Source organism: Pseudomonas sp. PS1(2021) (genome assembly GCF_020405165.1).
Classification (GTDB): domain Bacteria; phylum Pseudomonadota; class Gammaproteobacteria; order Pseudomonadales; family Pseudomonadaceae; genus Pseudomonas; species Pseudomonas aeruginosa.
This window is the reverse complement of record NZ_CP084484.1, coordinates 1,690,822-1,748,492: the sequence shown is the minus strand read 5'-3', so window position 1 is coordinate 1,748,492 and position 57,671 is coordinate 1,690,822. Positions and strand designations below refer to the sequence as shown.

41 protein-coding genes and 1 pseudogene (1 of these 42 running past the window's edge) are annotated in these 57,671 nt (G+C 68.9%); 17 read left to right on the top strand and 25 right to left on the bottom strand.

Going from position 1 to position 57,671, the window contains the following annotated elements; genetic code table 11:
* Positions 1-460, bottom strand: the beginning of a protein-coding gene (locus LE197_RS08320; RefSeq protein ID WP_031692908.1) for a PQQ-dependent sugar dehydrogenase. 854 nt of this gene lie to the left of the window's left edge; 460 of the gene's 1,314 nt are visible here — the first part of the coding sequence; the start codon lies at positions 458-460; its stop codon lies off the left edge, out of view.
* A complete protein-coding gene (locus LE197_RS08315; RefSeq protein WP_031692907.1) occupies positions 453-878 on the bottom strand; it encodes a membrane protein in 426 nt (141 codons plus the stop codon). The genes LE197_RS08320 and LE197_RS08315 overlap by 8 nt, the downstream gene beginning before the upstream one ends.
* 419 nt (positions 879-1,297) lie before the next feature.
* Here LE197_RS08315 and LE197_RS08310 point away from each other — a divergent pair.
* Positions 1,298-1,396: pseudogene (locus LE197_RS08310) on the top strand (trehalase family glycosidase); the annotation flags it as partial.
* Between the two features lie 3 nt (positions 1,397-1,399).
* Here LE197_RS08310 and LE197_RS08305 read toward each other — a convergent pair.
* Positions 1,400-2,338, bottom strand: coding sequence for a LysR substrate-binding domain-containing protein (locus LE197_RS08305; protein ID WP_023108129.1), 939 nt, complete (start codon positions 2,336-2,338; stop codon positions 1,400-1,402).
* A 100-nt stretch (positions 2,339-2,438) separates the two neighbouring features.
* Between LE197_RS08305 and LE197_RS08300 the strand changes: the two genes are divergently transcribed.
* From LE197_RS08300 to LE197_RS08275, 6 genes are all read left to right on the top strand, one after another.
* Positions 2,439-3,299, top strand: a complete 861-nt coding sequence (locus tag LE197_RS08300; protein WP_003089646.1) for a pirin family protein — start codon at positions 2,439-2,441, stop codon at positions 3,297-3,299.
* A gap of 98 nt (positions 3,300-3,397) precedes the next feature.
* Entirely contained in the window at positions 3,398-4,078 is a 681-nt protein-coding gene (locus LE197_RS08295; protein WP_004349911.1) for a hydrolase, read from the top strand.
* 80 nt (positions 4,079-4,158) lie between these two features.
* Entirely contained in the window at positions 4,159-5,577 is a 1,419-nt protein-coding gene (locus LE197_RS08290) for an OprD family porin (RefSeq protein ID WP_031692905.1), read from the top strand.
* A gap of 32 nt (positions 5,578-5,609) precedes the next feature.
* Positions 5,610-6,530 carry a transporter gene (locus LE197_RS08285; protein WP_031692904.1) on the top strand — a complete coding sequence of 307 codons (921 nt, stop codon included), beginning with the start codon at positions 5,610-5,612 and terminating at the stop codon, positions 6,528-6,530.
* A 449-nt stretch (positions 6,531-6,979) separates the two neighbouring features.
* Positions 6,980-7,294: a hypothetical protein gene (locus LE197_RS08280; RefSeq protein ID WP_023084221.1), complete on the top strand. Its 315-nt coding sequence runs from the start codon at positions 6,980-6,982 to the stop codon at positions 7,292-7,294.
* A 580-nt stretch (positions 7,295-7,874) separates the two neighbouring features.
* The gene (locus tag LE197_RS08275) at positions 7,875-8,387 is read left to right on the top strand and encodes a Bro-N domain-containing protein (protein ID WP_023131799.1); all 513 of its coding nucleotides are present in this window, start codon (positions 7,875-7,877) and stop codon (positions 8,385-8,387) included.
* 485 nt (positions 8,388-8,872) lie between these two features.
* Here LE197_RS08275 and pvdL read toward each other — a convergent pair whose 3' ends face one another.
* Both pvdL and pvdG read right to left on the bottom strand, forming a co-directional pair.
* Complete coding sequence (pvdL, locus tag LE197_RS08270; protein ID WP_031692903.1) at positions 8,873-21,901, bottom strand: pyoverdine non-ribosomal peptide synthetase/polyketide synthase PvdL; 13,029 nt, start codon at positions 21,899-21,901, stop codon at positions 8,873-8,875.
* Positions 21,902-21,974: 73 nt separating this feature from the next.
* Positions 21,975-22,739 (bottom strand): pyoverdine biosynthesis thioesterase PvdG, encoded by a 765-nt coding sequence (pvdG, locus tag LE197_RS08265; RefSeq protein WP_003089659.1) that lies wholly within the window; start codon positions 22,737-22,739, stop codon positions 21,975-21,977.
* 642 nt (positions 22,740-23,381) lie between these two features.
* Here pvdG and pvdS point away from each other — a divergent pair.
* Positions 23,382-23,945 carry a pyoverdine signaling pathway sigma factor PvdS gene (pvdS, locus tag LE197_RS08260; protein ID WP_003113068.1) on the top strand — a complete coding sequence of 188 codons (564 nt, stop codon included), beginning with the start codon at positions 23,382-23,384 and terminating at the stop codon, positions 23,943-23,945.
* 16 nt (positions 23,946-23,961) lie between these two features.
* Here the strand turns inward: pvdS and LE197_RS08255 are convergent, their stop codons facing one another.
* Both LE197_RS08255 and ppk2 read right to left on the bottom strand, forming a co-directional pair.
* Positions 23,962-24,429, bottom strand: a complete 468-nt coding sequence (locus LE197_RS08255; protein ID WP_031692902.1) for a hypothetical protein — start codon at positions 24,427-24,429, stop codon at positions 23,962-23,964.
* An 86-nt stretch (positions 24,430-24,515) separates the two neighbouring features.
* Positions 24,516-25,430 (bottom strand): polyphosphate kinase 2, encoded by a 915-nt coding sequence (gene ppk2 / locus LE197_RS08250; protein WP_003089666.1) that lies wholly within the window; start codon positions 25,428-25,430, stop codon positions 24,516-24,518.
* A 261-nt stretch (positions 25,431-25,691) separates the two neighbouring features.
* Here ppk2 and LE197_RS08245 point away from each other — a divergent pair, with 261 nt between their 5' ends.
* Positions 25,692-25,937, top strand: a complete 246-nt coding sequence (locus LE197_RS08245) for a hypothetical protein (protein ID WP_003089668.1) — start codon at positions 25,692-25,694, stop codon at positions 25,935-25,937.
* A 36-nt stretch (positions 25,938-25,973) separates the two neighbouring features.
* Here LE197_RS08245 and LE197_RS08240 read toward each other — a convergent pair whose 3' ends face one another.
* Genes LE197_RS08240 through LE197_RS08230 form a run of 3 tightly spaced genes read right to left on the bottom strand, consistent with a single transcriptional unit; the run spans position 25,974 to position 29,348 of the window.
* Entirely contained in the window at positions 25,974-26,978 is a 1,005-nt protein-coding gene (locus LE197_RS08240; protein WP_003102974.1) for an HlyD family secretion protein, read from the bottom strand.
* Entirely contained in the window at positions 26,975-27,184 is a 210-nt protein-coding gene (locus LE197_RS08235) for a DUF1656 domain-containing protein (protein WP_003102972.1), read from the bottom strand. Before LE197_RS08235 ends, LE197_RS08240 begins: the two co-directional genes overlap by 4 nt.
* The gene (locus tag LE197_RS08230) at positions 27,174-29,348 is read right to left on the bottom strand and encodes an FUSC family protein (protein WP_031692901.1); all 2,175 of its coding nucleotides are present in this window, start codon (positions 29,346-29,348) and stop codon (positions 27,174-27,176) included. Before LE197_RS08230 ends, LE197_RS08235 begins: the two co-directional genes overlap by 11 nt.
* A 400-nt stretch (positions 29,349-29,748) precedes the next feature.
* On the opposite strand from LE197_RS08230, the gene LE197_RS08225 reads away from it, so the two are divergent.
* Both LE197_RS08225 and LE197_RS08220 read left to right on the top strand, forming a co-directional pair.
* Entirely contained in the window at positions 29,749-30,663 is a 915-nt protein-coding gene (locus tag LE197_RS08225; protein ID WP_003089677.1) for a LysR family transcriptional regulator, read from the top strand.
* A gap of 114 nt (positions 30,664-30,777) precedes the next feature.
* Complete coding sequence (locus tag LE197_RS08220; RefSeq protein ID WP_003089681.1) at positions 30,778-31,047, top strand: hypothetical protein; 270 nt, start codon at positions 30,778-30,780, stop codon at positions 31,045-31,047.
* 135 nt (positions 31,048-31,182) lie between these two features.
* Here the strand turns inward: LE197_RS08220 and LE197_RS08215 are convergent, their stop codons facing one another.
* The 6 genes from LE197_RS08215 to hflK (LE197_RS08190) all read right to left on the bottom strand — a co-directional run bounded on the left by LE197_RS08215 (position 31,183) and on the right by hflK (LE197_RS08190) (position 38,431).
* Complete coding sequence (locus LE197_RS08215) at positions 31,183-31,728, bottom strand: DUF4946 domain-containing protein (RefSeq protein WP_003116899.1); 546 nt, start codon at positions 31,726-31,728, stop codon at positions 31,183-31,185.
* Entirely contained in the window at positions 31,725-33,710 is a 1,986-nt protein-coding gene (locus tag LE197_RS08210) for a cation-translocating P-type ATPase (protein WP_003139213.1), read from the bottom strand. Before LE197_RS08210 ends, LE197_RS08215 begins: the two co-directional genes overlap by 4 nt.
* A 28-nt stretch (positions 33,711-33,738) precedes the next feature.
* Positions 33,739-34,173: a hypothetical protein gene (locus LE197_RS08205; protein WP_017149069.1), complete on the bottom strand. Its 435-nt coding sequence runs from the start codon at positions 34,171-34,173 to the stop codon at positions 33,739-33,741.
* A gap of 153 nt (positions 34,174-34,326) precedes the next feature.
* Positions 34,327-35,367 carry a protease modulator HflK gene (gene hflK / locus LE197_RS08200; RefSeq protein WP_031692900.1) on the bottom strand — a complete coding sequence of 347 codons (1,041 nt, stop codon included), beginning with the start codon at positions 35,365-35,367 and terminating at the stop codon, positions 34,327-34,329.
* On the bottom strand, positions 35,364-36,419 hold the full coding sequence (gene hflC / locus LE197_RS08195) for a protease modulator HflC (RefSeq protein ID WP_015502864.1): 1,056 nt from the start codon (positions 36,417-36,419) through the stop codon (positions 35,364-35,366). Before hflC ends, hflK (LE197_RS08200) begins: the two co-directional genes overlap by 4 nt.
* An 11-nt stretch (positions 36,420-36,430) precedes the next feature.
* Positions 36,431-38,431: a protease modulator HflK gene (hflK, locus tag LE197_RS08190; RefSeq protein ID WP_031692899.1), complete on the bottom strand. Its 2,001-nt coding sequence runs from the start codon at positions 38,429-38,431 to the stop codon at positions 36,431-36,433.
* A 688-nt stretch (positions 38,432-39,119) separates the two neighbouring features.
* Between hflK (LE197_RS08190) and LE197_RS08185 the strand changes: the two genes are divergently transcribed.
* A complete protein-coding gene (locus LE197_RS08185; protein WP_023097567.1) occupies positions 39,120-40,091 on the top strand; it encodes a polysaccharide deacetylase family protein in 972 nt (323 codons plus the stop codon).
* The gene (locus tag LE197_RS08180) at positions 40,088-40,963 is read left to right on the top strand and encodes a hypothetical protein (protein ID WP_023436410.1); all 876 of its coding nucleotides are present in this window, start codon (positions 40,088-40,090) and stop codon (positions 40,961-40,963) included. Before LE197_RS08185 ends, LE197_RS08180 begins: the two co-directional genes overlap by 4 nt.
* 46 nt (positions 40,964-41,009) lie before the next feature.
* On the opposite strand, the gene gcvT is transcribed toward LE197_RS08180, so the two are convergent.
* The 6 genes from gcvT to LE197_RS08150 form a co-directional block, all read right to left on the bottom strand.
* Positions 41,010-42,131, bottom strand: coding sequence for a glycine cleavage system aminomethyltransferase GcvT (gcvT, locus tag LE197_RS08175; protein ID WP_023125902.1), 1,122 nt, complete (start codon positions 42,129-42,131; stop codon positions 41,010-41,012).
* A 93-nt stretch (positions 42,132-42,224) separates the two neighbouring features.
* Positions 42,225-43,601 carry an L-serine ammonia-lyase gene (locus LE197_RS08170; RefSeq protein ID WP_023085281.1) on the bottom strand — a complete coding sequence of 459 codons (1,377 nt, stop codon included), beginning with the start codon at positions 43,599-43,601 and terminating at the stop codon, positions 42,225-42,227.
* A gap of 47 nt (positions 43,602-43,648) precedes the next feature.
* On the bottom strand, positions 43,649-44,905 hold the full coding sequence (glyA, locus tag LE197_RS08165; protein ID WP_031692898.1) for a serine hydroxymethyltransferase: 1,257 nt from the start codon (positions 44,903-44,905) through the stop codon (positions 43,649-43,651).
* Positions 44,906-45,047: 142 nt separating this feature from the next.
* On the bottom strand, positions 45,048-47,927 hold the full coding sequence (gene gcvP / locus LE197_RS08160; RefSeq protein ID WP_023100316.1) for an aminomethyl-transferring glycine dehydrogenase: 2,880 nt from the start codon (positions 47,925-47,927) through the stop codon (positions 45,048-45,050).
* 10 nt (positions 47,928-47,937) lie between these two features.
* Positions 47,938-48,321 (bottom strand): glycine cleavage system protein GcvH, encoded by a 384-nt coding sequence (gcvH, locus tag LE197_RS08155; protein ID WP_031692897.1) that lies wholly within the window; start codon positions 48,319-48,321, stop codon positions 47,938-47,940.
* A 258-nt stretch (positions 48,322-48,579) separates the two neighbouring features.
* Positions 48,580-49,503, bottom strand: coding sequence for a LysR family transcriptional regulator (locus LE197_RS08150; protein WP_003089722.1), 924 nt, complete (start codon positions 49,501-49,503; stop codon positions 48,580-48,582).
* Between the two features lie 122 nt (positions 49,504-49,625).
* Here LE197_RS08150 and LE197_RS08145 point away from each other — a divergent pair, with 122 nt between their 5' ends.
* Positions 49,626-51,368, top strand: coding sequence for an amidohydrolase (locus LE197_RS08145; RefSeq protein WP_031692896.1), 1,743 nt, complete (start codon positions 49,626-49,628; stop codon positions 51,366-51,368).
* A 7-nt stretch (positions 51,369-51,375) separates the two neighbouring features.
* Here the strand turns inward: LE197_RS08145 and LE197_RS08140 are convergent, their stop codons facing one another.
* The 3 genes from LE197_RS08140 to LE197_RS08130 form a co-directional block, all read right to left on the bottom strand.
* A complete protein-coding gene (locus LE197_RS08140; protein ID WP_003105794.1) occupies positions 51,376-52,911 on the bottom strand; it encodes a sigma-54-dependent transcriptional regulator in 1,536 nt (511 codons plus the stop codon).
* An 81-nt stretch (positions 52,912-52,992) separates the two neighbouring features.
* Entirely contained in the window at positions 52,993-53,910 is a 918-nt protein-coding gene (locus LE197_RS08135) for a hypothetical protein (protein WP_023108118.1), read from the bottom strand.
* Between the two features lie 202 nt (positions 53,911-54,112).
* Entirely contained in the window at positions 54,113-55,693 is a 1,581-nt protein-coding gene (locus LE197_RS08130) for an alpha/beta hydrolase (protein WP_031692895.1), read from the bottom strand.
* Between the two features lie 156 nt (positions 55,694-55,849).
* On the opposite strand from LE197_RS08130, the gene LE197_RS08125 reads away from it, so the two are divergent.
* From LE197_RS08125 to LE197_RS08115, 3 genes are read left to right on the top strand one after another with little or no spacing between them, the layout of a single operon-like run.
* Complete coding sequence (locus LE197_RS08125; protein WP_003089729.1) at positions 55,850-56,071, top strand: YgdI/YgdR family lipoprotein; 222 nt, start codon at positions 55,850-55,852, stop codon at positions 56,069-56,071.
* Between the two features lie 53 nt (positions 56,072-56,124).
* Positions 56,125-56,976: a class I SAM-dependent methyltransferase gene (locus LE197_RS08120; RefSeq protein WP_031692894.1), complete on the top strand. Its 852-nt coding sequence runs from the start codon at positions 56,125-56,127 to the stop codon at positions 56,974-56,976.
* On the top strand, positions 56,973-57,500 hold the full coding sequence (locus LE197_RS08115; RefSeq protein ID WP_003089734.1) for a GNAT family N-acetyltransferase: 528 nt from the start codon (positions 56,973-56,975) through the stop codon (positions 57,498-57,500). Before LE197_RS08120 ends, LE197_RS08115 begins: the two co-directional genes overlap by 4 nt.
* The last annotated feature ends 171 nt before the right edge of the window (positions 57,501-57,671 follow it).

Genomic DNA, 57,671 nt, shown 5'->3' with positions numbered 1-57,671 from the left:
ACGGCGAGTCCAGCCCTTCCAGGAACACGTACTTCTGCCAGTGGTCTCCGGCGCGGCGCAGCAGGGTGATGCGGTTGCCGCCCTTGCCGGCCTTGCCGGACTTCCCCTTGACCATCCCCGCGATGAGTTGCTTCGGCGTGGTCACCGGCGCGGTGCCGGGCGAGTTGGCCTCCACCACCAGCACATCGCCGTTGGGCAAGACCAGCAGTTGGCGAGGGTGTTGCAAGCCATCGGCGATCTTCTCGATCTTCAGGCCCTGCGCCACCGTCGGCTGGGCCTCTCCCGACCAGCCCACGCCTTCCGGTACCTTCATCGGCGGCAGGAGGAAGTGCTTCGGTTCCGGAAGCGCCGGATTGGCGCCGGTCTGCTGCTGCGGATCGTTCTGCGACCCCTGGTTGCAGCCGGCCAGGACCAGGCCGACGGCAAGCGCGACGGGACGCAGCGAGTGGAGGCTAGCCATGCGCCACCTCCTCCGCGGATACCGCCAGGAGCGCCTCTCCCAGCGCCAGCAGCAGCACCGTCGCGATCGACAGCCATAGCCCGGCCGGCATCACCGCATAGGCGTCGCGGCTGTGCACGAAGGCATTGAAGATGGCCAGGACGATGCCGGCGAACTTCAGCAAGGAGGAAACCCTGGCCGCCGCGACGACCGCCGCGCGCCGCAGCAGCCATACGCGGCACAGGTCGACGATGCAGGGCAGGATGGCGAACAGCAGGCCGAGACTGATCAGCCAGGCCGCGCTCTTGCCCCACATCACCTCCGCCGTGGTGAAATAGATGGCATCGAAGACCAGGGCGGCGACGAAGAAACCGAAGGGAACCGGGTTGAGGACGTTGTAGAAGGCGTCCAGGGGTCTGAAGCGTAGTGCGGTGGCCATTGTGAAACACTCCTCTCGGGAAACGCAGGCTTCCCGACGTGAAGGGACGGGCAGGAGATACGCGCCGCCGAGGCCCTGCACAAAACGCAGGCGGCGGGGAGCGACACGGCGAAACGGCAACTGGGGGCGCTCGCGCCCCTTCTGCGAAGGACCTGCGCGAAACGCTGGAGTTCATCCACAAGGACCTGTCGGAAGCGATAGGTACGTTGGCGACCCTTGCGATGGAACTTCGTGCGCCGCGACTCACCGAAACAGGGGTAGCGCCCTTCCCGGCCCTCCCGCCGGGTTGCCACGCCGCCCCAGGCGCACTCCGCCGGCGACCGATCCGCGCCCGGCGTTTGCCGAAGAGGAGACAGCCGATGCCTGATCGAACCGCTCTGCCCCGCGTCTTGCTCGCGGCCTGGGTCCTGCTCCTCCAGGGCGGCGGTGGCGAGTACCCGCTGCAGGACGGTTTCGGCTGATCCAACGGCGTCACCCTGCAACCGCTCCGACTCTACGGCCCGGGCGCCGGCCGCTGAGCCTCAGCCCGGCGCCAGGTACTGGCGCTGCGCGGTGTCGGCGAAGCCAGCGGCGAGAAAGTCGATCAGCGCGCGGACCGAAGGCAACAGCCCGCGCCGCGAGGGGAACACCGCCACCACCATGCCCTCCACCGGCGTCCACTCCGGCAGCACCCGCACCAACCGGCGCTCGGCCAGGTCGCGACTGACCACGCAGAGCGGCAGGCCGCCGATCCCGACGCCCTCCAGCACCGCCTGGCGCAAGGTGCCGAGGTCGTCGCTGAGCAGTTGCGGGCGCAGGTTGAGGGCGGCGCTGCTGCCATCCGCGCCGACCAGCCGCAGGCTGCCGTCCAGGCGCGAACGCTCCCAGCCGACGTAGGGCATCGCCGACAGGTCGGCCGGCAGCTCCGGCGGGCGGTAGCGGGCCAGCAGCTCCGGGCTGGCCACCAGCACCTGCGGGCTGCGTGCCAGCACCTTCATCACCAGGTCGCTGTCCTCCAGCGGCGGGAAACGCAGCGACAGCGAGACGTCGTAGCCTTCGGCGATCACGTCGACCCGGCGATTGAAGGTCTTCACGTACAGCTCGACGTTCGGGTACTGCGCCATGAAGCGCGCCAGCATCGGCGCCAGTTCGAAGTGCAGCAACGGCGTCGAGCAGGTCAGGCGGACCATTCCGCACGGCTCCGAGCGGTTCTGTTCGATGACGTCCTCGGCGGCCTCCGCTTCCACCGTCATCGCCACGCAATGACGGTAATAGGCCTGGCCGATCTCGGTCACCTGGAATTGCCGCGTCGAGCGCTGCACCAGGCGCACGCCCAGGCGTGCCTCGAGCTGCGCGACCTTGCGGCTGATGGTCGACTTGGGAATTCCCAGCACCCGCCCGGCGGGGGCGAAACCACCGTGCTCGACCACCTTGGCATAGATGAAAAGCGCGTTCAGATCGAACACCAGCTCACCACTCATCGTTCCACCTGCGAGACTCTGAGACTTGATTTGCGGACTACCGGTTCCCACTCCCGGGAACTAGCGTATCGCTCCATCGACTCAATCGAGGAGCACCGACGTGAAAAAGGTCCTGGGAATCTACGGCAACGCCAACCGCCATTGGGTGGGCGACGGATTCCCCGTTCGTTCGCTCTTTTCCTACAACACACTGGGCCAGCATATCAGCCCGTTCCTCTTGCTGGACTACGCCGGGCCTGCTGATTTCCCCCCCGCACAGCAGCGCCGCGGCGTAGGCCAGCATCCTCATCGCGGCTTCGAGACGGTGACCATCGTCTACCAGGGCGAGGTCGAGCACCACGACTCCACCGGCGCCGGCGGACGCATCGGGCCGGGGGATGTGCAGTGGATGACGGCGGCCTCCGGGATCCTCCACGAGGAGTACCACTCGGAACGCTTCCGTAGCACAGGTGGAACGCTGGAAATGGTCCAGCTATGGGTCAACCTGCCCTCCAGCGACAAGATGAACCCGCCGCGCTACCAGACCCTGCTGGATGCCGACATTCCCCGCGTCGGCCTGCCCGACAGGGCCGGCGAACTGCGGGTGATCGCCGGACGCTACGGGCGCCACCAGGGGCCGGCGCTGACCCACTCGCCGCTGGCGGTCTGGGACGTGCAGCTGAAGGCCGGCAAGCACCTCGCCCTCGACCTGCCCAAGGGACATACCTGCGCCGTGGTGGTCCTGCGCGGCACCCTCGCGGTCGGCGACGAGATCGTTCGCGAAGCCCAGGTCGCCCTGCTCGACCGCGACGACCCGCGGCTGGAACTGGAAGCCAACAACGACGTGCAGTTGCTGGTGCTCAGCGGCGAGCCGCTGGACGAGCCGATCATCGGCTATGGCCCCTTCGTGATGAGCAGCCGCGAAGAAATCGACCAGGCCATCGAGGACTTCGAGAACGGGCGCTTCATCCGCGCCCACTGAAGTCCGCCGCCCCTACGACATGGCCCGCGCAGGAAGCGCGGGCCCGGCCGGGCTTTGCCCGAAACTCACGGACGACCACCCTGCAAGAGGAAATGGAAATGAGCGCTCCCGCCAACTTCAACGGCCAGACCCCGAAGATCGATCCGGCCAACGCCGCCATGTTGCTGATCGACCACCAGAGCGGCCTGTTCCAGACGGTCAAGGACATGCCGATGACCGAACTGCGCGCCAACGCCACCACCCTGGCCAAGGTCGCCACCCTGGCGAAGATCCCGGTGATCACCACCGCCTCGGTACCGCAGGGCCCCAACGGCCCGCTGATCCCGGAGATCCACGAGGCCGCGCCGCACGCCCAGTACGTCGCGCGCAAGGGTGAGATCAATGCCTGGGACAACCCGGAATTCGTCGCCGCGGTGAAGGCCACCGGCAAGAAGCAACTGATCATCGCCGGCACCATCACCAGCGTGTGCATGGCCTTCCCCAGCATCGCCGCGGTACACGACGGCTACCAGGTGTTCGCGGTGATCGACGCCTCCGGCACCTACTCCAAGATGGCCCAGGAAGTCACCCTGGCACGGGTGGTCCAGGCCGGCGTGGTGCCGATGGACACCGCCGCGGTCTGCTCGGAAATCCAGCGCACCTGGAACCGCGACGACGCTGTGCAGTTCGCCGAGGCCTACAGCGCGGTCTTCCCGCACTACCAACTGCTGATCGAGAGCTATGCCAAGGCCCAGGCCGTGGTCACCAACCACGAGCAACTGGACTCGCAGCGCAAGTGATCCATGGGAAGGAAGGGGCGGCATGCCCCTTCCTTCCCGAGCGGGTGCTTGGTGGACAGCAACGACTACGGACCGGACCCATGCCTGATTCCTCCACGAAGCGCGGGGCTACGCTCTGCGTTGCCCTTGCCATAGGTCCGGGCTCGCTCCTGGCCGACGACTCCCTGGGCCATCGCGACAACATCAGCACCGGCCTGAACCAGCGGCAGAAAGCCGAAATGAAGGTGCCGCCGGGCTTCGTCGAAGGCTCGACGCTGAACGGTTTCCTCCGCAACTACTATTTCGCCCGCGACAACCACGACACCCCGTCCCGCCGCGACCAGCGCGAATGGGCCCAGGGCCTGATGCTGTCGTTCCGCTCCGGCTATACCGACACGCCGATAGGCATCGGCCTGGATGCGCACGCCTTCTACGGCCTGCGCCTGGACGGCGGTGGCGGCAGCGGCGGCGCCGGCGTGTTGCCGCTGGACTCCGCCGGTCGCCCCGCCGACAGCTTCTCCGCCGCCGGCGCGGCCCTCAAGCTGCGCGGCCTGGACAGCCTGGTGAAGATCGGCGACCAGTTGCTGGAGAACCCGGTGATCGCCAGCGGCGTCAGTCGCATGGTGCCGCAGAGCTACCGTGGCGTGACCCTGAAGAACTACCATTTCCGCGCGTTCGAACTGGACGCCGGCTTCGTCGAAGCCACCCGCCTACGCAACCAGAGCGGCCACAGTCATCTCACCAGCGGCTACGGCAACGGCACCAAGGGCGGTATCGCCGCCGATCGCGAAAGCCCGCACATCGCCTGGCTGGGCGCCAGCTACAGCGCCCCCGGCGGCAGCCAGGTGACGCTCTACAGCGGCCGCCTGGCGGATATCTGGAACCAGCACTACCTCGGCCTCAGCCAGCCGTGGCGGCTTTCCAGCCAATTGACCCTGACGCCCTGGCTGCATTACTACAAGACCCGCGACCAGGGCCGCAGCCAGCTCGGCCGGATCGACAACGACCTCTACAACGCCGGCCTGACCCTGGCCGGCGGCGGCCAGTCGCTGAGCCTCAGCCTGCAAAAGGTCGATGGCGACACCCCGTTCGACTTCATCGCGCAGAACGACCGGACCTTCCTCTACGAAAGCAACGCCATGCAGTACGCCGACTTCAACGGCCCCGGCGAGCGCTCGTGGAAGATCCAGTACCAGGCCAGCCTGGCCTTCCTCGCCGCCCCGGACTGGCAGTTCGGCGCCGCCTACGGCCGTGGCCAGGCCGACCTGACCCGGGTCGACCCGGACAGCGCGGGCTACGGCTACCTCTACAACCCCAATGGCAAGAACGCCCAGCACTGGGAACGCGACCTGTCGCTGCGCTACGCCTTCCCCGCCGGCCCGGCCAAGGGCCTCAGCGTGACCCTGCGCTGGGCCACCCACCGCCCCGGCGAAGGCTACACCGCCCCCGGCAACACCCGCGGCAACTCCAGCTCCGACGAATACCGGGTGGTGGTCGACTACCCGATCAGGTTGCTCTGAACCCACGGAACCAGAAAAAGAGAAATCCCCTCATGCGTGCAGCCCTGCTACCCACCTTCGGCGCCCTCTCCGCCGCGCTCTGCCTGGAGGCCCGCGCCGACGCCGTCGCGCTGCCGCCGCTGGCGCTCGGCAACGCCAGCTTCATGGACGGCGTCAGCCGTCCCGGCATGCTCTTCGAACTGCCCCTGCAATACGTTCGGGCGAACAACGCCAGCGACGCCGGCGGGCATTCGGTTCCCGGTCGGCAACGGGTTCGTAGCACCACACTGTTGCCGCACTTCGCCTACCTCAGCCAGAACACCCTGCTCGGCGCCCACTACGGAGCCGAAGTGCTGCTGCCGCTGGTACGCCTGGACCTCGATATCGACGGCGGCCCGGACGGCCGGCGCACCCGCCAGGGCGACCTGATCGTCAGCCCGCTGATGCTGCAATGGGGGCCCGCTACGCTGTTCGGCCGCCCCTACTGGCAGCGCCTGAACTTCGTCTTCTCCCTGCCCACCGGCGACTACGACAAGGACGCCGCGATCAACACCGGCAGCAACACCTGGATCTTCAACCCGCACTACGCCTTCACCTGGGAACTGGGCGAGCGCCTCGAACTCAGCGGCCGCCTGCACTACGCCTGGATCAGCCGCAACGACGCCCCCTCGCCGCGCCTGGGCGCAAACGACGTACAGCCGGGCCAGGCGCTGCACGCGAACTTCTCGATTTCCTACGCGCTGGACCCGCACTGGCGGATCGGCCTGGCCGGCTACCAGTTGAAACAGATCAGCGCCGACCGCATCGACGGCCACCGGCAGGCCGACTCGCGCGAGCAGGTCTTCGGCATAGGCCCGGGGGTGATGTACAGCCAGGGCAGGCAAACGCTGTTCGCCAACCTCTACGCCGAAAGCGGCGCGCGCAACCGCAGCGAAGGCAACCAACTGACCCTGCGCTACCTGCTGGCGTTCTGAATCGGCGGATAACGCCCTGGAAACGCCGACACCTCCCCGGGTCCGTAGGGCGAATAACCGCTCGCGGTTATCCGCCGCTTATCCGGGGTATCGGCGGATACCGCCTATGGCGGTATTCGCCCTACACACCCCGAAAACACCGGAAAGCGTCCAGGTCCGTAGGGCGGATAACCGGGGTATCGGCGGATACCGCCTGTGGCGGTATTCGCCCTACAGGCCCTGGAAACGCCGGACAGCTCCCCCGGACATTTCCGCAGGCTCTCTCAGAAGCCCGGGAATTGGATAAAAACCCAGTAGGAGGATGAGGGAGGGGCCGGCAAATCCATCCCGCAGGAACAGGACCGAACGGCACTGCCCTCTATTTTCTGAGGGCAAAAAAGACGCGGGCCGCAGGTGCGGGAACACCTACGACCCGCTAACCACAAACCAGCTTATAAAGGAGCTGACCCATGGCTAAGCCGAATGATACGTCCAACCCCGAGCTAACAGAATCGTCCCCCCGCTTCGTCCCGCTGCTCCCCACCTCCCAGGCCGACATGTGTCCGCGTAGCGCCACCCTGTACGTGGACACCCATGCACTCCCCACACACTTGTTCGACAACGCGAAAGTGCGCTTGAGGTCGGCGATCAACATCCTGGCCATGACCCGTTTGCTCGATGAGAAAGAAGAGCCCGGCGGCACCCTGGCCTACATCAACGGTGCGTTGCTGTCGCTGCTCAGCGATGCCTTGTCCGAAATCGAGGCGGGCCACCCGAGCCTGTAGCGCCGCTCCCCGGCGCGACGCCCCCGGCCTGGCCGGGGGCTTTGCGGCATCGCCCATCACAAGACCTTTCGCGCCCGAACGGCACGCTTGATCGCCGTCCCGGTCCTCGCGAAACGGCCGCCAATTGCCCGAAGCTTCCGACCCTTTTTTCGGACGATTTCTTACACCCTTATAAATCAGCAAGTTACGAGACATCGAGAAAGAGGGTTTCTGGCAGGGAAAAACCCGCCGCTCCTGTTTTCCGCCAAATGGCTATAGGTTTTCCGGGCCAGCCCAGTGCCACGCAGGTCACCAGGAAATGCTCAGGGAACGGGTTCGGCTGCGAACAGTTCACCGCCATATAGACAGTGGACAAGAGCCTACCCTCATACGCCTAGCTGTTCAGCGGGCTTGTGCCATCGGAGACTTCGTACAAGGCTTAGCCATTGCCGTCCTACAGGCGCTGTCAGTAGGCTTTTTTCGCCGGCGACTTCGGTTCCCGGCAGGCCACAGCCTGCTGGCCCAACACCCACGAGCGGCCTGTCTCCCTGCCGCGCCGGCAGAAGCCAGGCAGCGGACAGCTCAGAGAAGGATTTCTCCTATGCACGGCCATACCCAGCTTGCCCCGCACTACTTCTTCCGACAGCAGCGATTGCTGCGCGCGCTGCTGATCGACGACCAGGCCTGGTTCGTCCTCGACGACTTCGCCCGGCTCATCGAACACAGCCAGCCCGAACAGATGCTCGCCCGCCTGGACGACGACCAGGCGCGCCGCGAGTCGTTGCGTTCCGAACGTGGCGAAGACCAGGCGCAGTGGCTGATCAGCGAGTCCGGCGCGTATGCCGCGCTGATCTACCAGCAGCGCGGCGATGGCGGCGAATTGCGCCGCTGGCTCAGCGGCGAGGTGGTGCCGGAGTTGCGCAGCGCCACCGACGACAGCGGCGTGCCGCGCTACGTCAAGTTGCGCTGGGAGCGCCAGGTGGTGCACATGCTCGACTGGCAGGGCAAGCTCTGGGTGAATTTCAGCGAGATGCCCGACCTCCTCGAACGCCAGGGCGAGCCCATGGTGCAACTGGGTTGGCGACGCTGGTTGAGCAAGTTGCGGCCGCTCTAGGCGCCGCTCTAGCGTCGTGTTGGGCGGGGCCTGTCAGTTCTGCCAGCTTAAGCGGCGCGGCGCCATCCATTAACAATAGAGCAACGACTCAGGCCTAGCCTCTCCTTTCCCACGGACAGCACGAAACCGCTGGCATGAAGATAACGCGAAACCTTCTGGACGATCTCTACACGGATGACCAGGGCAGCCAGGACCTGACGGGCCTCCGTCAGCCTCGCAAGATGCGTCGTGAAACCAAGGAGAAGCCGCGCAAGCGAACGCTGCGCGACTCCCGGCCGGACCGTCCCCTGTAGGAGCTACGCTCGCCTAGCGGGCGGGTTCGCCGCTCCGAACGCCCCTCTCCCTCAAGGTCAGAGGGCTGGTTTGCCTAGAACGAATTTGTAGAAAGGCCCGCCAAGGACGCCCGGGCGTCTTCGGCGGGCCTTTTTCATGCCTTTCCGCCACGCGCCCCGCACAGGTATCCGGCCTGTGGCGGGGCGCGTGTCTCAGAGCATTTCCAGCTTCGACATCAGGTCGTTCAGGCGCTCGGCCTTCTGCTCGCTGATCTCGCTCGGGGCCAGGGACTCGATGTAGCTGGCCAGCTCTTCCACCGTGGTGCATTCGAACATCGCCCGTAGCGGCACGTTGCGTTGCAGGGCCTTCTGCACCCGCGAGGCGATCTGGGTGGCCAGCAGCGAATGCCCGCCGAGTTCGAAGAAGTTGTCGAACACCCCGACCCGCTCGACCTTCAGCACCTCGGCCCAGATCCGCGCCAGGGTTTCCTCCAGTTCGTTGCGCGGGGCCTGGTAGGCCTGGTTCTGCATCTGGCCGATGTCCAGCGCCGGCAGCGCCTTGCGATCGAGCTTGCCGTTGGCGTTGAGCGGCATCCGGTCCAGCACCAGCCAGTGCAGCGGCACCATGTAGTCCGGCAGGTCGGCGCGCAGTTGCTGCTTGATCCGCTCGAACCAGGCGCCCTGCTCCACCATCAGTCCGGCCGGCGAGTCGGCGCTGGAACGCTGTGTCTCGCCGGGAACCAGGTAGCCCACCAGATACTTGCCGTTCGCCCCTTCCTGGACCGCCACCGCCGCCTCGCGGACGTCGGCGCGTTCGTGCAGGCGCGCCTCGATCTCGCCCAGCTCGATGCGGAAGCCGCGGATCTTCACCTGGTGGTCGATCCGCCCGACATATTCCAGCACCCCGTCGGCGCGCCGCCGCGCCAGGTCACCGGTACGGTACAGGCGCTCGCCCGGCGCGCCGAACGGATGCGGGACGAAGGCCTGGGCGGTGCGCAGCGGGTCGCCGACGTAGCCACGGCCGACGCCGGTGCCGGCCACGCACAGCTCACCCACCGCGCCCAGCGGCACCAGTTCGAAGGCGTCGTCGGCGCCGGCGCCGAGCAGGTACAGGCGGTTGTTGTCGGTGGGACTGCCGATCGGCAGGTAGGTGCTCTCGGTGGAGGCCAGGTCGACGCGGAAGAACGCCACGTCGTCGGAACACTCCGCCGGCCCGTAGGCATTCACCAGGCCGATACGTGGGTAGCGCTTGAGCCACTGGCGCGCCAGTTCCGGCGGCATCGCCTCGCCGGTGGGCAACATCCAGCGCAGGCCGTCGAGGGCCTGGCGCTCTTCGGCGAGCATGCCCTGGATCAGCGACGGCACGCTTTCCAGCACCGTGATGCCCTGTTCGCCGACGTGCGCCAGCAGGCCCTGCGGATCGTGGGCGATGGCGTTCGGTACGATCGCCACGCGGGCGCCGAACAACGGCGCGGCAAGGAACTGCCAGACCGAGATGTCGAAGCTCTGCGAGGCGGTCTGGGCGATCACGTCGTTCTCGTCCAGTTCCAGGTACGGGACCTTGCTCAACTGGTTGTTGAGCATGCCCGCCTGCTCCACCATCACGCCCTTCGGCAGTCCGGTGGAGCCGGAGGTGTAGATCACGTAGGCAAGGTTCTGCGGCCCGCTGTAGACCTGCGGATCATGCTCGGCGCCCTCGCCCTGCTGGATCTCGTCCCACACCAGCAGGCGCGGCCGGTCGACGCAGCCGAGTTCGTCGAACAGCGCCAGCGCCTGCTCGCGGCAGGCCTGGGTGCAGACCAGTACCGGGGTGCGGCTCAGCTCGACGATCCGGGTCAGGCGCTGGGTCGGATGGCCGGGGTCGAGCGGCAGGTAGCCGGCACCGGCCTTGAAGCTGCCGACGATCATGCCGAGCAGGTCGAGGCCGCGCTCGGCCAGCAGTGCCACCGGCTGGTCGATGCCGACGCCGGCGGCGCGCAGGGCGTGGCCGAGGCGGTTGGCCCGGCGGTTCAGCTCGGCGTAGCTCCAGCGCTGCTCCAGGCAACTGGCGGCGATGCGCTGCGGATGGGCCGCCACCTGCGCCTCGAACAGCCGCACGTAGCCTTGCTCCAGCGGGTAGTCGCGGGCGCTGCGGTTGCAGCCGTCAAGGAGGAAGTCGCGCTCGTCCTCGCCGAGCAGCGGCAAGGCCTCCAGTTCGCCGTGGAAACCGTCGGCCAGGGCCAGCAGCAGGCGCTTGAACTCGCCGAGCAGGCGCTCGACGGTCGGCGCCTCGAAGTAGCGCTGGTCGTAGGACAGGTGCAGGCCGAGGTCATCGCCCGGATAGCAGACCACGGTCAACGGGAAGTTGGTGTGGGTACGCCCGGAGTCGGAACTGGCGTTCAGGCTCTGCGCGCGGTCCAGCACCGAGACTTCCACCGGGGCGTTCTCGAACACGAACAGGCTGTCGAACAGCGGCTGGCCCTTGGGCAGCTCGCTGCTTTCCTGGATGGCCACCAGGGGCAGGTGCTCGTGCTCGCGCAACTCCAGGTTGCGCTCGAACAGCCGGTTCAGCCATTCGCGCACCGTGCAGCGCTGGCCGGCGGCCGGCATCTGCACGCGCAATGGGATGCTGTTGATGAACAGGCCGACGGTGCGCTGCATTTCCGGCATGCCCACCGGACGCCCGGCCACGGTGATGCCGAAGAGCACGTCGCGCTCGCCGCTGAAGCGGCGCAGGGTCAGCGCCCAGGCGGCCTGGGCGAAGGTGTTGACGGTGAGCTGGTAGCGCTGCGCCAGTTCGCGCAGGCGCGCGCCGTCGGCGGCGTCCAGGCGCGTGTAGCGGTCACCGACGATCATCCCGCCGCTCTCGCCGGCGTGCTCGCGGAGGAACGGGCGGTCGCTGGGCACCAGGGTCGGCCGCTCGAAGCCGCGCAGGCTCTCGCTCCACCAGCGGCGCGATTGCTCCAGGTCCTGGCGTTGCAGCCAGGCGATGTAGTCGCGGTAGCGCGGCGGCGTCGGCAGGTTCGCCGGGCGGCCTTCGCCGAGGGCGCCGTAGATCTCGAAGAAGTCGTTCATCAGCAGGCCACGGCACCAGGCATCGATGAGGATGTGGTGGTTGCTCATCATGAACCAGTAGCGCGCCTCGCCCAGGCGGATCAGGCGCAGGTGGAACGGCGGCTGTTCGAGCAGGTCGAAGCCGGCCTCGCGCTCGCGCTTGTGCAGCGCTTGCAGGCGTTCCTCGTGGCCTTCCTCCGGCAGTTCGCTCCAGTCGAGGAACTCGATGCGGGTGCGACCGGGCTTGTGGATCACCTGCAGCATCGTTTCGCCGGCATTCCAGACGAACGACGCGCGCAGCGCCTCGTGGCGGGCCACCACCGCCTGCCAGGCAGCGGCGAAGCGCTCGGGATCGAGCGGGCTGTCGATCCGGTAGCGGTCCTGCATGTAGTAGATGCCGGTGCCCGGTTCCAGCAGGGTGTGCAACAGCAACCCTTCCTGCATCGGGGTCAGCGGATAGACGTCCTCGATCTCGCCGGCCGGCACCGCCAGGGCGTCCAGTTGCGCCTGGCTCAGTTGCGCCAGCGGGAAGTCGGACGGGGTCAGGCCGCCGGCGCCGTCTTCCAGGCAATGCTCGATCAGCGCCTGCAGTTCGGCGAGATAGGCCTGCGCCAGCTCGTTCACCGTCCGCGCGTCGTAGCGCTCGCGGCTGTAGGTCCAGCGCAGCACCAGTTCGCCGCCGTAGACCTGGCCATCGACGCTCAGCTCGTTGGGCAACGGCGCCTGCTCGTCGTGGATCGGCCCGGTGGGCTGGTCCAGCGGCTGGAACAGGGCGTCGGCGAAGCTCTGGTCGAACTGTCCGAGGTAGTTGAAGGTGATCGGCGCCGTCGGCAGCGCGGCCATCGTCTGGCGCACCGCCGGATCGGCGAGGTAGCGCAGCACGCCGTAGCCGAGGCCTTTGTGCGGCACCGCGCGGAGCTGTTCCTTGATCGCCTTGATCGACTCGCCCGGGCTCTGCGCCGGGGTCAGGCGCAACGGGTAGGCGCTGGTGAACCAGCCGACGCTGCGGGTCAGGTCGATATCGTCGAACAGTGCCTCGCGGCCATGCCCTTCCAACTGCACCAGCGTCGACGGCTGCCCGCTCCAGCGGCAGAGCACGCGAGCGAGGGCGGCCAGCAGCAGGTCGTTGACCTGGGTGCGGTAGGCCGCCGGCGCCTGTTGCAGCAATTGCCGGGTACGTTGCGGGTCGAGCCGCAGGCTGACACTTTCCGCCAGCGCCTCGCGGTTGTCGCCCTGCGGGCGGTCGCACGGCCACTCGACCGGCTGCCCACCCAGCCGGGCTTGCCACCAGCCCAGCTCCTCGCGCAGCGATTCGCTGCCGGCGTAGGCCTGCAGGCGTCCGGCCCAGTCGCGGAAGGCGCTGGTCTTGGCCGGCAACGCCGGTTCGGCGCCCTCGTCGAGCTGACGGTAGACCTGTTGCAGATCCTCCAGCAGCACCCGCCAGGACACCCCGTCCACCACCAGGTGGTGGATCGCCAGCAGCAGGCGTTGCTCGCCGGCCGGGCCGTCCACCAGCACCGCGCGCAGCAGCGGCCCCTGTTCGAGGTCGAGGCTGCGCTGGGCCTTGGCGAACAGCTCGGCGCATTCGTCGAAGGATTGCACCGGAACGTGCCAGAGCAGTTCCTGTTCGCGCAGCGGACGATGCTGCGCCAGCCATTCGCCGTCGACCTGGCGGAACGCCAGGCGCAGGGCGTCATGCTGTTCGACCAGGCGTTGCAGGGACTTGCGCAGCAGGCCGAGGTCGAGGGCCTGCCGCGGCTGCAACAGCAGCGACTGGTTCCAGTGCTCGCGGCGCGCCAGCGGCAGGTCGAAGAACCAGTGCTGGATCGGCGTCAGCGCGCTGTCGCCCTGCACCGGCCCCTGCTCGGCCTGGCTGGCCTGGCTGTGCCGGGCCACCGCGGCGAGGCTCTGCACGGTCTGGTGCTGGAACAGGTCGCGGGGGCTGAAGTGGATGCCGAGCTGGCGGGCGCGGCTGACCACCTGGATCGACAGGATCGAATCGCCGCCCAGTTCGAAGAAGTTGTCGCCGAGGCCTACCCGCTCGACGTTCAGCACCTCGCGCCAAACCCCGGCCAACTGCTGCTCCAGCACGCTGCGCGGGGCCTCGTAGGCCTGCCGGTTGAGCGCCGGGTCGGGCGCCGGCAGCGCGCGGCGGTCGAGCTTGCCGTTGGCGGTCAGCGGCAGGCTGGCGAGCAACAGCAGGTGGGCCGGCACCATGTAGTCCGGCAATTGCTGCTTGAGATGCGTTTTCAGCGCCTCGCGCAGCGCCGCCTGGGCGTCCTCGTCCTGCTCGGCCACCGCGCTGGCGACATAACCGGCCAACTGCTTGCCGCTCGGGCTGTCGAGCGCCAGGACCAGCGCTTCGCGAACCTGCGGATGCTCCAGCAGGCGCGCCTCGATCTCGCCCAGTTCGATGCGGAAACCACGGATCTTCACCTGGTGGTCGATGCGGCCGACATATTCCACCTGGCCGTTATCGCACAGGCGCACCAGGTCGCCGGTGCGGTACAGGCGGCCGCCCTCGGCAGCGAAGGGATCGGGCACGAAGCGCTCGGCGCTGAGCGCCGGACGCTCATGGTAGCCGCGCGCCAGGCCGGCGCCGCCGACGTAGAGTTCGCCGGTCGCGCCCTGCGGCACCAGGGCCAGGTCGGCATCCAGGATGTAGGCGACCCGCGCACCGACCACGCTGCCGATCGGCACGCTGGCGGCGCCCTCCTCCAGGCGTTCGGGAGCCAGGCAGGCCAGCGGCATGACCACCGTCTCGGTCGGTCCGTAGGCATTGAAGAACGACGCCGGGGCGAAGGCCTGGCGAATCCGCTGCAGGTGCTCGCCGGTCAGCGCCTCGCCGCCGGTGATGCACATGCGCACCGGCAACTGCCGGCCCTGGCTCTCCAGCCACTGGGCGAGCTGGCTGCCGTAGCTCGGGGTGAAGCCGAGGATGCTCACGCCCTCCGCGCGGATCAGCTCGCAGATTTCCTCCGCGCCCCACTGGCCCTGGGCCCGCAGCACCACGCGGGCGCCGCACAGCAACGGGGCCAGCAGGCGCTCACTGGCGGCGTCGAAGTTGATCGAATAGAAGTGCAGTTCGCAATCCTCGGCGCGCATGCCGAAGCGCTCGATCACCGCGGCGCAGTGCATGGCGATCTCGCCGTGGGAGACCGCCACGCCCTTCGGCTTGCCGGTGGAGCCGGAGGTATAGATCAGGTAGGCCTGGTGCTGCGGCCCGCTCAGCGCTGCCAGCGGCGCGGGGTCCTCGGCGTCCAGCGCCGGGCCGTCCTCCTCGAGGCACCAGCGCGCCACGCCCGCCGGTAGCTCGCCGAGGGCCTCGAACAGCGCCGCGTGGCTGAGCAGCAGGCGTACGCCGCTGTCCTCGATCATGTATTGCAGGCGCTCCAGCGGATATTCCGGGTCCAGCGGCACGTAGGCGCCGCCGGCCTTGAGGATCGCCAGCAGGCCGACGACCATCTCCAGCGAACGCTCCAGGGCCAGGCCGACCCGCACTTCCGGGCCGACGCCATGACCGCGCAGGACGCGCGCCAGGCGGTTGGAGCGGGCGTCGAGTTCGGCATAGCTCAGGGTCTGTCCGGCGAAGGTCAGCGCCGGGGCCTGGGGGCTGGCCGCCACGCGGGCGGCGAACAGGCCATGGAGGGTGTCCTGGAGCCCTGCCTCGCCAGCCGTGCCGGCGAGCAGCAGTTGCTTCCGCTCCTCGGCGGCGAACAGCGGCAATTCGGCAATGCGCCGCTGCGGGTCGCCCAGCAGCGCCTCCAGCAGGTTCTGCCAGTGTCCGGCCATCCGCGCGATGCGCGGTTCGTCGAACAGGTCGCGGCTGTAGGTCAGGCAGCAGCCGAGGCGCTGGTCGAGGTCGGTGACCTCCAGGTTGAGGTCGAACTTGGTCGCTCGCGCATCGTTGGCGATGTACTCGACGGTCATCCCGGCCAGTTGCCGGGTCTGCTGGAACTCCCAGCGCTGGACGTTGCACATCACCTGGAACAACGGGTTGTAGGCGGCGCTGCGCGGCGGTTGCAGGGCTTCCACCAGGTGGTCGAACGGCAGGTCCTGGTGCGACTGGCCATCGATCACGGTCTGCCGCACCTGCTCCAGCAGCTCACCGACGCTCATCTGCCCGTCGAGCCGGCAGCGCAGCACCTGGGTATTGAGGAAGGCGCCGATCAGCCCTTCGCTCTCCGGGCGGATGCGGTTCGCCACCGGCGCGCCGATGCGCAGGTCCTGCTGGCCGCTGTAGCGGTAGAGCAAGGCCGCAAGGGTGGCGGTCATGGTCATGAACATGGTCAGTCCGCGGGCGGCGTTGAAGCGCCGCACGCGCTCGGCCAGCTCGGGGCTCAGGTCGAAGCGGTAGAGGTCGCCCTGGTGGCTCTGCACCGGCGGGCGTGGCCGGTCGCCCGGCAGTTCGAGCAGCGGATGCTCGTTGCCCAGCTGGGCCTTCCAGTAGTCGAGCTGGCGCTGGCGCTCGCCGCTCTCCAGCCACTCGCGCTGCCACACGCTGTAGTCCAGGTACTGGACCGGCAACGGCTCCAGCGGCGATTCGCGGTCGTCGAGGAAGGCCTCGTAGAGCGCGCCCAGTTCGCGGGCGAAGATGTCCATCGCCCAGCCTTCGGTGACGATGTGGTGCAGGGTCACCACCAGGTAGTGCTCGCGCTCGGCCATCTTCACCATGCAGACCCGCAGCAACGGCCCGCTCTCAAGGTCGAAGGGACGGTGCGCCTCGCTGTCGGCGAGGGTCTGCAGGTGCTGCTGGCGACTGTCGCGGTCGAGCGCGGAGAAGTCCTGCCAGTCCATGTGCAGGCCGCCATCGCTATGTACGCGCTGTACCGGCACGCCGTCGACGCTGGGGAACGTGGTGCGCAGGGTCTCGTGGCGCTGCACCAGGGCCTGTAGCGCGGCCTCGAAGCGCGCCACGTCCAGCGGCCCGCTCAGGCGCGCCAGGCCGCCGACGTTATAGGCCGGGCTGTCCGGCTCCAGTTGCCAGAGGAACCACATGCGCTGCTGCGAGTAGGACAGCGGCACCGGCTGCTCGCGGTCGATGCGGCGGATCGCGCCGTGGCTGTCGGTACGTCCGGCGGCCTGGGCTGCGCGGACCTGTTCGCAGAAGGCCTCCAGTTCGCTGGCCTCGAACAGCGCGCGCAACGGCAGCTCGACGTCGCAGGCCTGGCGGGTGCGCGAGACGATGCGGGTGGCCAGCAGGGAATGCCCGCCGAGTTCGAAGAAATCGTCGCGCAGGCCGACCCGCGGCAGGCCGAGCACTTCGCTCCAGATCGCGGCGATGCGCCGTTGCAGCTCGGTCCGCGGCTCGACGTGCTCGCGCTGCTGCCAGACCGGCTCCGGCAGCGCCCGCGTATCCAGCTTGCCGCTCGGGCCAAGGGGCATCTGCGCCAGGCGCATCAACTGCGCCGGAACCATGTATTCCGGCAGTTCGGCCTGTAGCGCGGCGCGCAGACGCTGGTTCTGCTCGGCTTCCGCCTCGGCGCCGGCAGCGCCGGTGTAGTAGCCGACCAACTGGCTGCCGGCCACGCCTTCGCGGATCACCACCACCGCCTGGGCCACCCCCGGCTGCGCCAGCAGGCGTGCCTGGATCTCCTCCGGCTCGATGCGGAAGCCACGCAGCTTGACCTGCTGGTCGAGGCGGCCGAGGTATTCCAGCACCCCGTCGGCGTTCCAGCGCGCGCGGTCGCCGGTGCGGTACAGGCGCTCACCGTCGGCCGAGAACGGATCGGCGACGAAGCGCTCGGCGCTCAGCGCCGGGCGCCCCAGGTAGCCGCGGGCCAGGCCCAGGCCGCCGATGCACAGCTCGCCGGCGACGCCGGCCGGCAGCAGGTTGAACTCGGCGTCCAGCACGCGGCAGACCACGTTGCCCAGCGGCCGGCCGATCGGCGAACGCTCGCCGTCTTCCGCGCGGCATTGCCAGTGGGTGACGTTGATGGCGGTCTCGGTCGGTCCGTAGCGGTTATGCAGGGCCACCGCCGGCAGGCGTTGCAACACGCGGTTGCGCAGCTCCGCCGGAAGCGCCTCGCCGCCGGAGAACAGGCGGCGCAGGCTGCCGCAGGCGACGACGCCGGGTTCGTCGATGAACAGTTGCAGCAGCGGCGGCACGAAGTGCAGCGTGGTCACCCCGAACTGCCGCACCAGTTCCACCAGGCGCGCCGGATCGCGGTGCTCGCCGGGGGCGGCGAGGACCAGCCGGCAACCGGTGACCAGCGGCCAGAAGCACTCCCACACCGACACGTCGAAGCTCACCGGCGCCTTCTGCATCAGCACGTCGTCGCCGTCGAGGGCGTAGGTCGCCTGCATCCATTGCAGGCGCTCGGCCAGCGCTGCGTGGGTATTGCCCACGCCCTTCGGCTGGCCGGTGGAACCGGAGGTGTAGATGACGTAGGCGAGATTGTCGCCGTGCAGGTGCAGGCCCGGTACCTGACTCGGCCAGTTGTCGAGCTTGAGGCTGTCCAGGCAGATCGGCGTGACGCCCTCCGCGCCAGGCAGGCGCTCGAACAGATGGGCCTGGGTCAGCAGCAGCTCGACGCCGCTGTCGGCGAGCATGTAGGCCAGGCGTTCGCTGGGGTAGTCCGGGTCCAGCGGCACGTAGGCGCCGCCCGCCTTGACGATCGCCAGCAGACCGACCAGCAGTTGCGGCGAACGCTCGGCGCAGATCGCCACCCGCACGTCCGGGCCGACGCCCTTGTCGCGCAGGTAGTGGGCCAGGCGGTTGGCCCGGGCGTGCAGTTCGGCGTAGCCGAGGCTGCCGCCGTCCCACTCCAGGGCGACGCGTTCGGCGGACTGCGCCAGTTGCCGCTCCAGCAGCTCCGGCAGCCAGGCGCGCGCCGGCTCGCAGGGCGCGCTGCCCCATTCGGCGAGGCGCGCCGCCTGCTCGGCGTCGACCAGGGCGATATCGCCGAGGCAGCGCTGCGGGTCTTCCGCGACCTGGCGCAGCAGCTCCAGGTATTGCGCGGCGAAACGCCGGATGCTGGCCTCGTCGAAGAGGTCCGCGGCGTAGTCGAAGTTCAGGGTCAGGCGACCGCGAGCGTCCTCCTCGCTCTGCAGTTGCAGGTCGAACTTGGCTTCGCGGCTGTGCCAGGGCAACTCGTCGGCGAGCAGGCCGGGCAGCCGGCGCAACGCCGACAGGTCGCGCTGCTGGTGGTTGAACAGCACCTGGAACAACTGGCCGCCCTGGCCGCAGGCCGCGAGCACCTGGTCGAACGGCAAGTCCTGGTTGGCCTGGGCGCCGAGGGTCGCCTCGCGAGCCTCGCCGAGCAACGCGGCGAACGGCTGGCGCGCCCGGGGCGTGCCGCGCAGGACCAGGGTGTTGATGAAGAAGCCGACCAGCCCCTGGGTCTCCAGGCGCTGGCGGTTGGCGCTGGGCACGCCGATGCGGATCTCGCCCTGCCCGCTGTGGCGATGCAGCAGCGCCTGGAACGCCGCCAGCAGCCACATGAAAACACTCGCCTCATGGTCCAGCGCGGCCTCGCGGATGGCCCGCGCCAGGGCTTCGTCGACCCGCAGGCTGTAGCGCGCGGCCGGCGACGCCTGGCGCGCCGTGCGCGGATGGTCGGTGGCCAGTTCCAGCACCGGCGCCGCGTCGCCCAGGCGTTCCCGCCAGTAGGCCAGTTGGCGGGCGCCCTCGCCCGCGTCCAGCCACTGCCGTTGCCAGGCGGCGAATTCGGCGTAGTGCAGTTCCAGCGGCGCCAGGTCGGCCGGCTGGCCGCCGCAGGCTTCGGCGTAGAGCCGCGAGAATTCGTCGAGCAGCAGGTTCAGCGACCAACCATCGGCGACGATGTGATGCAGGGTGACCCAGAGCTGGTGCTCCTGTTCGTCCAGACGCACCAGGCTGACCCGCAGCAGCGGCCCCTTTTCCAGGTCGAACGGCTGCTGCGCCTCGGCTTCGCGGCGCTGCGCGGCAGCCGCGGCGCGTTCGTGCTCGGCCAGCGCGGCGAGGTCGACGAACTGCCAGGCGAACTCGCCCCGCTCATCGATACGCTGCAAGGCCGCGCCGTCGCGCTCGAGGAAACGCGTGCGCAGCGCTTCGTGGCGTTCGACCAGGCGCTGGAAGCTGGCGCGCAGCGCCGTTTCGTCCAGCTCGCCGCGCAGGCGCAGGCCGCCGGGGATGTTGTAGGCGGCGCTCTGCGGATCGATCTGCCAGGTCAGCCAGAGACGCTGCTGCGCCGCCGACTGCGGCAGGTCGACACCGCGCGGCAGGTGCGCCATCGGTGCCTCGGCCGGCAGGCCGGCGGCCAGTTGGCGGGCCACCGTGGCGCTGAAGGCCTGCAGGGTCGGCGCCTCGAACAGTTGGCGCAGGTCGAGGGCAACGCCGAGACTGTCGCGCACCTGGGCGACCACCTGGGCGGCGTCGATGGAATTGCCGCCGAGCAGGAAGAAGTGATCGCGCGGCGCTACCTGCGCCACGCCCAGCCGGGCCTTCCAGATCTCGCCGATGCGTGCCAGCAGTTCGTCGTCGCCTGCCGGCGGCTGCGCCTCCTGCACGGCCTGGAGGCCGGGAAACAGCGCATAGCTGTCCAGGCTGCCGTCTTCCAGGCGCAGGCGGCAGGCGGAACGTTGCAGCTTGCCGCTGGATGTTTTCGGCAAGGCGCCGGGATTGAGCAGCGCCACCACCTTCGGCGCTTCCTGGTAGGCCTCGGCCACCGCCTGGCGGATCGAGTCGATCAGCTCCTGGGCCGGCACCGACTTCTGGACGCCGCGACCGATCTCGGCGGCAATGCCGATGCCTTCCTCGCCATCGACCGTGACCGCGAAGGCCGCGACCCTGCCCTTGCGCGCCGACGGCACCTCGCTCTCGACGGTGCGTTCGATGTCCTGCGGATAGAGGTTGTGGCCGCGGACGATGAGCATGTCCTTCAGGCGCCCGGTGACGAACAGTTCGCCGTCGCGGAGGAAGCCGAGGTCGCCGGTGCGCAGCCAGGTGCACCCGTCACGCTCGACGAAGGTCTTCGCCGAGGCTTCCGGGTTGCGCCAGTAGCCGTGGGCGATGCTCGGCCCGGCGGCCCAGATCTCGCCGACGTTGTCGTCGCCGAGGACCTCGCCGCTCGCCGCGTCGACGATCAGCACGGCGTGTTCCGGCTGGCTGCGGCCGCAGCACATCAGCACGCTGCCTGCGCCTTCGGCGATGCGGTTGCGCGCCAGCGCCTCGCCATCCACCGCCAGGGCGGGAATGCCCTGGCCGCGCTGGCCGCCGGTGACGAACAGGGTCGCCTCGGCGAGGCCGTAGCAGGCGAAGAAACTGGACGCCTCGAAGCGGCTGGCGGCGAATTTCTCGGCGAAGCGTTCCAGGCTGTCCTGGCGGATCGGCTCGGAACCGGAGAAGGCTACCCGCCAGCCGCTCAGGTCGAGACGCTGCAGGGCCGACTCGGCGACCCGCTCGCTGCACAGCCGGTAGGCGAAATCGGGACCGCCGCTGACGGTGCCGCCGTACTGGCTGATGGCTTCCAGCCAGCGCACCGGACGTTCGAGGAAGTAGCGCGGCGACATCAGCACGCAGGGTACGCCGCTGAAGATCGGTTGCAGCAGGCCGCCGATCAGGCCCATGTCGTGGTACAGCGGCAGCCAGCTGACGATCACGTCGTCGGCACCGATGCCGAAGCCTCGGCGGATCAGCACCTCGTTGGCGACCAGGTTGCCATGGCTGACCTGCACGCCCTTGGGCAATGCGGTTGAACCGGAGGTGTACTGGAGGAAGGCAATGTGCTCGGGACGCACTTGCGGCTCGTCCCAGGCCTCGGCAACGGCCGGGTCCAACTGGTCGACGCAGAGCAGTTGCGGGGCGTTGGCGGCGGACAGTTGCGCGTTCATCTGCAGCAATGGCTCGCGCAGGTCAGCGGTGGTCAGGACCAGGCGCGGTTCGGCGTCGGCAATGATCGACAACAGGCGCTCCTGGTGATGGCGGCGCGCCGATTCCGGCGGATAGGCCGGCACCGCGATGACCCCGGCATACAGGCAACCGAAGAACGCCGCGACGTAGTCGGGGCCGCTGGGAAACAGCAGCACCGCGCGATCGCCCAGCTGCGCATGGGCCTGCAGGGCCGCGGCGATGCTCCGCGCGCGCAGGTCGAGATCGCGATAGCTGAGGACCACGCCTTCGCCATCGTCCTCGGCGAGGAAGCGCAGCGCCAGGCGCTCGGGCTCCTGGACGGCGCGGCGACGCAGGGCCTGGACCAGGGTGGTGGGAAGTTCGAAGGCGTCCATCATGTGTTTTCCTGCCTGAATTCGGCTTGCAATCGAGTTCTAGTGAGTCTCCGGAAACAGTCGTCGCGGCCGCCCCTCAACTGGCGGCGCGCATGCTTCCCCGGACCTTGTCCTTGTGCCAGCGCAGCAGATGCTGGCCGGCGTAGCGACGCAGCAGGCGCAGCAACTGCCCCTGCTGTTCGCGGATGAAAAAGTGCTGCCCGTCGAGCAGGTCGAGGGTGAAATCGCCCCCGGCCTCATGCAGCCAGCCGAGCAACTCGGCGCTGCGCAGGCTGTCCTCGCGTCCGCCGAACAGGTGCAGCGCCGCGTCCAGCGGCCCATGCGCCTGGTAGCGGTAACTGCCGGTGACGAGAAAGTCCGCTCGCACCACTGGCAACAGCATCTGCATCAGCGACGGATCGTTGAGGACGGCCTCCGGAGTACCCCGGTAGTCGCGCAACGCGGCGACCAGTTCGGCGTCGGCCTTGGCGCGCCGGTAGCCGCTGACATCGTTTTCGGCGGGCGGGGATACGCCGGAGAGGAATAGCGCCAGCGGCCCTTCGAGGCCGCGCCGGCGCATGGCATGGGCCAGTTCGAAGGCCAGCAGCCCGCCCAGGCTGTGGCCGAAGAAGGCGTAGGGAGAAGCGCTGTCGAGGGTGCCGTGCAGCTCGCCGGCCAATTGCGCGACCAGGCTGGCGGCATCGGTATGCAGGGCCTCGCCGAAGCGAAGGCCGCGCCCCGGCAATTCCAGGGGCAGCAAGCGGATCCAGCTCGGCAGGCTGGGCTGCCAGCGGCGGAACAGCGTGGCGCTGGCCCCCGAATAAGGCAGGCAGAACAATTGCAGGGAAACGGCCGGGCTCACCTGCCGACCTCCTTGCGCCGCTGTCGTGGCCCTCGTCCGGGGCAGAGCGCTTTCCCATGATCGATCGGCATTTCCGTCTCCTGCTGCGCACGCCGGGGCGCCGGGCACCTGCCCGTGCTGTCACAGAGGGGAACGGATAACAACGGCAAATAATTAGCGCATGTAACCGCAATCTCCGGGCAACCGCGGAGCATTGCGCGAAAGGACGCCAACCCCTATCCATTCTGATGGGTTGTGCCCGGCGCTATCGCCGCATCGGCGATAGCGATGTACGACCTGGAGCAGCCGGGGACGGTTGTCGCAGCGCCTTCGCGCAGTTCTTGCGCGGAACGTCGGCAGGAGCCGCGAGGCATTCAATACCGATTTCTAACTAGCTGATTCCTAAAGATTATTAAAAAAATTTCGTCTGCGACGCATGACTGCAACATTGGCGCGGCCATCCTTCTGAAACGCCGAAGAATTTCTCCCCTCCATCATTCGCAGCGGCTATTTGCCAGCATGCGGACCATTCACGAATAAAGGTGAGATTGGTTATTTCTTCGTAATTGACAATCATTATCATTCAACATAATTTGTTGCGCCATGTGTGGGTCTCCCCCACCGCCAGTGCTCTGCAGCCCCCTCCGCAGCAAGGTGATTTCCATGTCGGAACAACTGTCTACCCGCAGATGCGATACCCCGCTCCTCCAGGCTTTCGTCGATAACCGCACGATCCTGGTGAAGATCGCCGCCCGCATTACCGGTTGCCGCTCGCGAGCCGAAGATGTGGTCCAGGATGCGTTCTTCAGGCTCCAGTCGGCGCCGCAGATCACTTCGTCGTTCAAGGCACAGCTCAGCTACCTGTTCCAGATCGTCCGCAACCTGGCCATCGACCACTACCGCAAGCAGGCGCTCGAACAGAAATACTCGGGGCCGGAGGAAGAAGGCCTGAACGTGGTGATCCAGGGCGCCTCGCCGGAAACCTCGCACATCAACTACGCGACCCTCGAACACATCGCGGATGCCCTCACCGAGCTGCCCAAGCGCACCCGCTACGCCTTCGAGATGTACCGCCTGCACGGCGTGCCGCAGAAGGACATCGCCAAGGAACTGGGCGTCTCGCCGACCCTGGTCAACTTCATGATCCGCGACGCCCTGGTGCACTGCCGCAAGGTCACCGCCGAGCGCCAGGGCGACAACGTCACCCATCTCAGCGCCCGCCGCTGACGGCGGCGAGCATTCCTCAGCGCCGGTAGCGGCGCACCGACGCCGCCTGCGCCTCGGCCCTGGCGGCGAAATGGGTTCCCAGCAGCAACAACGCCGCGCGCTTGTGGCGAAAATCGAAGGGTTGGCCGCAGCAGCGGCAAAGGCCCGGCGCGGTTTCGCAGCGCTCCTTTGCCAGCGTTGTCCTCGGCGGCTCAACGGGACCGTCCAGGTAGAAATGGTGGACCAGCGCCGCCAACCACTCCGCCACCCGCTCCGGCTCTCCCCGCTCCCGCGGCCCAAGGGCGTAAAGCAAGCCCGTGGGATCGCCACGTCGGCGCTCCTCCTCGATGAATGCGCAGGTCGCGACAGGTTCAGGACGCTCCTGCGCCGGCTCGTGCGACTCGTTGCACGCAGGCCGCTGCCTGTCGCAGCGGGCATATGGATCGGCCTCGCGGCGCTCGAGGGGCGACGGAAACGACAGGCTGGAGGCTGGGGACGGAAGCATGGCCGGCTACTCGTGGGGCTTGCCTGAGTAACGTCGCATCCCGCCGCGAATTTACCCGTCCAGCCCGGCGTCCGGCCGAACGGCCATCAATAGACTTCCGGCACGATGATCTCGCCGGGCGTCGGATGCCTGACGTAATCGGCGTGGCGCAGGCGCTCCGGCAGGTGTACCGGCGGCTGCGGAACTTCCCGGTAGGGCATCTGCTGCAACAGGTGGTGGATGCAATTCAGCCGCGCGCGCTTCTTGTCGTCGGCCTGTACCACCCACCAGGGCGCCTCGGGGATGTGGGTGCGTTCGAGCATGGTTTCCTTGGCCTTGGTGTAGGCCTCCCAGCGCCGCCGCGACTCCAGGTCCATCGGGCTGAGCTTCCACTGCTTGAGCGGATCGTGGATACGGCTGAGGAAGCGCAGGTGCTGCTCGGCGTCGGAGATGGAGAACCAGTACTTGAGCAACTGGATGCCCGAGCGCGCCAGCATCTTTTCGAACTCCGGCACGCTGCGGAAGAATTCCTCGTATTGTTCGTCGTTGCAGAAACCCATGACCCGCTCGACCCCGGCGCGGTTGTACCAGCTGCGGTCGAACAGGACGATCTCGCCACCGGCCGGCAGGTGCGAGACGTAGCGCTGGAAATACCACTGGGTCTGCTCGCGGTCGTTCGGCGCGGGCAGCGCGGCGACCCGGCAGACCCGCGGGTTGAGGCGCTGGGTGATGCGCTTGATCACGCCGCCCTTGCCCGCCGCGTCGCGCCCCTCGAAGAGAATCACCACCTTGTGCCCGGTGTGCACCACCCAGTTCTGCAGTTTCACCAGTTCCCGTTGCAGGCGGAACAGTTCGCGGAAATAGCGGCGCCGACTCAATTCGCCGGGCGCATCCTCCTGCTCGGGACCGAACAGCTCGTCCAGGTTCAGCTCGTCGTCGAGCAGTTCCTGCTCCAGTTCTTCGTCGTGTCGATCGAGCCAGTCGCGACCGATGCGGCCCGAGGTATCGCCATAGGAGTCCATGCGCTGCTCTCCACGTCATGCCGAAATACCGCGAATGCTAGGCGCGTCTTCATGACGGTTTGGTGACGGTTCGATGAAAACGTAGCGATCGCTCGCCGTCGAAAACAGTCGAAAGGTCACTGAAAGTCAGAAAATTCCCTAATCATTTGAATGACTTGGCCTAAGCTGGCCAGCCTCTCCGCACTTTCCACATGCTCCGCGCACCCCGGCGACCGCCGGGGCGAACCGCGCCCTTGCGGCGCCATTGATCGGAGATCAACCATGCAAGCGTTTTCCAAACAGCAACTCATCGATGCGCTGAACGCCCAGAGCAGCGACCTGGCCACCCTGCAGAGCCTGGTCATGGGCCTCTACCTGTGGATTCGCGACAGCCATGGCCAGGCCAGCGTCGATGCGGCCTTCCAGCGCGCCCGCGAGGAGGCCAGGCAATTCCGCCAGCAGAGCGGCAACCAGGCTGACGAGCGATTGATCCTGCAACTGGCGGAAATCGTCCGCGAACAACCCTGAGCCATGACCGGCACAGACTGACCGGTTCGGCCTGACTCAAGGCCGCACGGCAGTCCCGGGCGCCGCGGAATCGACTTTCGCGGTGTCCTCCGCGGGCAGCACCCGGATGGTCGCGGTCACGCCGGCGCGCAAGGTGTTGCGCTGGCGATAGGCGGGATCGATGGCGATGCGCACCGGAATTCGCTGGGCCAGCTTGACCCAGGTATAGCTCGGGTTGATGTTCGCCAGCAGGCGCGAGCCCTCGGCATTCTCCCGGTCGGTGATGGCATGAGCGATGCTCTGCACGCGCCCGTCGAAGCGCTCGCCGCTCATCAGTTCCACCCGCGCCCGGCTGCCGACGCGGATGCCCGGCAACTTGGTTTCCTCGAAGTATCCGCTGACATAGAACGAATCGCGGTCCACCAGCGCCAGCAATGGCACCCCGGCGTGGGCGTAGTCGCCTTCGCGGGTCTGCAGGTTGGTCACGTAGCCGCTGACCGGGGCGCGCACCTGGGTACGTTCGAGGTCGAGACGGGCCTGCTGCAAGGCGGCTTCGGCAAGCTCCACGTTGGCCTGGGCCAGGCCGAGGCTGGCCTGGTTCCTCAGCAACTCGGCCTGGGCCAGGCTGACGTCGGTCTGGGCCTTTTCGTTCTCTTCCACCGATAGCATCGAGCGCTTCTGCAATGCCGAGCGCCGCTGCGCCTCGCTGCGGCGCTGGCGCAACTGGGCCTGGCTGGCCTCGATCGCCGCGCGCGACTCGCCCAGCGCCGCCCGCGCCACGTTCACCGCGCGCTCGGCGCGCAGCACCGCCAGTTCATAGCGCGCCGGGTCGATGCTGAGCAGCAGCGCGCCCTTCTCCACGGGCTGGTTGTCGCTCAGCGGCAACCGGGTGATCAGCCCGGAAACGTCCGCCGACAGCGTCACCACATCGGCGCGGACCCGCGCGTCACGGGTCCACGGCGTGCGGGTGTAGCGTTCCCAGGCGAGGAACACCAGCGCCGCCGCCACCAGCACCGCCAGCAGGGTGGCCAGGCGCGGCCATTTGCCTTGCAACAGGTTCATCGGGACATCTCCCCCATCCACAGGATCAGACCGGCGCAGATCGCGCAGTACAACGCGCCCTGGAACAGCGCTTCGTGCCAGACCCGCTGCAACACGCCGAAGCGCCGCAACAGCGGGTTGAGCAGCAGCAGGATCAGCCAGGCCAGCAGCAGCGCCTGGGCGATCGGCGGCAGGTAGGCGCCCCCGATCTCGACATCAGCGGGCATGTCCGCCCTCCTCTTCTGGTTCTTCGACGACCGCCGGTGCGCCGCGGTCCTCCTCCAGCAACGTCCGATAGCGTTGCAGCGACTGCTGCAGGATCAGTACCGCGACATTCATGATGAAGCGCTGCCGCGTCGCCCCGAGGTCCTTCGACGGCTGCGCCAGCAAGGCCTCCAGGCCCCTGCCGAAACGCCGCAGGGCGGCCAGGGCGAGATCCTGCCGCGGGGCGTCCGCGCCGCCGGCTATGTAGGCGGCGACCTTGCGCAGCGCCTCGCCCAGCAGCGGCTGCAACTCCAGCGGCACCACCCCGGCGTCATGCAGCGGCTCGCGCAGGCGGTTCAACGCCACGCCCATCACCACGCAGCCCAGGGCGCACTGGAAACGTTCCGCCGAAGCCGGCTCCTGGCTCGCCGGCAGCAGGCCGACCATCACCGCCAGGCGATCGATCATCCGCGTCTCGAAGGCGAAGCGCTGCGCCTCGCTGGCCTCGCAGCGCGACATTTCCGCGACGTCCTGGCGCGACAGGTAGAGCAGCCGGCGCAGGCGCGGGTCGGCGCGGAACGGATAGACCAGGGCGAACACCAGCACGGCGAGGACCGCCGCGGCGAGGAAGCCGCCGACGAACTCGAACCACTGCGAAGCGTTGCTGTAGTAGACCGCGATATTCTGCGGCGCCACCATCAGCAGGGTCTCCAGGCCGATGCCCATGGCGATCCCGGCGCTCAGCGGGCTGCTCAGGCCGACCGCGACCACGTACAGCAGCAACGCCATCCACAGCGCCAGCCACTCGAAGTCGGCGGATGCCGGCAACAGCACGAACAGCAGCGCCGCCGAGATCAGGATCGCCAGCAGCAGCCCGCGCAGGAAGTTCTGCGCCGCCAGCAGCGGACGCGGGAAGGTCGCCATCAGCGAGCACATCACGCCGACCAGCAGCAGGCTGCTGAGGGCGCCGTTCCAGGCGCTGGTGATCCACAGCCAGGCGGCGCAGGACAAGGCGACGAAAGCGCGCACGGCGTTCATCGAGGCCAGCGCCCAGTCCAGGTGCAGCGCCTGCGCCTGGCCACGGCGGTAGAAACTGCTGGCCTGGCGGCCGGACTGGATCGCATCGTTGAGTTCGAGCACTTCGCCCAGGCGCTGGAACAGCCGCGCGTATTCCCAGCGCAGGATCGCCACCTGCGGGCGCAGCGCCGGGCTCAGCGCCTCGTCGTAGGACTCCGCGCGCGTCGCCGCGGCATCGAAGGCCTGGCGCACCGCCTGGAACTCCTCCAGCACCTCGGAGGGTACCGCCCGCCCCTGCTCGGCCAGCGCGTCCAGCACCCGCAACGCGCGATCCAGCAGCGCCTGGATATCCGCCGGCAACGGCCCGACCCAGTGCGCCCGCACCAGCAGGCGATGCTGGCGCAGCAGCAACAGCCGCGAGGCCATCAGCACCAGCAGGTTGCCCAGCAACTGCACCAGGCCATCGGCGCGGCGCAGGTTCGGCGCGTCGAAATAGAGGTGCCGGCGCAGGCCGTCCAGCGCGGTGATGCTGGCGACCAGTTGCATCTGCCGCTGGTTGAACGACTCGTCGCCCTCGTCGCCGCGGATCACCGCCGCGGCGTGCCGCGCGGTACTGCGGATCAGGCCATCGACCTGGGCGAAGTAGCCCTTCGCCACCGCCTGCGGACGCGCGCTGAGCAGGCTGACCAGAGCCACGCAGGCGACGCCCAGCAGGGTCTCGGTGACCCGCACCACGGCGAGCATGAAGGTGTTTTCCGGATCGGGAATCGACAGCACGGCGACGATCACCGCGGTGAAGCCGCTGAGCACGAAGGCGTGCGAATCGGTGTAGCGCAGCAAGGTGCCGCCGGCGGTGCAGAGCGCCAGCCAGAGTCCCAGGGCGACGAAGAACGGCAACGGTTGCTGGGCGAACAGCGCCATGATCAGCACCGCCACCACGGCGCCGGCGAAGGTACCGACGACCTGGGCGAAGCTGCGCTTGAGAGCCATCCCGGCCAGCGGCTGGCTGACGATGACCACGGTCATCAGCGCCCACTTCGGCTGCTCCAGGTCGAAGAGGAAGGCCAGGTAGAGGGTCAGCAGCCCGGCGGCGACGGTGCGCAGGGCGAACAGCAGGGTTTCCCGCGGCGGCCGCCAGAGCAAGCGGGCGTAGAGTTTCAGCCCTTCCATTCCCGGCCCCGCACCTCCAGGCAACGGTTGGCCGCGGACCAGGCGGCGATGAAGCGACTCGACATGCGGGTTTCTCGTTCGGGGTTGATGCGGCGGGTTCGCTTCCAGTCTAGAAGGCGCAAGGAAATCCGTGGCCGCCTACGGGGGCGGGCAGGTGCGGTCGGCCACGGAGCGACGAGTCGCGACTACAGGGTAAAAGCCCCGGCGGCCTTCCCGGTAGCGCGTCCAGGCGAAAACCGTTTTCGCTGAGAACGAACGCTGCGGCGCCTTTCGATTGGGTAAGCTTGCTCAGGGCTGGATCGATTTAGCTTGCGAATCAAGCGGATAGAAAGCCCAAGGAAAACGACCAGGAGGAGCCGAGAATGCGTCGAGCGATTGCCACTGTATCGTGGGCCCACCGATGAGCCTGCGCTTCGACGATATCGAAGCCTTCCTCAACGTCGCCGAACTCAACAGCGTGACGTCGGCGGCCGAGCGCATGAGCCTGTCCAAGTCGGTGATCAGCAAGCGCGTCAGCGATCTCGAACGACGCCTCGGCGTCCGCCTGCTCTATCGCACCACGCGCAACGTCGAGCCGACCGAGGCCGGGCATTTCTTCTACAAGGCCGCCAAGGCCTCGCTGCAGGAACTCAACAACGCCGCGGAGATCGTCGCCCTGCGCGAGAACGACCTGTGCGGCGAATTGCGCATCGTCACCCCGATGAGCTTCGGCACCCTCTGGCTGTCGCCGATCATCGCCGACTTCATGAGCCAGCACCCGCGCCTGGAGATCGTCCTGCAGATGGACGACCGCCTCACCGACTTCGAGAAGGAAGGCTACGACCTGAGCATCCGCGTCACCCGCCTGGACGACAGTTCGCTGATCGCCCGGCCGCTGGCCAACAGCCAGCGGGTGGTCTGCTGCAGCCCCGACTACGCGGAACGCCACGGCACGCTGGACACCCTCGAACAACTGATGCAGCACGAGTGCCTGGGCTACAACAACGCCACGCCGAGCCAGGTCTGGACCTTCGAACCGGCGTTCCCCGGTGCCAAGCCCCGCGCCGTCTCGCCACGCGGACGCTTCAGCAGCAACAACGGCCAGGCCATGCGCGACGCCGCCCTGCGCGGCCAGGGATTGGCGTTGCTGCCGCTGTTCATCGTCGCCGAGGACCTAAAGAACGGCCGCCTGGTGGACGCCGCGCCCGGCCTGCGCCCACTCGACGACGTGATCTACGCGATGTATTCGCGGGCGGCGGCGATGTCGCCGAAGGTCAAGGCGTTCATCCAGCATCTCCAGCAGGCGCTGTCGATCCCGCCCTGGGGCAACGGCTGAGCGACCGAACCATTCCGGCGACGCTCCGGTCAGATACTGGGCATGCGGAGAAGACTCCCAGGAGCCTGTCGTCTCTCCCCCGTCCGGCCACCCGGCCCACAAAGGAGAACTGCCATGATCGTGCGTACCCTGCTCATCGCCGCCGCCCTGCTCGGCGGCACCGCCCAAGCCGCCGAAAGCACCGACCTGTGCGGCGCCAACCTGCAGAAGCTGGACGACATCCTCGCCGTGCGCGGCAAGACCTCGGTCACCGGTGCGCGGGTCACCGAGGTCAAGGAACTCCAGGCCAAGGCCAGGCAGGACCAGGCCAGCGGCGACACCAAGGGCTGCATCACCGCCACCACCCAGGCCCTGCAGATCCTGCAGAACGCCGGGAAGAAATGATCCGCGACAGACGCAAGGCGGATAACCGCAAGCGGTTATCCGCCCTACCCCAATGCAACCCTCCGTAGGGCGAATAGCGCCGCAGGCGTCATCCGCCGACACTCCAGCCCCCGCCCCGACCGCGTCCGATTTCGCTCACTCGAAGCGCAGGCTTTCCCGTACCGCGCGGATTTCCGCCTGGCTGGCGTCGTAGGCCTCGGCCAGGCCGGCATAGGACAGCGAATAGGCCGAGGTCTTGCCGGCCGCGGTGAGCAAGGTCTGCTTCATCACCACGGCGCCGCGCTGGCGAATGGTGCAGGTGGTCTCCAGCGCCGCCAGCCCGCCGGTGGTGGACGGCTGCGGCGAGGTGCAGGCGGTCTGCAGGCCGTTGCGCAGGAACTCGATCTGCACCAGCTTGCGCATGTGCCCGAGGACTTTCTCCAGGTTCACTGCCTGCCCGCTCTGCAAGGGCATCCGCGTCACTTCCATCACCAGTGCCTGGGAGCCGTCTGCCTGCAACTTGACCGCGCGCTGGCGCTGGCCGGCGCCGGCCTGGCCGGGCTGCGCGGCGGGCAGGTCGCTGACCTGCCAGCCCGCCGGCCAGCGCGCCATCGACGCCTCGGCCAGGCTCAGCGCGGACAGCGTGCCGACCGCCAGGGCCAGCCAGCGCCAGCCGTTGCGTCGCGTTTGCGCCTGCCTCACGGTGTACCCTCCTCTTCGCGTCCCTCCACGGCCGGCCGGGGCTGCCCGAGGGGCTCCTCGAAACGCAGCAGGCGTCCGGCATTGCCCAGCACCAGCAAGGTGCTGAGGTTGTGCAGCAGCGCCGCGACCATCGCCCCGGCCGCGCCGAGCAGGCCGAAGGCTGCCGCGGCGACGATCGCCAGGGTCCAGCCGAGGCCGATCGCCACGTTGACCTGCAGGGTCCGCCGGCATTGCCGGCTGAGCCGCACGCAGGTGCCGAGCCGGCGCAGGTCACTGCCGATCAGCACGATATCCGCCGAGGCCAGGGCGATATCGGCGCCGCCGGCACCCATTGCCACCCCGACCACACCGGCCTTCAGCGCCAGCGAATCGTTGATGCCGTCGCCGACCACCATCGGCCGGAAACCGCTGCCGATCTCCGCGCCGACCTGGCGCAACTTGTCCTCCGGCAACGCCTGCGCCACCAACTGGCGAATCCCCACCTGCTTGGCCACGGCGTCGGCCACCGCCTGGCGATCGCCGGTCAGCAACAGTTGCCGGCCCAGACCCAGTTCGCGTAGATCGGCCAGGGCCTCGGCGGCCTCCGCGCGTACGCTGTCGGCCAGCAGCAGCCAGCCGAGGAAGCGCCCGTCCAGGGCGATTCCGGCGATCGGTCCCTCGTGCGCCGGCACCTCGCCGGCGTCGATGCCCAGTTGCTGGAACAGCTCGGGCCGGCCGAGGGCGGCTTCGCCCGCCGCTGTTCGTGCGACCACGCCGAACCCCTGGCGTTCGCGGATATCGCTCAATGGATGATAGGCATCGTGCGCCGCCAGGGCCGCCAGCGCTCGGCTCACCGGATGGCTGCTGGCGGCGCCGAGGCTGGCGGCCAGGCGCAGCACCGACGCCTCCTCGGCGGCATCGGCCAGGCGCAGCGCCTGCAAGCGCAGGCTGCCGTGGGTCAGGGTGCCGGTCTTGTCGACCACCAGCGAAGTCAGGTCCGCCAGCTCCTCGAGGAAGGCCGAGCTGCGGATCAGGATGCCGTGGCGGGCGGCCACGGCGATCCCGGCGATAGCAGTGGCCGGGGCGGACAGCACCAGGGCGCAGGGACAGGCGGCGACCAGCACGGCGAGCATGGCCTGGGCATCGTTGGTGACGAACCAGGTGACCGCGGCGATCAGCAACACCAGCAACATGTACTGCCCGGCGTAGCGCTCCAGCAGGCGGGTGATCGGCGGCTTGGCGCGCTCGGCCTGCTGCATCAGGCCGATCACCTTGCCCAGGGTCGAGGCCTCGCCGGTACGGGTTATCTCGATGCGCAGCAGGCCGTCGAGGTTGATCGCGCCGCCGTAGACCTCCATCCCCGGCGCCACCTCGAGCGGCACCGACTCGCCGGTGATCGGTGCGGTGTCGAGACTGGCCTGGCCTTGCAGGACCCGCCCGTCGGCCGGAACCCGGTCACCGGCGCGCACTTCCACCTGGTCGCCCGCCCGCAGGCTGGCGTTGTCCACCTCGCTCAGGCTGCCGTCGGCCTCGATCCGCCGGGCATGGCTGCGGGTCAGCTCGCCGAGGGCGGCGATGGCCTCCTGGGAGCCGATCACGCTGCGCTCCTCCAGCACGTGGCCGAAGATCATGATGATCGGCAGCAGCGCGGCGGTCAGCAGGTCGCCGCTGGCCCAGGCGCCGAGCATGGCCAGCGCGATCAACTGGTCGGTGACGCCGTGCAGGCTCGGATGCCGCAGGCTGTCCCAGGCCGAGCGGGCCACCGGCAGCGCCACCAGCAGCGATGCGACGCCGAGCAGGATCTGGCTGACCCCGGCCTGGTCCGCCGCCAGCCAGCGCCAGGCCAGGCCGAGCAGCAACAGGCCAAGGGCGAGCATCGCCAGGCTCAGCTGGCGGGCGGCGCGGCGCTGCTCGTCGCGGCTGAGCAGGCCGCCGCCGAACGGCAGGTGATGATGATGATGCGCGCAGCCGCCATGGCTGCCGTGGGCGGTCGGCTCGCTCATGCGCACCTCCCGGGGCGAGCCGCGGCGGCTATTGCGGGAAGCGCGCGTCCGGCCGGCGTACGTAGTCCAGGGCTTCCTTCTCGGTGAGTTCCCAGATCTGCTTGACCTGCCCGTTGTTGTCGCTCTTCAGGCCGACGAAGCTGCCCTCGAGCTGGGGCATGCGGCCGTAGACGATGAACAGGTTCTGCGCCGTGCGGATGCGCACCGACGGCGCCACCGAATAGCTGACGGTCTTCTTCCCCAGCCCCAGGGTGAGCACGCTGCGCAGCAGGCTCTGCTTGGGCTTCTTCAGGGTGATGACCGGGTACTGCGCGCTGGCCACGAAGCCCACCAGCATGTCGCTCGGCAACTGCCGCGCCAGCGCCTCGCCGCCGCACAGCAACAGCGCCAGCCCGCACAGCAGGGCCCTGCCCGGTGATAGCCGCGCACCGTTGCCCGTGAATGGAATACCGCCTGCCGTCATTGCCCGTCCCGTTCGCCTGGTTGTTCGACTCGGCGCCGCGTTCCGCTGGCGGAAGCGCGTACCGAAGGTTGATGCCGACGCAGGGTAGCCGTTTCACGTTCGCTTGTCCGTCCATTGTTTCACAGCCCGCGAAGGGCGCCGTCGGGCAGCGGCTCATGGCTGCCCGCCTTGCAGAATCAGGCGGCCGTCGTCGCGCGGATCGACGCTGCCGACCGAACCGGCCTTGCCGAGGATCGCCGGCACCCGTTCGCGGTACAGGCGCCAGAGCAGGCCGGGATCGGTCGCGCCCAGCGCCGGGGCCAGGCCAACGATGCTGGCGGTGTCGCGGCGCGCCTGGGCCAGCCGTTCACCGGCCTCGGCGCGGGCGACCTGCAGGGTGCGGTCGGCCCCCTCGGTGGCCGCCTGGGTGAGTTTCTCCGCCTCAGTGCGCGCCTTGGCGACGTTCTGCTCGGCCAGTTGGCTGGCGGTCAGCACCGCGTTGAAGGCGCTTACCGCATTGCGCGGCAGGCTCGACTGCACGTCGACCCGCACCACCTGGATGCCCAGCCCGCTGCCGGCCGCGGCCAGCGCCGCCAGGCTGTGGTTGATGCCCTGCACCAGGTCGCCGCGCAGGCGTTCGCGGCGCTCGGCGACCGCGCTGTCGTTGCCGAGCAACTCCGGGCGCGCCACCAGGATGGTGTCCAGGTCGCGCGCGGCGCAGACCTGCACGGCGTTGCGCGCCACCAGGCGGTCCAGCGCCGGCAGCACGTGGGCGCCCTGGAGGACGTAGGCGTACGGGTCGTCGACCTTGTAGAACACCCGCACGTCCAGTTGCACCACCCCGGCGTCGCCGGTCAGCAGGTAGCCGGAGCCGGCCAGCGCGTCGCTGGACAGGCTGACGTCGAGGTCGGCACGACGCGCCTGCTCGGAGCGCAGCAGGCCCTCGACGCGGCGTTCGATCACCTGTTCGGCGGACGGCAGCAGCACCACCTGCTCCAGCGGCTGCGGCCAGGCCAGCAGCAGGCCGGGACCGGCCAGGCGCTCCAGCGCGCCCAGGCGCAGCACTACGGCGCGGTTCTCCGGGCCGACCTGGCGGACGTTGGAAAACGCCCAGGCCAGCGCCGCCAGGAGGGTCACGCCGAACAGTGCGAGGAACGCCAGGCGTCCGGCCTGCAGCCAGGGGCTGCGCAGCCCCTCGTGCGCTTCGTCGCTCATGGCCGGCGCCCGTTGGCCGGCGCTTCGGCGGGGAGCGCCGGCGGCCCGTCGACCAGCACGCGGAACGGTGCGGCATCGGTGCGCAAGACCAGGCGGGTATCGCCGTTGACGATGGTGCCGAGGGTGTCCAGCGAGCGCAGCAGGTTGTACAGCTGCGGCGAACCGGCGTAGGCCTTGCCGTAGATGCGCGCCGCCTCGACCCGCGCCTGGGCCTCGATCTCCGCGGCTTTCACCGAAGCCTCGGCCTGGATCACCCGGGCGTCGCGCTCCGCCGCCGAACGGATCTCCGCGGCCTGGCGACGGCCCTCGGCGGTACGCTCGGTGGCGATGGTCTCGCGCTCGGCGCGCATGCGGTCGACGGTGGCGCCGAGGGTCACCTTGGGCAGGGTCAGGCGCTCGATGCCGACCTGCACCACCTTGACCCCGTAGGTCGCCAGCAACTGATTGTCGATCTGTTCGCGCAGGCGCGCTTCGAAGTCGCCGATACGCACCCGCGACGCCTCGGTATTCACCAGATCGGCCAGGTCATAGGCGCTGGCGGTGGTTTCCAGCGCCGAGCCGACGAAGGTGCGCAACTGCCGGGCAGCCTCGTCCGGCTGGTTGCGCACCGCGCGCATGAAGCGCTGCACGTTGTCGGCGTCGCCCTGGACCTGCCAGGCCACGTAGGCCTGGACGATGATCCGCAGGCCATCGCGGGTGCCGACGTCCTGCAGGCCGCTGGAGGTGGTGCGCAGGCGCAGGTCGACCGGGATCGCACTCTCGAACGGCAACGGCAGGCGCCAGGCCAGGCCCGGTTCGAGCAGGACCCGCGCCGGGTTGCCGAAACGGGTGATGACCATCGCCTCGCCGGAACGCACCTGCACCAGGCAAGCGGCGGCGACGGCGAACAGCACCAGCAGCGCGGCGACCAGCAGCCGGCGCCAGGGCGGCGCGGCCTGTGCGCCATGGCCGTGATCGTGATCGTGATCGTGATCGTGATCGTGATCGTGATCGTGATCGTGATCGTGATGATGCTCGTGGTGGCTGTGCGAGTGGGAGTGACCGAGGCTCAAGAGCGCTCTCCTCATGGTGCGGATTGCCCGGCCGCGGACGCCGGAGCGGCGGACGGACGGGACGAAGGCGGGGAATCCAGGCGGCCGAGGCCGAAGCTGCGCAGGTCGATGGTCGGCGCACCGGCGCCGGCGATGCGGTGGTCGATGAGCAGCAGGTTGGCCTTGCCCAGGCCGAGCCCGAGCTGGCGGTAGTAGGCCTCCAGCAGGAAAGCCTGGCCGGCGTCGGCATAGCCTTCCCGCTCGGCGGCGAAGCGCCGGTCGGCGGCCTGCGCGGCGGCCAGGGTCTCGCGGGCCTGCGCGCTGGCCCGGTCGTGCGCCACGCTGGCCTGTAGTTGCGCCTCGTTGCGCTGCGCGGCAGCCTGCCCGCGCTCGCGGGCGATCAGCGCCTGTGCGGTGATCTGCGCGGCCTGCACCGCGTGGTAGGCGTTCGCCGCACCGGCCGGCGGATGGATCGCCTCGACCGCCGCGCCCAGTACCTCGACGCCGCTGCCGAGGCGGTCGAGATCGGCCTGCACGGCCTGGCCGATCTGCTCGGCCAGGCCCGCGCGCTGCTCGCCGAGGACCTCATCGAGGGTCCGCGAGGCGAAGGCATGCACCAGTACGCGGCTGGCGGTGCTGCGCACCAGCGTCGGCACGTCGGCGCTGCGGTAGGTCGCCGCCAGCGCTGCCGCGTCGTCGAGAGCGATGCGGTAGACGATGCGCACGTCCATGTTGACGATCTGGAAGCTCTGCCGGCGGTCGGCCAGGCTGGCGATGACCTGCGATTTCTCGCTGACGTGGGAGGCGTCCCACAAGCGGTTGGCGCTATCCGGGGCCGGACCTTCGGCGGGCGCGAGCGGCTCGGCTCCGCCGTCGCCGGCGGCGACGCTGGTGGCCAACTCGTGGACCACCCCGTTCTCCACCGCCAACACCCGCCCCAGCGGCCAGGGCAGCCCCAGGTGCAGGCCGGGGCCGAGCACCGCGACCGGCTTGCCGAAGCGCTCGTAGACACCCCGTGCATCCATGCCGATCTCGCGTACGCCGCTGAGCAGCCAGCCGCTCAGCGACACCACCGCCAGCACCGGCAGGAACGCCCGCCGCATGAAACCGAAGGCCCAGACCTGGCGCAGGTCGATGCCGAAGCGCTGGTGCAACTCATGCTGCAGACGCTGCAGGGGACGCGGCGGCCAGCGCAACAGGTCGGCCAGCAGGCTGGTGGCGACCAGGCGTGGTTCGAGGCCGGCACGCTGCGGCGCGAACATCGCCAGGATCGCCCTGCCCAGCAACTCCAGCGCCAGCGCCGCCGGCAACAGGCCGAGCAGTACCGCCAGGCGCGGGGCCCAGGGGTGTCCCTGGCGAGCCAGGAACAGACAGAGGGCGGCCAGCACCAGGGTACCGATCAGCGCCCGCGCCAGTTGCCCGAGGGCCGGGGCTTCCGGCCACTGCGCCGGCCCTTGGCTGGCGAAGCGACGTTCCAGCACCAGCACCGCGAAGGCCAGCAGCAGGCAGATCCCGATGGCGAGGTCGGCCGCTTGCCCGGAACTGGCCGGCGGCAGGTCGAGACGCCAGCCGGCGGCTACCAGGCACAACACCAGCGCCGCGCTCGCCGCCAGCCACAGCGCAGCGTGCCCGAGCTGGGCCAGGCCGTGGGCGATGGCCTGGCCCAGGCGCTCCAGCAGCCGTTCATAGGCGCTGTCGGCGGCGGCGTCGGGTTCGCCCCGCTGCCAGCGCAGCCAGGCAGGCCGCGCGCTGGCCTCCGCGCCGAGGACCACGCAACGCCAGGCCGCGACCCGGTAGGCCGCGTGCAGACCGGCGAACAGAACTAGCCAGGCCGCGCCGAGGTTGTACAGCAGCGGCGGCCAGAGCGAGTCGGCGGCGAACAGGCCGATGAAGAACCCCAGCACGGCGCAGGCGGCGGCCAATGCGACGCTGGCCGCTGCCCATCGCCACAACTGGCGCAACTGCCGGGGCGCCTGCTGGAAACGCGGCAGCGATTCGGCGGCGACGCCCTCGGCGTCCAGGTCGACTCTCATCTTCACTCCAGGCAAAACTCGAAGGTGCCGGCCAGGCCGGCGCAAACGTCCGCAACTTTATAACAATGCGCGTTAAGAAGTTGTCATGATTTGAAAAACAGTCTGCATCCCCAGGCTCTTGACTGGAAGACGAAAGACTGGGGGCAACCCACTTGGCAAGCCCCCGTCCAACCGAAAGGTTCTAAGCAGCCGGGAAAAACCACCGGACATCCGCGCAAACGACCATTCGTCGGCAATTTTCATTCGAAACGGATTTCTTATAACCAATCCGCATAGGCCTGCCGGCTCCCCCGCTTCCCCCTCAAAGGCACGCCGCTCCGGGCCTCCACGCGTAGCCAGCAGGACTTTTCGCATAGCCTGACGGTTTTATAACAGCGGCAAAGCGTCAATAATTCGACTATCGACTGTGGTAGCGTCAAAAAAGAATCACATCGATCCTTTGCAGCGTTATCCGGTGCCATGCAGTCCTTATCGAACACCCGCCGGGTCCCCGCCAAGCCCCGGTTCGAGCCACGCGTTGGCGTGGCCGCAGCAAACGTTTGTGCGGATTACCCAGGAGGCTCGCCCATGACCGAATCGACCGCCGGGGCCGGAGTTCACGGCGCAGCGTCCGGACAGGCTGGCGAAAGCCCTGCCGCGCACGCGGAACCATCGCCGGTGACGGATCGTCGATGAGCCGGGGGATGCCATGCGAAGCCTGATCGGGATGACGTTCCTGAACTCCTCCGTGGGCCAGCGCCGGCTGCGCCAGAACGGCATCGTGCTGCGCCTGGGACGGGTAGTCGCGGATCGCCGGCGCGCGGCCCTGCCGCACCGGCAAGGGCGCTGCCTCGACCGCCAAGGCCTGGAAACCCTGCTGCTGTGGCTACAGCGGCACTTCCTCTGCGTGCCCCTGGAACACCTGCTCGAGAGCCCCGCTCCAGCCTGCTTGCGGATCGCCCTGAGCGTCGACGGCAACCCTGCGGAACTGGCCGAGCTGGTCTACCCGCTGCTAGAGCGCTACGAAATGCCAGCGAGCGCCTTCATCGGCGGCGACCCGCGCAGTTGGCGCGAAGCGGTCGCCGACACCCTCTGGCAGGCCGATGCGGCTGCCGCCGAGCCATTGCTGGAACTGCTGGAGCGTTACGGCGGCGCTGCGCTCATGCGGGTGCTCGAACGCACCGGCGACGACCAGCGTCGCAGCCGTAGCCTCGACCTCCTCCTGCGCAAGCTGGAACGCCTCGACCCGGCTTCGCAGCAGGCCTTGCGCGCGGCCTGCACGGACCCCGCGGCGTACGGCGCGGGCGATTGGGAACGGGTCCGCCGCCTGGAAAACAGCGGCCTGGTTCGCTTCGGCCTGCACGGCCACGACCCGCACCCAGCGACAGGCCTTTGCGCCGAGGACTGTCTCGGCCGCGCCCACCGCCAGCTCCAGCAGCATTGCGCCGCCCCTCTGCCGGTGTTCTGCCAAGCTCGCGCCACGCCCGCCGCGACGCCTGCGCAACCCGGCCTACGCGCCGCCCTCGGCCGGCTTGGCTACCGCTTCGCCTTCGGCGCGCGCAATGGCCTGGTGGATACTCGTTGCGACCCGCTGGACCTGCCGCGCATCGAGGTGGACGCGGCGATCGCCGCCCGTCCCGGCCGGCTGGCCTGGCGCATCTATCGTGGAGCCCGTCCATGAGCACGGCCTCCAGCCCATTCCCAAAGAGGCGCGACAGGCAGTCGCCCTCCGCCGGAAGACCGCCCGAACCACGGGAAGCGAACGCGCCGTCGCCCGCCACGCCGCAGCGACGCCGCTCTCAGGGATATGGCCAGCCCAGCTGGCCCGGTATCAGCAAGGATCGTCCCATGACTGCAGACACCCCTACCTCTGTCGCTACCATCAACCACCTGCTGCTCGGCGCGCCCTACACCAGCCCGCTGGTGATCCCCGGCGACTGGCTGGTCGACGAACTGGAAGGCGCCGTGGAAGTCGGCGGCTTCACCGACGGCCTGTTCCGCTGGCCGACGCGCAAGCGCAGCGGCCGCCCTTCGCCGATTCTCTGCGGCGACCTGCTGCGCGCGGTACGTACCGAATGCGCCGAGTCGGTGCAGTTCTGGTGGGGTTTCAGTCCGAGCCTGGTGGGGCGCTGGCGCCGCGCCCTCGGCGTGACCCGCCGCAACAATCCCGGCGACCAGGCCGTGGCGCGCGCCCGCGCCGCCCTCGCCCGCTCGCTGGACCGCAAGGCGCCGCCGAAGGCACCGGCCGCCTGGTCCAGCGAAGAGGTCGAGTTCATCCGCCGCCACGGCAGCAAGCGCAGCCTGGCCTGGTGCGCCTACATGCTCGGCCGCAGCTACCAGAGTGTCGCCAGCAAGGCCGAGGAGCTTTCCCCGCACAGCCAGCGCGACCGCAACAATGCGATCTGGAGCAAGTCCGAGGAAGACCTGCTGCGCCAGCACTACCAGCAGCGCGGTTCGCTATGGTGCGCGCAGCAGACCGGCAAGACCCGCGCGGCGGTATTCCACCGGGCCAAGAAGCTCGGCCTGCAACGGCAGCGGCCGAAACACCCGTGAGGCCGGTCGCCGCCCTCTCCCGCCGAAGCGAGAGAGGGCCAGGGGCTCAACCGCGGTAGTAGCGCTGCGCCACGAAGGGCATCTTGCTGACCACCAGGGTCACCGGCTTGCCGCGCACCATCGCCGTCACCTCGCTGCCCAGGCCGGCCAGTTCGTTCGGCACGTAGCCCATGGCCAGCGGCGCGTTGAGGCTCGGACCGAAACCGCCGCTGCTGACCTTGCCGATCACCCGGCCCTGGGCATCGACGATCTCGGCGCCCTCGCGCACCGGCATCCGCCCCTGCGGCAGGAAACCGACGCGCTTGCTGGCAACGCCCTGCGCCTGCTGGGCAAAGATCCGCTCGGCGCCGGGGAACCCGCCAGCGCGCACGCCGTCGGCGCGACGCGCCTTGGAAATGGCCCAGCCGAGGCTGGCTTCGACCGGCGTGGTGGCGCTGTCCATGTCGTGGCCGTAGAGGCACAGGCCGGCTTCCAGGCGCAGCGAGTCGCGCGCGCCGAGGCCGATCGGCGCCACTTCCGGCTCGGCCAGCAGGCGCCGCGCCAGGGCCTCGGCATGGGCGGCGGGCACGGAGATCTCGTAGCCGTCTTCGCCGGTATAGCCGGAGCGGCTGACGTAGCAGTCCTGGCCGAGCAGCTCGACGCGGGCGAACTGCATGAAGGTCATCTGCGCCACCTGCGGCGCCAGGCGCTCCAGCACCCGCACCGCCGCCGGTCCCTGGAGGGCGAGCAAGGCACGCTCCTCGAACAGCGGCTCGACGCTGCAACGGCCCTCCAGGTGACGACGCAGGTGCGCCAGGTCCTGGTGCTTGCAGGCGGCGTTGACCACCAGCAGCAGGCAATCGCCGAGGTTGGCCACCATCAGGTCGTCGAGGATCCCGCCCTGCTCGTCGGTGAACAACGCGTAGCGCTGCTGGCCCACCGGCAGGTCGAGGATGTCCACCGGCACCAGGCTTTCCAAGGCCAGCGCCGCATCGGCGCCCACCAGGCGGATCTGGCCCATGTGCGAGACATCGAACAGACCGGCCTGCTCGCGGGTGTGCAGGTGCTCCTTGAGCACCCCGGCCGGGTACTGCACCGGCATGTCGTAGCCGGCGAAGGGCACCATCTTCGCCCCCAGTTCCAGGTGCAGGGCGTGCAGGGGCGTCTTGGCGAGGGTTTCTGCGGTCATGTTTCACTCCATGGCATCCCGGCCTCCTGTCTGCCGGAGAGCCGCGATCGATTGTCGGGAAAGAAAAAAAAAGCGCCGGCGCAGCGGCGCGGTTCAGCATTCGATGATGTTCACGGCGAGGCCGCCGCGCGCGGTTTCCTTGTATTTGCTTTTCATGTCGGCGCCGGTCTGGCGCATGGTGCGGATGACCTTGTCGAGAGAGATGAAGTGCTGGCCGTCGCCGCGCAGGGCCATGCGCGCCGCGTTGATGGCCTTCACCGAAGCCATCGCGTTGCGTTCGATGCAGGGCACCTGGACCAGCCCGCCGACCGGGTCGCAGGTCAGCCCGAGGTTGTGCTCCATGCCGATCTCGGCGGCGTTCTCGACCTGCTGCACGCTACCGCCGAGCACTTCGCAGAGCGCTCCGGCGGCCATCGAGCAGGCCACCCCGACCTCGCCCTGGCAACCGACCTCGGCGCCGGAGATCGAGGCGTTTTCCTTGTAGAGGATGCCGATCGCCGCGGCGGTGAGCAGGAAGCGCACCACGCCGTCGTCGTCGGCCCCGGGGATGAAGCGCGCGTAGTAATGCAGCACCGCCGGAATGATCCCCGCCGCGCCGTTGGTCGGCGCGGTCACCACGCGGCCGCCGCTGGCGTTCTCCTCGTTCACCGCCAGGGCGTAGAGGTTGACCCAGTCGAGCACGCTGAGGGCGTCGCGCAGGCCGGCCTCCGGCCGCTGGCACAACTGGCGGTGGAGCGCCGCCGCGCGGCGCCTGACCTTCAGTCCGCCGGGCATGATGCCCTCGTTGCGGCAGCCGGCCTCGACGCAATCCTGCATCACCTGCCAGATACGCAGCAGGCCGGCGCGGGTTTCCTCGGCGGGGCGCCAGGCCTTCTCGTTCTCGGCCATCAACTGGCTGATCGACAGGCCTTCGCGGGCGCAATGGTCGAGCAGTTGCCGCGCGGTCTTGAAGGGGAACGCCAGCGGCGTGCGGTCCTCGACGATGCGGTCGAGGCCGGCGGCCTCGTCGTCGACCACGAAACCGCCGCCCACCGAGTAGTACTCGCGGCTGCGGACCTGCAGGCCGGCGGCGTCGAAGGCACGGAAGATCATGCCGTTGGGATGGTAGGCCAGCGGCTTGCGGATCAGCGCCAGGTGTTCCTTCTCGACGAAGCGGATCGGCCGCTCGCCGAGCAGGCGCAGCTCGCCGCTGGAACGGATGGCATCGAGCCGGGCGGGAATCGCGGCGGTATCCACCGTGTCCGGCTGCTCGCCCTCCAGGCCGAGCAGTACCGCCTTGTCGCTGCCGTGGCCCTTGCCGGTGGCGCCGAGCGAGCCGTACAGCTCGACCTTGACGCTGGCAGTGGCCTCCAGCAACCCCTCGCGCCTCAGCCCCTCGGCGAAGCGCGCGGCGGCACGCATCGGCCCCACGGTGTGGGAGCTGGACGGCCCGATGCCGATCTTGAACAGATCGAAGACACTCAGGGACATGCTCGTCTCCGCTTGCGGATTGGCCGCCACCACGGCGGCGTTCCTGTTCAATCAGCGTAGACCGGGAAGTGCCGGCAGAATTCGCCGACCTGGCCCCTGACCCGTTCGCCGACCTCGGGATTGTCGATATCGTCGAGGATGTCGCAGATCCAGCCGGCCAGTTCGCGGCACTCGCCCTCGCGGAAACCGCGGGTGGTCACCGCCGGGGTGCCGATGCGGATGCCGGAGGTGACGAACGGGCTCTGCGGATCGTTCGGCACGGCGTTCTTGTTCACCGTGATACCGACCCGGCCGAGGGCGGCGTCGGCTTCCTTGCCGGTCAGGCCCTGGCGCACCAGGCTGATCAGCATCAGGTGGTTGTCGGTGCCGCCGGAAACCACGTCGTAGCCGCGCCCGATGAACACCTCGGCCATCGCCCTGGCGTTGCGGATCACCTGCGTCTGGTAGTCCTTGAAGCCCGGCTCCAGCGCTTCCTTGAAGCACACCGCCTTGGCCGCGATCACGTGCATCAGCGGGCCGCCCTGGGCGCCGGGGAATACCGCGGAGTTGAGCTTCTTCTCGATCTCCTCGTTGGCGCGCGCCAGGATCAGGCCGCCGCGCGGGCCGCGCAGGGTCTTGTGGGTGGTGGTGGTGACCACGTCGGCGAAGGGGATCGGGTTCGGGTAGAGGCCGGCGGCGACCAGCCCGGCAACGTGGGCCATGTCGACGAACAGCAGCGCGCCGACCTTGTCGGCGATGGCGCGGAAGCGCGGGAAGTCGAGGGTCTTGGAGTAGGCGGAGAAGCCGGCGACGATCATCTTCGGCTTATGCTCCACGGCCAGGCGCTCGACTTCGTCGTAGTCGATCAGCCCGGTAGCGGTGTCCAGGCCGTACTGCACGGCGTTGTACAGCTTGCCGGAGGAGGACACCTTGGCGCCGTGGGTGAGATGGCCGCCGTGGGCCAGGCTCATGCCGAGGATGGTGTCGCCGGCGTTGAGCAGCGCCAGGTACACCGCGGCGTTGGCCGAGGAACCGGAATGCGGCTGGACGTTGGCATAGTCGGCGCCGAACAGCTGCCTGGCGCGGTCGATGGCCAGCCGCTCGACCTTGTCGACGTGTTCGCAGCCGCCGTAGTAGCGCTTGCCCGGATAGCCCTCGGCATACTTGTTGGTCAGGCCGCTGCCTTGCGCCTGCATGACCCGCTTGCTGGCGTAGTTCTCCGAGGCGATCAGTTCGATGTGGTCTTCCTGCCGCCGGTCTTCGGCGTCCATCGCGGCGAGCAGTTCGTCGTCGTAGCCCTGGAGCTGGTCGTGCTTGCTGAACATGGCGCTGGCCTCTTGTCGTGTCGGTGTCAGGACGCTCGCTGGCGCGAGCGTGGCCGCGGCGCCGCTACGCAAGCGCGGCGCCGGGAAAGGGGTATCGCCGGAAACGCGAGGACGCCGCCGCTGGCGGCGCCCTCCTCGTCCGTCACTCCTCGCTGTACGCCTCGATCGGCGGGCAGGAGCAGGTCAGGTTGCGGTCGCCGTAGACGTTGTCGACGCGGCCCACCGGCGGCCAGTACTTGGCCTCCACCAGGCTGGCCAGCGGATAGGCGGCCTGCTCGCGGCTGTAGGCATGGTTCCATTCGCCGAGCAGTTCGGCGGCGGTGTGCGGCGCGTTCTTCAGCGGGTTGTCTTCCTTGTCCAGCTCGCCGCGTTCCACCGCGCGGATTTCCTCGCGGATGCGGATCATCGCGTCGCAGAAACGGTCCAGCTCGGCCTTCGACTCGCTCTCGGTGGGCTCGATCATCAGCGTGCCGGCCACCGGGAAGGACATGGTCGGCGCGTGGAAGCCGAAGTCCATCAGGCGCTTGGCCACGTCGTCGACGCTGATCCCGCTGCTGTCCTTGAGCGGACGCAGGTCGAGGATGCATTCGTGGGCGACCAGGCCGTTGCCGCCGGCGTAGAGCACCGGGTAGTGCTCCTCCAGGCGGTGGGCGATGTAGTTGGCATTGAGGATGGCCATTTCCGAGGCGCGCTTGAGGCCTTCGCCGCCCATCATGCGGATGTACATCCAGGTGATCGGCAGGATGCTCGCGCTGCCGTACGGCGCCGCGCTCACCGCGCCTTCCTTGCGCTCGCCGCGAGCGTGGCCGGGGAGGAACGGCGCCAGGTGCGCACGTACGCCGATCGGGCCGACGCCCGGGCCGCCGCCGCCGTGGGGGATGCAGAAGGTCTTGTGCAGGTTCAGGTGGGAAACGTCGCCACCGAACTTGCCCGGGGCGCACAGGCCGACCATGGCGTTCATGTTGGCGCCGTCGATGTACACCTGGCCGCCGCAGTCGTGGACGATGGCGCAGATCTCGCGGATCGCTTCCTCGAACACGCCATGGGTGGACGGATAGGTGATCATCAGCGCGGCCAGGCGTTCCTTGTGCTCGCTGGCCTTGTTGCGCAGGTCCTCGACGTCGACGTTGCCGCGCGCGTCGCAGGCCACCACCACCACGCGCATGCCGACCATGCTGGCGGTAGCCGGGTTGGTACCGTGGGCGGAGGACGGGATCAGACAGATGTCGCGCTGGCTGTCGCCGCGGCTCTGGTGGTAGGCACGGATCGCCAGCAGGCCGGCGTACTCGCCCTGGGAGCCGGCGTTGGGCTGCAACGACACGGCGTCGTAGCCGGTGGCGGAACAGAGCATCGCCTCCAGCTCGTCGGTGAGCTGGCGGTAGCCTTCGCTCTGCTCGGCCGGGGCGAACGGGTGCAGGTTGCCGAATTCGGCCCAGGTCACCGGGATCATCTCGCTGGCGGCGTTCAGCTTCATGGTGCAGGAGCCCAGCGGGATCATCGTGCGGTCCAGCGCCAGGTCCTTGTCCGCCAGCTTGCGCAGGTAGCGCATCAGCTCGGTTTCCGAGTGATGGCGGTTGAAGATCGGGTGGCTGAGGATCGCCGACTGGCGCAGCAGCGCGGCCGGCAGGCGGTCGCCAATGCTGGCGGCAAGGGCGGCGAAGTCCGGGAGCGCCTGGCCCTCTTCCGCCAGCAGGCCCCAGAGGGTCTCCACATCGGCCTGGCGGACGGTCTCGTCGAGCGACAGGCCGAGACGGCCGGCATCGATCTCGCGCAGGTTGATCCCGGCGGCGCGGGCCTTGGCATGGATCGCCGCGGTACGCGCGCCGGTGGCCAGGCTCAGGGTGTCGAAGAAATGCTTCTGCTCGACGGCCACGCCCAGGCGCTCCAGGCCGGCGGCGAGGATCGCGGTCAGCCGGTGGGTGCGCCGGGCGATGCGCAGCAGGCCCTGCGGGCCGTGGTAGACGGCGAACATGCTGGCGATGTTGGCCAGCAGTACTTGGGCGGTGCAGATGTTGCTGGTGGCTTTCTCGCGGCGGATGTGCTGCTCGCGGGTCTGCATGGCCAGGCGGTAGGCCGGCTTGCCGTGGCGGTCGATGGAGACGCCGACCAGGCGTCCCGGCATGTCCCGCTTGAAGGCGTCGCGGGTGGCGAAATAGGCCGCGTGCGGGCCGCCGAAGCCGAGCGGCACGCCGAAGCGCTGGGCGCTGCCGATGGCTACGTCGGCGCCGAACTCGCCCGGCGGGGTCAGCAGGGTCAGCGCCAGCAGGTCGGCAGCCACCGCGACCAGCGCATCGACCGCATGGAAGCGGCTGACCAGCTCGCGGTAGTCGACGATCTCGCCGTCGCAGGTGGGGTATTGCAGCAACGCGCCGAAGTAGGCGGAGAAGTCTTCGATAGCGCTCTCGTCGCCGACCACCACCTCGATGCCCAGCGGCTCGGCACGGGTGCGCAGCACGTCGAGGGTCTGCGGGTGGCAATGGCGGGAGGCGAAGAATGCCTGGCTGGTGCGGTTCTTCGACAGGCGCTTGCAGAAGGTCATGGCCTCGGCGGCGGCGGTCGCCTCGTCGAGCATCGAGGCGTTGGCGATCGGCAGGCCGGAGAGGTCGCTGACCAGGGTCTGGAAGTTCAGCAGCGCCTCCAGGCGGCCCTGGGAGATTTCCGGCTGGTACGGCGTGTAGGCGGTGTACCAGGCCGGGTTCTCCAGGAGGTTGCGCAGGATCGGTGCCGGCGTGTGGCAGTTGTAGTAGCCCTGGCCGATGAAGGAACGCAACGCGCGATTGCGCGCGGCGATGGCCTTCAGGCTGGCCAGTGCCTCGGCCTCGCCCATGCCGGCCGGCAGGTCGAGCACGCTGCTGCCCTTGATGCTGTCCGGGATCACGTTGCCGATCAGCGCGTCCAGCGAGTCGTAGCCCAGGCGCTGGAGCATGGCCTGGGTGTCGGCGGCGCGCGGGCCGATATGGCGGGCGATGAATTCGTCGTCGGTGCCCAGGTCGATGGCGCCGAGGTTCAGGTTATCGGTCATGACGGGATCCTCAGGCGTCGGCGTTGGCGTTCAGCAGGCGGTCGTAGGCGGCCTGGTCGAGCAGCTTTTCCCAGGCGCCGGAGTCGGCCGGACGGAAGCGGAAGAACCAGGCCTCGCCGAGCGGGTCCTGGTTGACCAGCTCCGGAGCGTCCGGCAGCGCGTCGTTGATCGCCACCACCTCGCCGTCCAGCGGCATCAGGATGTTGCTGGCGGCCTTGACCGACTCCAGCACCGCCACTTCACTGCCGGCGGCGTGTTCGCCGAGTTTCGGCAACTGCACGAATACCACGTCACCGAGGGCGTCCTGGGCGTAGGCGGTGATGCCGACGGTCAGCAGCCCGTCGTCGTCCTGGCGCAGCCATTCGTGGTCGGTGGTAAAGCGCAACTTGCTCATGCTGGATCCTCATTGTCAGCGGGTCGCCCGGTCGGGACGGGACTTTGTTCTGCGGCTGCCCGTAGCAAGCAAGGTGCCAAGCGGCCCCGGCCCTGTCGCCACGGGGCGTGGCCGGGCGCGGGGGAAACCCGGACAGGGCCGCCATGGAACGCTTTCGTTACAGACCCGCCGGACATTTCCCGAACCAGAGCGCAAACGCCTGATAGCAAAGGTTTTTCCGGCAATCGGAACGAATTCGTTCCACTCGTAACCGAAGCGTTACAGCCGATGGCACAGCCCCTGTCGCTGCAAGCTGGCGCGCAGGTGCTCGAGGAACGCGCGGACCTTCCGCGTGTTGCGCCGGTGCCCCGGATAGAGGACATGGATGGAGGGCCCGAACGGCCCCGGGTCGAAGTGGTAGTCGCCGAGCAGGCGCACCAACCGCCCTTCGCCGAGCAGCGGCGCGACACTCCACTGCGGACAGAACTGCAGGCCCAGCCCGGCCAGCAGGTGGGCGAGCAGGAAGTCGTAGTTGTCGCTGGCCAGTCGCGGGCGCGGCTGGTCGATACGCTGGCGGGCGCCGTCGCGTTCCATCCACCAGAAGTTCTGGTTCAGCGAAGGGTGCTGGAAGACCAGCCAGGCGTGCCGCTCGAAGTCCTCCGGGCCTTGCGGCGCGGGTTGCCGCGCCAGGTAGGCGGGACTGGCGCAAAGCACGATCTGGTTCGGCGCCAGCGGCCGCGCCACCAGCCCCGGCAGGTCGATGGGGCCGTCGCGCAGGCCGAGGTCGTAGCCGCCTTCACTGAGATCGAGGAAGGTTTCGTCGAGGTCCACCCGCAGGCTGATCCGCGGATGCGCCTCGAGGAAGCTGGCGCAGGCCTGCTGGAGGAACGCCGCGGCGAACGACGGCGGCGCGGCGAGGCGCAGTTCGCCGCGCAACTCCGACTCCAGCAGTTCGATCTCCTGCCCCGCCGTGCGCAGCGTTTCCAGGGACTGGCGGGCCGCCTCCAGGTAGATCTGCCCGGCCTCGGTCAGCGCCAGGCTGCGGGTGGTGCGCTCGAACAGGCGGGCACCGAGTTCCGCTTCCAGGTGGGCGACGGCCTTGGTCAGCGCCGAGGGCGTCTTGCCCAGGCGCTCGGCGCCACGGCTGAAGCTACCGGTTTCGGCAGTGGCGACGAACATCGCCAGGGCATTCAATTTGTCCATCGACTCCTTCCGTTCCGGCACAAGTGTTGTGCGCCGCGCCCGGTTCTGCCGGGCCGGCGCTTTGGCTAGTCTCGCCTTGCCCGGGCCACGCTACACAAGACCAAGAAGCAAAGGAAACCACCATGAAGCAACGGATTCCCACCCTCCTCGCCGGCGCCTGCCTGGCCATCCCCCTGCACGCCCTCGGCGCCGCCGACCTGCTGGTGGTCAACGCCAGGATCTTCACCGCCAATCCGCAGCAACCCTTCGCCGAGGCCCTGGCGGTGGAGGACGGGCGGATCCTCGCGGTCGGCGACGAGGCCGGGCTGCGCGCCCTGGCCGATGGCGACAGCCAGGTCGTCGATCTCGGCGGCAAGCGCCTGATGCCCGGCCTGATCGACACCCATTCGCACGCGGTGTTCGGCGGCCTGGAGCTGGCCGGCGCGGACATGGGCAACGAACAGGTCGGCCTCGACGAACTGGAACGGCGCCTGCGCGCCTGGCGCGACAACGGCAAGGCGCGACATGGCGACATGCTCAATGTCAGCGGCATGCATAGCGCCTACTGGAGCCAGGTCAAGGACTTCCGCGCGCGCTTCGACCACGGCGAATGGGCCGACCAGCCGCTGGCCTTCATCGGCAGCGACCACCACACCGGCTGGGCCAACGCCGCCATGCTGAAACGCGCCGGCATCGACGCCGCGCGGGTCCGCGCCCTGCCCGAGGAACAGCGCAACACCATCGGCCACGATGCCGACGCCACCCCCAACGGCTTCCTCGCCGATGCCGGTCTCGACGCGGTGCTCGCGGTGCTGCCGGCGCCGAGCGCGGAACAGATGCTAGAAGCCGGACGCAGCGCGGTGCGCTACAGCAACTCGCTGGGCCTGACCGCATGGATGGACCCGGCCGCCAATGGCTCGCCGGGCGACGCCCTGTTCAGCCTCAGGCCCGACGAGAACACCGTCGGCGTGCTACCGGTCTACCAGCGGCTGGCCAAGGGCGGCGAACTCAGCGCCCACGTCGCCGCCCTCCTGGTCGCCAATCCACGCAGCCGGCCGGCTGACCTCGAGGTGCTGGACAAGGTGCGCCAGCGCTTCCTCGGCAGCCCCAACCTGACCCTGCCGGGAATCAAGGTGTTCGCTGACGGCGTACCGGAATACCCGGCGCAGACCGCCGCGCTCCTCGAGCCCTACCGCAACAGCAGGAAGAAGGGCGAACTGCTGATCGACCCGGCGCACTTCGGCGAACTGGTCAGCGCCGCCGACGCCCGCGGCTGGCTGGTCCACGTCCACGCCATCGGCGACCGCGCGGTGCGCGAGGCGCTGAACGGCATGCAGCAGGCGCGGCGCGACCGGGACAGCGGCATCGCCCATTCGATCACCCACCTGCAACTGGTCAATCCCAAGGAATTCGAGCGCTTCAGGCCGCTCGGCGTGATCGCCTCGATGCAGCTGTACTGGGCCGCCGCCGACGAAACCACGGTGGACCTGATGAAGCCCTATATCAGCGCCTTCGCCTACCGCTACCAGTACCCGGCGTACTCCCTGCTGAGCAAGGGCGCGACCATCGCCGGGGCCAGCGACTGGCCGGTGTCCAGCCTGTCGCCGTGGAAGGCCATCCAGCAGGCGGTGACCCGCAAGGGCCCGCAGGGCGTGCTCAACGCCGGCGAACGCCTGGACCGCCAGACCATGTTCTACGCCTACACCCGCAACGCTGCGCGGACCATCGGCCTGGAGCGCCGGATCGGCAGCCTGGAGCCGGGCAAGCAGGCGGACTTCATCGTCCTCGACCGCGACGTGTTCGAGGTGCCGGAGACGCAACTGGGCGAAACCAAGGTGCTGAAGACCTGGTTCGCCGGCAAGCCGGTGTATTCCAGCGAGGGCTGAGCCCGCTTCAGGCGCGCGGACCGATGCCGTACTTGCGCAGGCGGTGGGCGATGGCGGTGTGCGAGGTCTGCAGGCGCGCCGCCAACTGGCGGGTCGATGGATAGCTGACGTAGAGCTTCTCCAGCAGGGCTTTCTCGAAGCCCTCCACCGCCTCCTCCAGGCTGCCCACCTCGCCGTCGTTCTGCCGCGCCACGGCGGTGCCGGCGATCTCCAGGTCGCCGATATCCACCAGGCTGCTCTCGCAGATCGCAGCGGCGCGGAAGATCACGTTCTGCAACTGGCGCACGTTGCCCGGCCAGCGGTTGCTCAGCAGCGCCGGGTAGGTGCCCGGCGCCAGCCGGCACACCGGGCGCTGGATCTGCGCACAGGCCTGCTGCATGAAGTGCCGCGCCAGCAGCAGGATGTCGTGGCCGCGCTCGCGCAACGGCGGGACTTCCAGGCTGAGCACGTTGAGGCGGTAGAACAGGTCCTCGCGGAAGCTGCCCTCGGCGACCATCTTCTCCAGGTTGCGGTGGGTGGCGCTGAGAATCCGCACGTCGACCCTCACCTCGCGGTCGCCGCCGACCCGGCGGAAGCTGCCGTCGCTGAGGAAGCGCAGCAGCTTGGCTTGCAGATAGGGGGACATCTCGCCGATCTCGTCGAGGAACACCGTGCCCTGGTGGGCCAGTTCCAGCAGGCCCGGCTTGCCGCCGCGCTGGGCGCCGGTGAAGGCGCCGGGGGCGTAGCCGAACAGCTCGCTTTCGGCCAGGTTCTCCGGCAACGCCGCGCAGTTCAGCGCCAGGAACGGCGAGTTGTGCCGCGCACTCAGGGCGTGACAGCCGCGCGCCACCAGTTCCTTGCCGGTACCGGTCTCGCCGTGGATCAGCAGCGGCGCGTCGAGCGCCGCCACGCGCTGCGCGCGGGTCTTCAGGGTGCGGATCGGCTGGGAATCGCCGAGGAGCATCTCGAACCCCTCGGCATGGTCATGGTGCAAGGCCGCCAGGCGCTCGCCGATGCGGTTCGGTTCGTAGAGGGTCAGCAGGCCGCCGGCCAGGTGCCGCTCGCCCTCGCCCGGCCCTTCGGTGATCGGCGTGGCATCGAGCAGCAGGGCCTGGCCCATGAAGGTCACTTCGCGCAGCGGCAGGCGGAAGCCCTGCTCGACCAACGCATCCTCCAGGGTTTCATCGTCGAACAGGCTGGCCAGCCGCTCGCCGGCCGGGTCGCGTCCGCAGCGCTCGCTGAAGGCCGGGTTGGCCAGCAGCACCAGGCCCTTGCCGTCCACCGCCAGCACCGGATCGGCCATCGCCGCCAGCAACGCATCGAGCTGCAAGCGGCGGCGCTGGCCGGGAAGGATGTCGACCACGGTCATCGCCTGCACGCCACGGATGCCCAGCAGCGCTGCGCGCAGTTCCTCCAGCACTTCGGGACTGAGGGTCGGCGCGTCGATGTAGACGTTCGGCGGCACCATTTCCACCGCATCCAGGTTCAGGTTGCGCCCGCCCAGCAGCGCCAGCACCTCCTGGGTGATGCCGACACGGTCGATGAAGGAGACGTGGATGCGCATGCGGGAACCTGGACTGCGGCGACGCTCGCCATAAAGCCGTCGATTGTACGGCCTGGCGCCGCCCAGCCCAAGGGGCCGGCGTCAGGGTACGGGGCGCAGCGTCTCGCTGCGGGTGCGGTGGCTCCAGTCGCCCTCGTCGTCCATCACGGTTTCGGTCACCAGCACTCGGCCCGGCTGCTGCGGGTCGGCCTTGTACAGCACCAGCTCGGCCTCGGCATCGTCCCAGGTGGTGGAGATGTCCGGCAGCACCCGCACCCACTGGCCGTCGCGGATTTCCAGCAGCGACGACTTGGTCCAGGTGCTGGTCCACCAGGTGCGCAGCAGTTGCAGGCGCTCGCGGCCGCTGTCGTCGAGGCCGCCGAGGACGCTGAGCACCGCGCCGGTGCAACTGCCCAGCGGCTTGGGCGGGACGCGCGCGTCGGCGCTCCAGAGGTCGCAGCGGCAATCCTCGTATTCGTCGCACAAGGCGGCGCTGTTCGGCGCGTGGGCCACTACCCAGGCGAAATCCGCCTCGGTACCGGCGAAGCGGCCGCGAGCCAGCGGGGTGTACCGCGGGTCGACCGCGTAGCGGGTGATCTCGTCGCTCTCGCCGACGAAGCGCCAGGTATCGCCCGGCCCGGCGCGCTCGGCCAGGAGCAGCCCCGGATAGTTGCGCAGGCGTCCGTCGAGGCGTACCTGCTTGACGAAGCGCACCTCGTAGCGGCCTTCCTGGTCGCCCGGCACGATCTGCGGCGCAGCGACGATGCGCTGCTCGAAGTCGGGATGGCGGGCGAAGAAGGCCTGCTTGGCGGAGAGGGTGCGCTCGCGCGTCTGCGCGCGGCCATAGTAGTCCAGGCGCGGCGCATAGACCCCTTCCAGGGCCTTGCCGCTGCGCTGCCCGTGGGCGGCCTGCCAGCGCTGGAACAGGCCGAGGATTTCGCTTTCGGCGGCAGCCTGGACCAGCGCTGGGTACAGGCAGAAGAGCGCGGCGCAGAATACCGGGCGCAAGAGTCGGCGCATCGAGAACATCCTTGTCGTTCGATTGAGGCGAACGCCGATTGTCCCCTATCCGCCGACGCTGGCAAATGGCCCTGGACGATTTTTTCCGATTCCGCAACGCGGTGGGCATTGCGAATACGCTCCGGACAGCCTTCCCCCATCTCCAGGCCGCGGCACGGCGGATAACCGCAAGCGGCTATCCGCCCCACGCCAGCCAGCCGGCTCAATGCGCCGGCAACAAGGCCTGCAACCCTTCGGCAAGCTCCAGGCTCCACGCCGCGTAGTCGTGACCGCCGGGGAACTCGCGGTAGTGCAGCGGGTAGCCCTTGCCTTGCAGCGCCGCGCGCAGGCTGCGGTTGCTGCCGAGAATGCCGTCCGCCTCGGGCTCCTCGAGCAGGCCGGAACTGAGGAAGAACGTCAGCGGCAAACGCTCGCCAGCGGCGAACTGCCGTACCAGCCACTGCGGCTGCTGCTCGTCCGGCCCCCACCAGAACGAGCCGGACAGGCTCAGCACCTTGCCGAAGCGTTCCGGATAACGGTAGGCGATGCAGCCCGAGGCCAGCCCGCCGTAGCTGGAACCGGAAAGCACGCGATCGGCAGGCTCCTCGCTCAATGCATAGCGCTGCTGCAACCAGGGCAGCAGCTCGTGGGCGAGCATGTCGGCGAAGGCCTCGTTGCAGGGTAGCTCGCGGCCCCGGCTGCTGGCGTCGACATTGCCGACAATCACCGCCAGGGTCGGGCGGATGCGCCCGGCAGCGATCAGGTTGTCGAGGATGGTCGGGGTCGGTACGTCGCGCGCGTAGTGGTCCTCGTCGAACAGCACCAGCAGCGGATAGCGCTGGCCCTCGGGGTCGTAGCCCGGCGGCGTGTAGAGCGTCAGCTGGCGCTGGTTGGCCAGGGCCTGGCTGCTATAGCCGAGGCGCTCCACCTTGCCGCGCGGCACGTCCTTGCGCGGCTGGTCCCAGGTCTCGGCAGGGGCGCCGCCGAGCTGCACCAGCGAGGCCTGCTCGGCCCGCGGCAGCGCGCGGCTGTTGAGCCACGGCGTACGGCTCAGCGGGTCCGGCCGCGCCGCCGCCTGCAACGCCAGGCGCAAGGTGCCGCGATCGGCCTGTTGCAGGTCCGGCAGGTCGGCGCTGAGCTGGTAGGAAACCCGCGCGTCGCGGCGCAGCGGCAGGCTCAGGTAGCGCACGTCGCTGCCGGCCAGGGCCTCGAAGCGGCGGGTGTTGACCTCCGGGGTCGGCCACAGCAGGCGCACGTCGCCGGGACGCTGCTGGCGCCAGAGGAAGGTGACCAGCACACGTTCGGCATCCAGCGGCTCCACCAGCGGCGTGCCCTGCTTCGCCACCTGCTTCCAGAACGCCTTCAGCGCGCCGGGGCGCTTTTCCGCAAGCTCCGCCTGCAGGCGTTGCAGGGTCGGGCTCTGCGGCGCCGGCGAATCAAGCGCCGGGGTCTGCGGGGTGAGGCGCTGGGTGGGGATCAGGGTCAGTGCGGTGTCTTCGTCGGCGCTGAAGGTCAGGCGCAGGCCCTGGCGCTCGCCGGCCTGCAGGCCGAGCGACTGGCGTCCGGCCAGCTCCGTCGCGCGCAACGTCTTGCCGTCGAGCGTGGTGGCGCGCAGGCGGACGCGGCCGCGGTCGACCTCCAGGTCGAGCAACTGCAACTCGCCGGGGGCAAGGTCGAGGTAGCGCTGGCGGCTCTCGCCGGCAGCGATCTCGATGCGGCCATCGGCCAGCGGCACGGGCTGGGCGGCGTGGGCCGGGGTCAGCAGGTTGAGGAAAAGCAACAACGAGGTGGAAACGGCAGACATGGAATCTCCCTTCGAATAGGCGCCGCCATCCGGGCGGCTCACCGGAAGAGACGTACGATCGCAGCGGAAATTTGCCGCTGTGATCCAGGCTAGAGCGGTTGCGCCGCGACTGGAGTAGAATCCGCCGCCTCGAAAACCGTCCGAAGGAAAATTCCGATGACCTCCCGTCTGCTGCCCGCCCTGTTGCTTTCGTCCGCATTCGCCGTCCTGGCCGGCTGCTCCACCCCGACCATCGTCACCCTCAACGATGGCCGCGAGATCCAGGCGGTGGATACCCCGCGCTATGATCGTAGTTCCGGCTTCTACGAACTGGAGCAACTGGACGGCAAGCGCACCCGCGTCAACAAGGACCAGGTGCGCAGCATCAAGGACATGTAATCCCCCGGACCCGCCATCCGCGCGGTGGCACACTCCAGGGAAGGAGTCGAACCATGCGATCCGACCTGCACGAGGCCAACCGGCTGTCGTGGAACGCCGCCACCCGGGCGCACAACAGCCACAAGGCCGACCAGGCCGCCTTCTTCCGCAACGGCGGTTCCACGCTCTATCCCGAGGAACTGCAACTGCTCGGCCATCTCGACGGCCTGCGCCTGCTGCATCTGCAATGCAACGCCGGACAGGACAGCCTGAGCCTGGCGCGCCTTGGCGCCCACGTCACCGGGGTCGACATCGCCGACAGCGCCATCGAATTCGCCCGCCAGCTGTCCTGCGACAGCGGCATCGCCGCCGACTTCCAGCGCGACGACATCCTCCGCTGGCTGCCCGTCGCCGCCACCCGTGGCGAACGCTTCGAGCGGGTCTTCGCCTCCTACGGCACGCTGGTCTGGCTCTCCGACCTCAAGCGCTGGGCCGACGGCATCGCCCAGGTACTGGTTCCCGGCGGGCGCTTCGTCCTGGTGGAGTTCCACCCTTTCGCCCTGTACTTCGACCCACACTGGCAACCGGCCTACGACTACTTCAGCCGCGAGCCGATCGCCGAGAGCGGCGTCAGCGACTATGTCGCCGAGTCCGGCGCCAGCCTGGCGCCCTCCGGCTACCGCGCCGGCGTCGAGAACTTCAGCAACCCTCATCCCAGCTACGAGTTCCAGTGGGGCCTGGCCGATGTGATCGGCGCCCTGCTCGGCGCCGGCCTGCAACTCGAACGGCTGGAGGAATACCCCTACGCCAACGGCTGGGCCGGCTTCGACGGCATGCGCGACGGCGGCGGCGGACGCATGCTGCCGCCCGCCGATCGTCCGCGCCTGCCGCTGATGTACGGCCTCAGCGCAAGGAAACCACGATGACCGAAGAACGCCTGCTGCGCCGCGACGAAATCCCCCTGGTCTGGGAGATCGACCGCAGCGAAGTGATCGAACACCTGTATTCCGTCGAGGCCGGCCAACTGGTGCTGCGCCCCGAGTTCTACGACATGCGCGGCTGGCCGGAGGGCGAGGCCGAGCATTACACGCCGATCCTGCTCGACTGCTTCGACCGCGGCGGCTGGTTCCTCGGCCTGTTCGACCAGGGCCGCCTGATCGGCGCGGTAGTCCTCGACCCACGCCGCCTCGGCCCCGAGCGCGACTGGCTGCAACTGAAGTTCCTCCACCTCAGCCACGCCTACCGCCGCCGCGGCCTCGGCGCCCACCTCTTCCACCTCGCCGCCACCCAGGCCCGCCACCTCGGCGCCAGCGCGCTCTACGTTTCGGCTACGCCGTCGCAGAACACGGTGGATTTTTATACGAGACTCGGATGCCGGCTGTGCATGGAGCCGGATGAGGAGTTGTATCGGTTGGAGCCGGAGGATGTTCATCTGGTGTTCAATCTATAGCCTGATGCTGAGTCTCGTTGATAATCAGCAGTGCAAATAGACTTCAAGGAATGGAAATGTACAAAGCTCTCGCTTTTCTCCTGTTAAATACATTCATCGCCGTAGTGCATGCGGAGGAAGGCTGGGAGCTTTCAGTTTCGGGACCAGCCCCTGGACAACCTGGACACGTGC

Excerpts from the sequence above, each read along its gene's own strand:
- LE197_RS08130 (WP_031692895.1), bottom strand. The coding sequence starts at position 55,693 with ATGTCTGCCGTTTCCACCTCGTTGTTGCTTTTCCTCAACCTGCTGACC.
- pvdL (WP_031692903.1), bottom strand. The coding sequence starts at position 21,901 with ATGATGGACGCCTTCGAACTTCCCACCACCCTGGTCCAGGCCCTGCGT.
- LE197_RS08185 (WP_023097567.1), top strand. The coding sequence starts at position 39,120 with ATGCGAAGCCTGATCGGGATGACGTTCCTGAACTCCTCCGTGGGCCAG.
- glyA (WP_031692898.1), bottom strand. The coding sequence starts at position 44,905 with ATGTTCAGCAAGCACGACCAGCTCCAGGGCTACGACGACGAACTGCTC.
- hflK (WP_031692899.1), bottom strand. The coding sequence starts at position 38,431 with ATGAGAGTCGACCTGGACGCCGAGGGCGTCGCCGCCGAATCGCTGCCG.
- LE197_RS08290 (WP_031692905.1), top strand. The coding sequence starts at position 4,159 with ATGCCTGATTCCTCCACGAAGCGCGGGGCTACGCTCTGCGTTGCCCTT.
- LE197_RS08245 (WP_003089668.1), top strand. The coding sequence starts at position 25,692 with ATGCAAGCGTTTTCCAAACAGCAACTCATCGATGCGCTGAACGCCCAG.
- LE197_RS08150 (WP_003089722.1), bottom strand. The coding sequence starts at position 49,503 with ATGGACAAATTGAATGCCCTGGCGATGTTCGTCGCCACTGCCGAAACC.
- LE197_RS08205 (WP_017149069.1), bottom strand. The coding sequence starts at position 34,173 with ATGACGGCAGGCGGTATTCCATTCACGGGCAACGGTGCGCGGCTATCA.
- LE197_RS08285 (WP_031692904.1), top strand. The coding sequence starts at position 5,610 with ATGCGTGCAGCCCTGCTACCCACCTTCGGCGCCCTCTCCGCCGCGCTC.
- LE197_RS08275 (WP_023131799.1), top strand. The coding sequence starts at position 7,875 with ATGCACGGCCATACCCAGCTTGCCCCGCACTACTTCTTCCGACAGCAG.
- gcvH (WP_031692897.1), bottom strand. The coding sequence starts at position 48,321 with ATGAGCAAGTTGCGCTTTACCACCGACCACGAATGGCTGCGCCAGGAC.
- LE197_RS08140 (WP_003105794.1), bottom strand. The coding sequence starts at position 52,911 with ATGCGCATCCACGTCTCCTTCATCGACCGTGTCGGCATCACCCAGGAG.
- LE197_RS08220 (WP_003089681.1), top strand. The coding sequence starts at position 30,778 with ATGATCGTGCGTACCCTGCTCATCGCCGCCGCCCTGCTCGGCGGCACC.
- LE197_RS08135 (WP_023108118.1), bottom strand. The coding sequence starts at position 53,910 with ATGCGCCGACTCTTGCGCCCGGTATTCTGCGCCGCGCTCTTCTGCCTG.
- pvdS (WP_003113068.1), top strand. The coding sequence starts at position 23,382 with ATGTCGGAACAACTGTCTACCCGCAGATGCGATACCCCGCTCCTCCAG.
- LE197_RS08255 (WP_031692902.1), bottom strand. The coding sequence starts at position 24,429 with ATGCTTCCGTCCCCAGCCTCCAGCCTGTCGTTTCCGTCGCCCCTCGAG.
- LE197_RS08120 (WP_031692894.1), top strand. The coding sequence starts at position 56,125 with ATGCGATCCGACCTGCACGAGGCCAACCGGCTGTCGTGGAACGCCGCC.
- hflK (WP_031692900.1), bottom strand. The coding sequence starts at position 35,367 with ATGAGCGACGAAGCGCACGAGGGGCTGCGCAGCCCCTGGCTGCAGGCC.
- LE197_RS08145 (WP_031692896.1), top strand. The coding sequence starts at position 49,626 with ATGAAGCAACGGATTCCCACCCTCCTCGCCGGCGCCTGCCTGGCCATC.
- LE197_RS08210 (WP_003139213.1), bottom strand. The coding sequence starts at position 33,710 with ATGAGCGAGCCGACCGCCCACGGCAGCCATGGCGGCTGCGCGCATCAT.
- LE197_RS08125 (WP_003089729.1), top strand. The coding sequence starts at position 55,850 with ATGACCTCCCGTCTGCTGCCCGCCCTGTTGCTTTCGTCCGCATTCGCC.
- gcvP (WP_023100316.1), bottom strand. The coding sequence starts at position 47,927 with ATGACCGATAACCTGAACCTCGGCGCCATCGACCTGGGCACCGACGAC.
- LE197_RS08240 (WP_003102974.1), bottom strand. The coding sequence starts at position 26,978 with ATGAACCTGTTGCAAGGCAAATGGCCGCGCCTGGCCACCCTGCTGGCG.
- LE197_RS08230 (WP_031692901.1), bottom strand. The coding sequence starts at position 29,348 with ATGGAAGGGCTGAAACTCTACGCCCGCTTGCTCTGGCGGCCGCCGCGG.
- LE197_RS08225 (WP_003089677.1), top strand. The coding sequence starts at position 29,749 with ATGAGCCTGCGCTTCGACGATATCGAAGCCTTCCTCAACGTCGCCGAA.
- LE197_RS08180 (WP_023436410.1), top strand. The coding sequence starts at position 40,088 with ATGAGCACGGCCTCCAGCCCATTCCCAAAGAGGCGCGACAGGCAGTCG.
- LE197_RS08170 (WP_023085281.1), bottom strand. The coding sequence starts at position 43,601 with ATGTCCCTGAGTGTCTTCGATCTGTTCAAGATCGGCATCGGGCCGTCC.
- ppk2 (WP_003089666.1), bottom strand. The coding sequence starts at position 25,430 with ATGGACTCCTATGGCGATACCTCGGGCCGCATCGGTCGCGACTGGCTC.
- LE197_RS08315 (WP_031692907.1), bottom strand. The coding sequence starts at position 878 with ATGGCCACCGCACTACGCTTCAGACCCCTGGACGCCTTCTACAACGTC.
- LE197_RS08235 (WP_003102972.1), bottom strand. The coding sequence starts at position 27,184 with ATGCCCGCTGATGTCGAGATCGGGGGCGCCTACCTGCCGCCGATCGCC.
- LE197_RS08305 (WP_023108129.1), bottom strand. The coding sequence starts at position 2,338 with ATGAGTGGTGAGCTGGTGTTCGATCTGAACGCGCTTTTCATCTATGCC.
- LE197_RS08295 (WP_004349911.1), top strand. The coding sequence starts at position 3,398 with ATGAGCGCTCCCGCCAACTTCAACGGCCAGACCCCGAAGATCGATCCG.
- LE197_RS08115 (WP_003089734.1), top strand. The coding sequence starts at position 56,973 with ATGACCGAAGAACGCCTGCTGCGCCGCGACGAAATCCCCCTGGTCTGG.
- LE197_RS08280 (WP_023084221.1), top strand. The coding sequence starts at position 6,980 with ATGGCTAAGCCGAATGATACGTCCAACCCCGAGCTAACAGAATCGTCC.
- gcvT (WP_023125902.1), bottom strand. The coding sequence starts at position 42,131 with ATGACCGCAGAAACCCTCGCCAAGACGCCCCTGCACGCCCTGCACCTG.